This is a genomic window from Parachitinimonas caeni, assembly GCF_030129945.1.
Taxonomy (GTDB): Bacteria; Pseudomonadota; Gammaproteobacteria; order Burkholderiales; family Chitinimonadaceae; genus Parachitinimonas; species Parachitinimonas caeni.
This window is the reverse complement of sequence record NZ_JARRAF010000002.1, coordinates 115,343-172,449: the sequence shown is the minus strand read 5'-3', so window position 1 is coordinate 172,449 and position 57,107 is coordinate 115,343. Positions and strand designations below refer to the sequence as shown.

Below are 57,107 nucleotides of genomic sequence, written 5' to 3'. Positions count from 1 at the left end.
TAGCCGATGCCCATGCCAGTCACGGTGGCCCAGGCATTACCGTTCACGCACTGCCCTATGTGACGGCGTTACTGCGCCAGCGGCTGTTCGATGGCCCACTCTGGCCTGACTACACCCGGCAACCCGAGCCCGATCACCCCTATATCCGCTTTCAAGCGCTTGATTTCGCCACCGCTATTCCCTGTGGGGATGGCACGGTGCGCGCCCTTCCGGCCCAGCATAGCGTGCCGGCCGTGGGTTTTCTGCTTGAAGGCCCGAAGGCCGCCTTGGCCTTCTCCGGTGACTCCGGTCCGTGTCCGGCTTTCTGGGCGGCTGCCGCCGCAAGCCCCAAGCTGGCGCATGTCATTGTCGAAAACACCTTCCGCAACCAGCAGCAGACCGCCGCCGAGCGCTCGGGGCATATGATTGCCAACTGGCTACCGCCGTTGGCAGCAGGTATCGACCGACCTTATGAATTGTGGATCTCCCACCTCGAACCCGGCCACGAAGCGGCGCTGATGGCAGAAGTGCAGGCGCTGCCTCTGGCCACACCGGCACGGCCACTGCAGCGTGGGATGATGTTCGTGCTGTAACAACGGGCCAAGCTGGCCAGTGCTATTGCGGATAACGTCTGTAGAACAGGGCCAGGGTGAGGCCGCCAGCTGCAGCGGCCCAGCCCACAGGCCAGGCATCGCCCGTTGCCAGCAGAAAATAGCTTGCCACAGCCAAACCCGCCAGATAGCTGACAAGCGCAACGGGTCGGCGCCAGCGTGGCGCCATCCAGGTGGCAAACGCGACCACCAGAGCCCCACACAAAATCGAGCCAATGGCCATCGCCATCCGCTCTACAAAGTAAGACCACGGGGCATAGCACATGCCTGAGACCAGATACTCGGCCGGGCAGAGCTTTTCGTGCGCTTGCAGAATGAGCAACGCCACCAATACCCCCAGTAACCAGCCAAACACCGCCACAGGAATGGTGGCAAGCCATCGAACAAGGTGTAGCAAACGATCGAGAGACATCACGGTGGCAAAAGTTAGGTTGAAAAAATGGCCTGCGAACCACTTTGGAAGATCTCAGGCCGTTTGACTTTAGCCTGCCGCCACCCTGGGTGGCCACGCCAGCGCGAAATCTTCGCGGAAGAAGCTCAGGTTCGGGTTGTAGGCCGGGTCGTGTGGGAGTAGGTGTTGCCAGCGTTGTTGCATCAACTCGACCTCGCTGGCAAAGCGGGCTCGCTTTTCTGGGGTGGTTTCTTCGCCCCGGCTTGCTGACTCGTGGTGGTACAGCTCGGCAAAGGGTGTCCATAGATTGCGGTAGCCGGCGGCTTGCAGCTTCAGGCAGAAATCGACGTCGTTAAATGCTACCGACAAGGCCTCATCCATGCCGCCAACCTGTTGGTACAGGGCTTTGCGTACCACCAGGCACGCAGCGGTGACCGCCGAGTAATTCTGGCTGACGATGGCGCGGCCAGCGTAGCCGGGCAGGCCGCGTGGCAGTTTGCGGTGGGCATGGCCGGCGACCCCTCCTACCAGCAATACCCCGCCATGCTGCAAGGTCTCGTCAGGGAACCACAGCCGTGCACCGACTGCGCCGATGCCCGGTCGCATGGCCTGGCTGACCATTTCTGCGAGCCAGTCCTCGTTGATGACTTCGATGTCGTTGTTAAGCAAACAGAGCACTTCGCCACGGGCTTGGGCAACGGCAAGGTTGTTGAGGGCCGGGAAGTTGAACGGCCGATCGTCCCGCAGTACGCGGAAGTTGGGGCGACGGGCCAGGCTATCGAGGTAGTCGCGCGTAGCGGCCTCGTCGCTGCCGTTGTCTACAATCAGCACTTCGAAGTAGGGGTAGCGGGTGCGGGCCAGGCTGTTGATGCACTGGCGCAGCAAGGCATGCTGGTTGCGGGTCGGGATGATCAGGCTGACCAGCGGCGGTGAGTCGGGCAGGGTGTAGCGAACCCGTTGCAGCGAAGGCGCCAAGGGCAGTGGCTCTACGCTGGCGGCTATCGACTGCCTTGCCAGATGGTCAGCAATGGCCCGGCGGGCTGCGTCGTAACTATAGGGCTTGGCATCGCCGCCACTGGCCATGCTCTGGGCCAGTATCCGCCAGTGATAGAGCACACGCGGAATGTGGCGGATGCTGTGGGCCGGCACTTGCTCGATGCAACGCAAAGCCAGATCGTAGTCCTGCGAGCCTTCGTAACCCTCTCGGAAGCCACCCACCTGCCGGATCAGTTCGCTACGGTAGCAACCCATATGAGAGAACAGGTTTTGCGCCAGAAACAGGTCGTAATTCCAGTCCGGCTTGAAGTAGGCGTCTTTTCGTTGACCGTCTTCGTCGATCTTGTCCTCGTCCGAGTAGACCAGCTGGGCGTCTGGGTGTGCGCTGATTTCTGTCACCAGCCAGGCCAGGGCATCGACAGCCAGCTCGTCATCATGGTCGAACAGGACGGTCCATTCGCCCCGCACCAGCTCCAGCGCGCTATTGCTGGCGGCCGAGATATGGCCGTTTTCCGGCCGATAAACCACTTCGATGCGACGGTCACGGCTTGCGTATTCCTGCAGGACGGGCTTGACCCAGCTAGCGGTCGAGGCGTCGTCGGCCACGCAGAGCTGCCAGTGGCCATAGCTTTGTGCCAGCACCGAATCCAGTGCCCGTCTCAGCCATTGCTCGGGTGGGTTGTAAACCGGCATCAGCAGCGAGATCAGCGGGCCGCTGGTGGGTACCTGCGGGCAGCGTTCAAGCTGGCCGTATTGGCGTAGCCAGATCGCGTAATCCTGATCGCTGGTCTGGTGATACCCAGTGGCGAGATAGCGGCGGGCCAGGGTGGTGAAGTGGCGCACCGGGCCGGGGGCCGGCAGGCGGCATTCCAGTTTGCAGTCGATGGGGGCCTGGATGGTCCAGCGTGGCTCCAGCGTGGATTGCCACTTGGCCAGAAAGCGGTCGGCATAGTGCTGCCATTTTTCGTCGTAGGCGCCGTATGACTGGTGCAGCATCAGCAGGTCATTGGCGACGGCCACCCGCAGCCCGGCCTGTGCGGCGCTGAAGCTGAAGTCAACGTCGTAAAGGTGGAAGCCATCAAAGGTGGCTTCATCGAAACGCACCCGTTCGAAGACGCTGCGCCGGCAGGCGATGAAGAAGCCGTCGAGTGCTTCGATGTTTTCAGCGGGATTGCTGTCGGCACCGAAGACGCAGACCAGATAGTCGGCATCCTGCGGTCGTTTGTGAACCACCGTTCCGTGCAGATGCGGGAAGCCCGCCGCCGCCCAGGCCGGGCCGACCAGATGACTGGTGCCTGCTACGCCGATGATGTCGTATTGGGCCAGATGCCGCAGCAGGCGCGGGGCGAAGTCCGCATCGAAAATTTCCACGTCGTCATGGCTGAAAATCAGCAGTTCGCCACGGCTTTGGGCGAAGCCACGGTTGTAGCCCTCGCATAGGGATCGGGCATCGTGAATGCCAATAATTTCATGGTCGAAGCCAGCCAGTGCTTGCTGATATTGGGCGCTGACGGCCGCAAAGCGGTCGGGGTTGATGCTGCAGATCACCACCGACAGGCTGGGTGCCTTGCCGGTCCAGTTGATCAACGCGGCTTCAGGGGCCTGTGCCGCCTGCCGACTCAGTTGCGCGGCAATGCCGACGATCGCCTGGCGGAGCGGCAAATAGCCCGGCTGACTGCGCAAGGCGGCGTGCAGGGTGTCGAGTGCGGCGACCAGTTCCCCTTGGGCGGCCAAGGCTTCGGCTCTGGCCTCCATCAGGTTATGGCGAGAGGCGAGGCTGGCGGGGGCGGTATCGAGTGCGGCAAGGGCCTCGCTGGCGCGACCTAGCCGTATCAGGGCCTTGGCTTCAATTTCGTAAGCCAGTGCTTGTTCCGGGTCGAGGGCTCGGGCTCGGCGCGCGCAATCTAGCGCGGCGTTTTGCTCACCGGTGTCGAGCAGGCACAGTGCCAGATTGGCCTGGCTGTCGCTGAGGCTGGCATCGTTGGCCAGGACCGCCTGCAAATACGGAATCGCATCAGCCGGCTGCCCCTTCTGTTGCAAGGCACTGGCCATATTGTTGAGCGCCTGCAGATAGCCGGGTTTGATCTGCAAGGCGTGTTGGTAGTGGGCAATCGCTTCATCTGGGCGATTCAGGGCCAGCAGCACGGTACCCAGATTGTTGTGTGCGATGGCGTGTTGCGGATTGCGGTCAATCGCAGTCAGAAACGATTCTGCCGCCAGCTCGTACTCGCCCAGCATGCGGTGGGCTTCGCCCAGATTGCAGTAGTAGTCCGCCGCCCCCGGTTGCTGACGGATGGCGCGCAGGATCAGCTCGATGGCTGTGCGATGCTTGCCAACCTGGTGGTAGATCAACCCCAGCAGGTGCAGCGAGTCGGCATGATTGGGGGCCACGGCCAGAATCTGCCGATATATCGTCTCGGCTTCGGCCAGATGGCCTTGCTGGTGCTGCTGCAAGGCATGGCGAAAGGCATCCTGCAGTGAAACGGTCGTTTGGTCTGCGTTTTGGGTCATTGTTGAAACAGAAACGTGAGGTTTGTTCGATGGTTGGGCGCCATAAGAGAGTCTGCCGGACAGGATGGTTCCGCCGCAGCCTTTCAAAGCCAAAGTGGCTACTTTACCTGTAAATCCGACCTTTTATCGCACTGCAGCATGCGCGCCAAGCGCCAAATTGAAATGGTGCGCGGTACACTCGGCAGCCTTGCTTTGCTTGATGGGTACGATGTCTTCACTGCCTCGAGTAGCCCCCCGTCAGACCAGCCGGCAGCTGGCCTGGTATTTCGTAATCGGCCTGGCCCAGTTCGCAGGGGATGCCGCGCTGCTTTATTCAATGCTGCGCTGGGGCGTGGCGGTCGAGGTCGCCAATGTGGCGAGCCGTGCCAGTGCAGGGATGGCCGGATTCTGGCTCAATCGCTGGATCACCTTCGGCAGCACGGCCGAGCCCTGGTGGCCGTCCTTTCTGCGATTTGGCGCCTTGTGGCTGGCGATGACCATGCTCTCATCCGGCTTGTTATCGGCTGCAGCCTGGCTATTGGGGCGTGATGCGGACCATGCCGGGCTGCTGACGATGGCCAAACTGCTGATTGAGCTGGCCTTGTTTGTGCTGGCGTTTCTGGTGTCGAAACTATGGGTGTATCGGAATGCTAAATAGCGACTTGCCGCGCGTAGGCGTGGTGATTCCCTGCTTTCGGGTGGCGCGGCAGATTCTGGGGGTGATAGCGGGCCTGGGACCGGAAGTCACCCACATCTACGTGGTCGATGATGCCTGCCCTGAGGCAACGGCCGATCTGGTCACCGCTCAGTGTACCGACCAGCGGGTACGGGTACTCCGGCATACCCAGAATCAGGGCGTAGGCGCGGCGGTGGTGTCAGGCTACCGGGCGGCACTCGCAGACGATTGCGATTGTGTCGTCAAAATCGACGGCGACGGCCAGATGGACCCGGCGCTGATCCCCGCCTTTATCGCGCCCATCCTGGCTGGCGAAGCCGATTACACCAAGGGCAATCGCTTTTTCCAGCTCGAAGATCTGGCGGCCATGCCGCGTATCCGCTTGCTGGGCAATGCCGTGCTGTCGTTTTTCTCCAAATTTTCCAGCGGCTACTATCGGCTGTTCGACCCTACCAACGGCTACACCGCAATCGGCCTGACCGCCTTACAGCTGCTACCCCTCGATAAACTCGCCAGACGCTACTTTTTCGAGTCAGACCTGCTGTTCCGGCTCGGCACCATTGGTGCGGTGGTGCGGGATATTCCCATGCGGGCGATTTACGGCGATGAGGTGTCCGGGCTGAAGGTCGGGCGCATCCTGCTACCCTTTTTGCTCGGACATAGCCGGAATCTGGCCAAGCGCATCGGCTACAACTACTTTCTGCGTGATTTTTCGGTGGCATCGCTGGAGCTGCTGTTATCGCTGCCGCTGCTCCTATTCGGCCTGTGGCAGGGGGTGAGTGGCTGGCTGCATTCGATGCAGACTGGCCAGCTTGCCAGCAGCGGCACGGTCATGCTGGCTGCGCTGCCCATTATTCTGGGTACCCAGCTGCTGCTGTCCTTCCTTAATTACGATTTTCAGAACAGCCCGCGCATCCCGCTGGGGCCGCGTAGCCGCAACAGAACCTACAACAGAACCTAGGACCGCCACAGCAGCCCTTGCAGCCAGCGCCGTAACGGTAATTCGGCGTGATGGTGGATCAGCCAGGCTAACGCCAGCACAAGGGCGCTGCAGCTGCTGACCAGCAGCCAGGATGGCCAGGCCGGATAGAGCCGGTTGAACAGCATGTAGCCGATGTGCTGGTGGATCAGGTAGAGCGGATAGGTGAGGGCGCCCCAGATGGCCCAGCGTGGCTGGCGCCAGGCCGTGGTGCGGTGCCGGGCCAGCAGCCAGAATCCGCCAAAGAAGACGGCGATCAGGCTGGTCACGACCAGTGGTTCAAAGCGGACGGCATACCGTTCGCTCAGATAGGCGGCATCACGCAGGGCGTGGGCCGAAGCCAGCACCCAACTGGCGACAAACAGCCCTTGCCGTAGCGGGCTGGTGCCAAGCGAATAGCGGCGGTAGGCCACGCAGCCGCCAACGAAATACGGTGCGTAGTTGAAAAGTGCTTTGAAGCCGGCGTTGCCGAAGGGGAACAGGTCGATCAGGCAGGCCAGGGCCAGCCATAAAATCAGCCAGAGTTCGATCTGCCCCAGCTGTCGCAGGGCAATGGCTGCTGCAATGGCGGCGTAGAAGACGATTTCGACGTACAGAGACCAGTAACTGCCATCGACCAGCGGCCGCCCGATAAAGCCGGCCAATAGCGCCATATTGGCGAAATAATCCCCGAGCGTGGGGGTAAAGCGGGCGTCGCTCAACAGCCAGGCGGTGGCGGCTGTCAGGCTGCAGGCCAGCCACAATGCCGGGAATAGTCGTAATGCGCGGGCTTTGACGAATTCCGTCGCGTTACGCCCTTCTGCCGAGAGCAGGATGACAAAGCCGCTGATCAGGAAGAACAGCTCGACCCCAAGATAGCCGTAACGCGCTACCAGACCGAGTGTGGGGGTGGGCATCCGGCAAAGGTCATCGGCGATATAGCCGCGAAAACCATAGTGAAACAGCAGGACTGCTGCGGCCGCCAGCAGCCGCAGCAGGTCAAGCTCGTACAGGCGCGTCAGGCGCCAGTGTTCTGGCCGTTCCGGCGCCATTCTGTCAAGCCGATGACCGCCAGTACCAATACCGCTGGAATGGTCGGCAGGCGATAGCGGAAGTCATAGTCCACCACCTGCAGCGCATGAAACAGCGCCAGCCCCAGACACCAGGCACTCAAAATGACGACCGCCCGCCAGCGTTGGGCCGACATCACCTGCCGGATCGAGAAGGCCCGCCAGACGGCAAAACCCGCCAGCAGATAGAGCGGTAGCAGGGTGATCCAGTTGATGGCTTTATGGGCAAAGCTGAATTCCGGCGCGCTCGGCGACCAGAAATACAGGAATTTACGCAGGGTCATGCCCAGGTAACCCAGCCAGCTTTCCGGAGGGGTCACATAGGTGGAGGGGCGATCGTGAACGATAATGCCGCGCTGGTACATCTCGGCCAGCTGGCTCACCCAGCCGCGTCCTCCGTCAAATGGCCAGCGCGAAGGATCGGCGACAATGCAGGCATGCAACCCTGTCAGGACGAGTGCCAAGGCGGCCAATCCGGCCACCAGCGCCCAGAGTTTGAGCGGTCGTTGGGTCGGCTCGGCCTTGGCCAGATGCCCTGCCGCGATGGCGACGGCCACCAGCGGCAGCAGTACGATGGCCGGGGGGCGATAAGCCAGTAGAACAGCACCCAGAGGTAAAAGCGGCCACCATTGGCGAGACCCGAGCAGGATGACCAGCCACAGCGTCAGCAAGGCGACAAAGCTGACATCCGACAGGGCGTAATTGGCCCAGAACGAGTATTCGTGAACCCCGGCCATGGCCAGCAAGCCCAAGGCGATGCCCCAGTTCGGGCATTCAAGTGCTTTGAGCAGCCGTACCAGCAGCCAGGTAGTCAGGCCCAGTGCCAGCACATTGCCGATGACGACCCCCAGACTCCAGGCGTTGCCGAACAGCAGCTTGTGTACCGCGACATACGCCACCCAAAGCGCATAGTTGTAAGGCACTACCGGGAAGTTCAGCTTGGCGAACGCGGCTTTGAAGTTGAAATGGTCGGCGATCAGCTGGTCTGCCCAGAGCGAATAGGTCTGGGAGTCCGGCGACAGCTTCACCCCCTGACGCCACAGGGCAAAGCAGACAATGGCCACCAGTGGTAACAGGGCCAGCCAGAGCGGAATGCGGGGGAAGCGGCCGTGCGGGAACATCAGTCTTCCTTCTTGTGGATTCGGTGCGACGAGGAGCGATTGCTATCGTGGTGGTAGCGGATCATCAACCAACGCGGGGAGCGGAAACGTACGAGCCGGCGATACAGCCAGGTGTAGCTGGCCACAAACAGCAGGGTGAACAGCAAAAGCCAATGCGGGCGGTTCCAGAAGGCGACAGCCGGAATCACGGTGAGCGAGCTGAGTACCCACAGATAAGGCGAGGTCATGGCGTTGCGCCAGACCTTGTCATTGGCTTGCCGGCTACCGACTGCCCAGCGTACCAGCCGTTTGTAGATCATCTGGTGCATATGCACGGCGTCGGGCATGCCCGGTGAGCCGTTACGCAGCAAGACACGGCGGTAAATCGAGAACAGCGTTTCGAAAATCGGGTAGAACACCAGCAGGAAGGGAAACCACGCGGAAACCTCGGGGTGGCGTACCACCAGCAGGACTGAAATCTCACCGATCAGAAAGCCAATCAGATAAGCACCGCCGTCGCCCAGAAAAATCAGGCCGCGTGGGTAATTCCACACCAGAAAGCCCAGAATGGCGCCGGCCGCCGCAAGGCAGATGGTCCAGAGCATGGCGTCGCCAACCTGATACGACACATAGCCAAGGGCCATGAAAATATTGACGGTTACCACACCTGCCAAGCCGTTATAGCCATCAATGATATTGATGGCATTGGCCACCCCGGCCACGGCAAAGACCGTGAACACCAATGCTACCGGCCACAGCCGCAATGCCGTGTCGATGATCGGGATATCCACCCGGCTGATTCCGGCATTGAGTAGCCAGAATCCGCCCGCGGCAGCCAGCATGGTCAGGCCCAGCCGGGTCAGCACGCCAACGCGCTTGGTCAGATCTTCGACCAACCCGCCCATGAAGGCGGGTATCGAAGCCATCAGCAGCAGCCAGAACTGACGTGAGATTTCCGGCCGTAACACCGACACCAGCCCCCCGACCGCCAGAATGCCGACCATTACCGCGACACCGCCCACCCTGGGGACGGGATGGGGGTGAAATTTTTGCACGCCGTCCAGATCGTGATCGGCCGTCAAATGGCCATGCAGATGGTTGTAGCGCAGGATCAGCAAGGCCGCGACCACCGATACAACGAAGGCGAGAAGAAATGTTTGCACGCAAGAACTTCCGTGTTGTTTTTATCGTTTTGCCAGGTACCAGTCGGCCGCCACTGCCATGCCCTCCTCAATACGATGGCTCGGAACATAACCCAGCAAGAGCGAGATCTTGGTGATGTCGGCCTGCGAGTGGCGCACATCGCCTGCGCGGAAGTCACGGTAGATCGGGTCGGGCAACGTCTGGCCGGGCTGGTGGCGGGCAACCTGTTCCCGGATCTGTGCATAAAGCTGGTTCAGCGTGGTACGGTCACCTACGGCCACGTTATAGACCTGATTGATGGCGGCAGCATGGTCGGTGCAGGCGGCCAGCAGATTGGCCTGGACCACGTTTGCCACAAAGCAGAAATCCCGACTGGTTTCACCATCGCCGTTGATCTGTACCGGCTCGCCAGCGGCCAGACTGGCAAACCAGCGCGGAATCACTGCGGCGTAAGCACCATTCGGGTCTTGGCGTGGACCAAAGACATTGAAATAACGCAGGCCGATGGTCGGGAGGCCATAGCAACGGCCAAACACATCGGCATACAACTCGTTGACATACTTGGTGACCGCATAAGGCGACAGCGGTTTGCCAATCTGGTCTTCGATCTTCGGCAGACCAGGGTGGTCGCCGTAGGTACTGCTGGAGGCGGCATACACAAAGCGACGAACGCCAGCATCGCGGGCAGCCAGTAACAGGTTCAGAAAGCCGTTGATATTGGCATCGTGCGTGGCCAGCGGGTTTTCCAGCGAACGCGGTACGCTACCCAGCGCGGCCTGATGCAGGACGTAATCGACACCCGCTACTGCCTGCCGGCAGGCAGCCAGATCGCAGATGTCAGCCTGGATCAGCTGAAAGCGGCTGGCGGCATCGGGGCCAACACTGGTGAGAACATCATCCAGATTCGACTGGTAGCCCGTGGCAAAGTTATCCAGCCCGACAACCTGCTGGCCATGTGTCAGCAGGGTCTCGACCAGGTGCGAGCCAATGAAGCCGGCCGCGCCGGTCACCAGCCAGCGCCGGGGGTGCGCTGGCAGGGTCGTCAGTAATTGAGCATAAGCAGACATCTTGCCCCCTCGCTCACAGACGCCAGACGCGGAAGCCGTGTTCGCGCAGGCTGGCCGGGTTGAACAGTGCCTTGACGTCGATCAGGACCGGTGCCTCGCCGCACAGCTCGCGCAAGGTCAGCAGGTCTTTCTGGCGATATTCGTCGTGGGCAACCGCTACCAGCAAGGCCGCTGCCGGCTTCAGCTGGTCGAATGCGGTCAGCGTGATGCCATATTCGTGTTCGGCTTCCTGCGGGTCGGCCAAGGGATCGTGTACCTGCACCTCCACCCCATAATCGCGCAGCTCGGCAACGATATCGGCGACCTTGGAGTTGCGCAGATCGGGGCAGTTTTCCTTGAAGGTCAGGCCCAGCACAGTGACCCGCGCCCCCAGAATGCCATGCCCGGCGTGGATCATCTGTTTGATCGTCTGCTCGGCAATATGTCGGCTCATGCTGTCGTTGATGCGACGCCCCGCCAGAATCACCTGCGGGATATAACCAAGCTTCTCGGCTTTGTGCGTCAGGTAGTAAGGGTCCACGCCAATGCAATGGCCACCGACCAGACCGGGCCGGAAAGGCAGGAAGTTCCATTTGGTGCCGGCTGCAGCCAGGACTTCGTTGGTGTCAATGCCCATGCGGTTGAAGATCAGCGCCAGTTCGTTCATCAGCGCGATGTTCAGGTCGCGCTGGGTGTTTTCGATGACTTTGGCGGCTTCCGCAACCTTGATCGAGCTGGCCTTGAAAACGCCGGCCTCCACGACCGAACCATAAACCGCCGCCACAATATCGAGCGTGGCCGGATCTTGTCCCGACACCACTTTGCGGATCTTGGTAAAGGTATGTTCCTTGTCGCCAGGATTGATCCGCTCCGGGCTGTAGCCCACGGTGAAGTCGCGGCCGCAGGTCAGGCCGGACATGGCCTCCAGAATCGGCACGCAGTCTTCTTCGGTGGCGCCGGGGTAGACCGTTGATTCGAACACCACGATATCCCCGTGCTTGAGGGCCTTGCCGACGGTTTCGGAGGCTTTCTTCATGGGGGTCAGATCAGGCTGGTTGGCGTCATCAACCGGTGTGGGCACTGCCACGATATGAAAATCCGCCTGCCGCAGGACTTCGAGAGAGTCGGTGTAGACGATGTCGGCGCTGCGTAATTCTTCCGGACTGACTTCGCCAGTCCGCTCGATACCGGCGCCCAGCTCGGCCAGTCTTTCCTGATTGATGTCGAAACCGATGGTTCGGGCTTTGCGGCCAAAGGCCACGGCGACCGGCAGGCCGACATAGCCCAGGCCGATCACGGCAATTTTTCGTGTATGAGACATGGCAAGGTTTTTCGTGTGAACGTATTGGATGCTGGCGCAATCAGGAAGATGAGGGAAACTTGCTGGCAACGGTTTCGCCGGCTCCCCGACCGTTGACGGCGGTATGGATGGCCTGCAGATAAGCCTGGACCACGCTAGCCTGATCGAAGGTCTGCTCGATTTTCTGCCGTCCAGCCAGGCCCATAGCATACCGCGCCGCCATCGGCAGTTGAATGAAGCGCTCGATGGCGGTGGCCAGCGACTGGTGGTTGCGGGCCTCGCACAAATAGCCGTTGACCTCGTGCTCGACCACTTCGCGGCAGCCGGTGACATCGGTGGCAATCAAAGGGCGGGTCATGGCGGCGGCTTCGAGCAAGGTGCGTGGCGTGCCTTCGCGGTAGGACGGCAGGACCACGCAATCTGCGGCGGCAATGAAGGGCCGTACGTCATCGGTCGAGCCCAGATAATCGACGATACCTTCCGCTTGCCAGCCGTCGATTTCGTCGCGGCTGATGGCCGTGCGATTGGCAACGCCGACAAACCCCAGCATCTGAAAGCGGGCCTGCGGGTAGCGGGCTTTGATTTCGCGGGCAGCGTTGACGTATTCGACCACCCCCTTGTCGCGCAGCATGCGGGCAATCAGCAGGAACACCGGTGCTTCGCCATTGGGTAGCGGCGTTGGTTTGAAGCGTTTGAGATCGACTCCGCTGCCGGCCACCAGCCCGGTCTGGCGCACGGTGACCAAACCGTGCTTGAGGAACAGGCTGCGGTCTTCATCGTTCTGGAACAGCACGGTCGAGGCGCGACGCAGGGCCGGCCGGTACAGATTGCAGACCAGCTTGGTCAGCCAGTTCTGGCGGATGAAGGCGGTACCCAGACCGGTGACGGTCGCCACCGTGGCCACTTTGCGCCAGCGGGCCGCCAAGCCGCCCCAAATGACGGGTTTGATGGTGAACGGCAGGTAAACCTGCGGCTGATAGCGCTGCATCAAACCTGCCAGATGCCAGCAGGTCCGGCCATCCGCGAGCGGATTGAGGCCTTTGCTGTCGATGGGCAGGGGCTCGAATTCGGCGCCCAGTGCCTGCAGCGCTGCACTGTGCTCGTCGTGCGGGGCTACCGTAATCACGCGCCAGCCTTGGGCCAGCAGTGCCTGGATCAATCCGCGCCGGAAATTGTGCAGATACCAGGATGAGTTGGAACAAACCAGGGCTGTCGGCCCCGAAGGGCCGGTGCTTCGATGTGTGTCCTGCATGAGGAAAAACGGATCTCCGAAAGAATGAAAACCTGATGCGCTGGGGTGGTTTTGCCGCTCAAGCCGCTGCGGCGGGCGTGGCGGGCGGGGGCTGCCGCCGTGCCAGGTACATCCCGAGGTAACCCGCCAGCCCGATTGTCATGATCAGCAATTCCATAGGGTAGCGCAGCCGGTACAAGGTGCCGACGTTGACGATGGTCAGACCATACGTCAGCAACAGCGGCAAGGCCACCAGTAAGGGCACGCAGAATTCACGGCGACGCCACCAGCGCTTTGCGGCGGGGATTATCCCCCCTAGCGCCACATACACCAGCAGCATCTCCAGGCCGCCGATCCGGCGCTCCAGAGTACCGCTGGCATGGCTGCCCTGGCTGAACCAGAGCGACGGGAAGGGTGACAATAGTGCCAGCTGCATGGCCCTTGGAATATAGGAAAGCACATCTTCGGCCGACTCGAACTTCACCTCTGCATCAATATTGCTGCCCCCCTTGGTAGTACGGAAGCCATCACGCGTCTTGGCCAGGGTGTAAAACACCCCATCCAGCTTGGGCGGCAGCCAGGTGCTCGGTTGCCAGTCGCGGATTTCGACCTTCGGGACTACCGGAACAGGGGGAGGCGCCGGTGTGGGGATGGGGGGGGCTGTCTGGGCCACAGGGGCTGGTGCGGGGGGTGTGGCGGGAGGCGGCTCCGGTGCGGGTTTGGGCGCAGGCGCTACAACCGAGGCAACCTGCAAGGCTGCCTGCTTCTTCGCGGCTTCCGCTGCGGCCAGTCGAGCCTTCTCGGCCTTGATCTCGGCGAGTCTGGCTTGCGCCCCGGCGGGATCGACGTTGTTATCGATGCGCTTGAGTTGATTACACGGCAGCCAGACCAAGGCTGACAGCAGGATAGGCAAGAGCGCCTGCCGGGCAAAGTCGCTCGGATGTCGAATACCGGTGCGCAAGCGCAGGCTGGCATTGATGACGGCGACAACGAAGACAATCAATCCTGCCGCTTCCAGCACCTGCAGCAGATACGGCCGCATCATCCAGACGGCCAGCAAACCCAGCCAGGATAAAGGCAGGCCAATCAGGGTGTCGGCAAGGCTATGGCGGGTCTGGCTGACCCGGATCGCCGCCCAGCAGACTGACAATAAGCCAAACAGCACGAACGCATCTTTGTGTGGCTGGGCATAGATGGTGGCGGCGGAGGGCAGCAACAGGCAGGGCAAAGTGGCCAGTGCGGCGGCAGCCGGGTTGCCAAGCAGGCTGCGCGCAAACAGGAACAGGATGGTGACCGAGATGGCGTACAACAGGCAGTACAGCGGCAGGACAGTCCAGGGTTCGGCTGTGAACAGGGTGTAAAAGATCGCCATGATGCCGGCAACGGCCTGGCCTTCAGGCCGGAGTTCCCAAGTTCCCCAGCCGTGTTCCGAAATCCGTTCGCTGACGGTGCTGGCGAGCTGGTGAAAATACACCCAGTCTCGATTGGCCAGCAGGCCGTGGCCAGCATGCCAGGCCGGAAGCAGGTGCGGCAGAACTACCAGCTGGACCAACAGGCCAACCAGCAGGGTATAGATGAAGGCGATGAGCCCAACGCGCAGGGGCGTCAGGGCATTGGCGGCAGCGATGAGCCTTTGCCAAGGGGTGTCTGGGCGCCGGCCTGGCAAGACCCCTGGGGCTGCGATATTCATTTTTCCTCTCCTCGAAGTACAAATTGATGCGCCTGGGTGCGCTTATTAAGTTGTTTAGTACTTCTTCTGCAATCATGTAATAACCAGTCGGGCCGAATCACCTGTTTTCCGGTGTTTTTTTGGCAAACTGGCCCGGATGGGCACTGAAAATGTCGCCTATGGGCGATCTTGGCGCGGTCGGCGGGCTACAAAAGCTGCTCGACCTGCGCCTTCAGATGGGCCTTGTAGGGTTTGCAGTTGATGGCCACCTCGTTTCTGAGCTGATCTGCTTTGTCCTGCAGCAGTCTTTGCAATTTGGTGATGACGGGTTCCCCGGCATAAGCACACCACCAGACCGGATGGGTCACCAGCTGCAATGCCCGGCCTTGGTCAATGGCCTCATGCTCAAGCGGGTGGCCAAAGCGCCAGCGCCCCTCGCTGTCCGAGCAATAGCCGATATCCGAGAAAAAGCGCGGATCATAACCGTGCAGGCGCCCGGCAAAGCGTCCAGGCATCCCCTGCAGCGCGGGGGCGGGGCGGTGAAAGGTAATGGTATCAACAGCACGGCCAAGGATGCTCTGCAGCATCTGGCATTCCTGCTCGGCGGCGGATTCGAGCACGGTGCGCTCCGGGGCATAGAGCGAGGCATCGAAGTGCAGCCCGACTTCGTGGCCCAGCGCACCCAGCTGCTGGATGATGCGGCTGCCCCGGTCTGAAAACAGGTTATACATCTCGGTCCGCAGCAATACGTAGTAGCTGGCGCGCACCCCGATGCGGGCCTCAAATTCGGCCATCTGCAACGCACGTTCGAGGTCCATATCGACGTCGTGCCGCAGGATCAGCTGTGGTTGATCGGGCACGACTTCTGCATAGCGGGCCACGCTGTAGCCCTTGGCAAACAGTGCGGCGAGCAGCTGGCCGTAGCCGGGAAGGGTGAAATCGTTGGCGGGCATGGTGGCTTTTACTCCTGCAGCAGCTTTTTCTGAGCGGTCATCAAGGCTTTGGCTTCTGCTAGCGGGCGTGCCGGGTTGCCGATAACGGTTTCCTTATCCATCACGGTTTTGGTGACGATGGCGCCGAGTCCGCACATGGCATCGGTGCCGATCGAGATGCCATTCATGATGACGACGCTGGGGGCAATCCAGGCCCGGTCGCCAATCCGCACGCTGCCGCCAATCATGCTCTGGGCAATGACCACGGCGTCTTCCCCGATGTCGCAGTTGTGGGCGATATGCACCTGGTTGTCGATCTTCGCTCCCCGCCGGATCAGCGTATTGCCGAGCGTGCCTTTATCGACGCTGGTATTGGAGCCGATTTCCACGTCGTCTTCGATGATAACGCCGCCCAGATGGATGAATTTCTCCATGTGGCCATCAGCCGTTCGTTCGTAGCCGAATCCATCCGCGCCAATGGCGGTGCCGGCATGGATGGTGACGTTGTTACCCACCTGCGTGTTGTCATACAGCGTCACATTGGCGTGGATTTCCGTGCCGGCTCCAACCGTACAACGGCCGATCACCGCATGTGGGCCGATATAGGCGGTCGGGTCGATCACGGCCTCGGGGTCGATGACGGCGGTGGGATGGATGCCCTGCCGGCGCGGCGGGCTGAACAGGGCGCTGACGATTTTTACGAACGCCTTGCGTGGATCACGGGTTTCAATGACGGTGGCCGTAGCAGCGAGCGGGTTGGCTCCGACTTCTAACTGTCCGCACAGGATGACGGCTGCCGAGGAGGCGATGACACGTGCCTGTCCTGCAGGGCCGGCAAGTTTGCAGAAGGTGATGGCATCCGGACCTGCCACATCGAGTCGCTCAGCCCGCAGGAAGGTGGCATCCGTGCGGCCATGCACGGCGTGTACCGCATCGCCGAGAAGCGCAATGACCTGGCTTGCCGTAAAGGGCGGCAGATGGCTGGCTGGCATGGACGGTGTCCTCTGGTTAAGGGTTGTCGGAAGTACGTTGTACATCTGTCTGCTGCTGCAACCACTGCTGGAACATCAGGATACCCCATAGCGGATATTGCCAGTTGGCACGGCCACTCAGGTGTTGCTGCCAGCAGCTGAGAATCGGCGCGGGGTTGAAGTATCCCTGCGCGGCCAGGGTGGCGGGGTTGAGCAGGTCTTCGGCCCATTCTCGCAAGGTGCCACGCAGCCATTGTGCCAAGGGCACGGCAAAGCCGGCCTTGGGGCGTTCGATCAGTTCGCGTGGCACATGGCGGTATAGCACCTGCCGCAATATCCATTTGCCCATGCCGTCGCGGATGCGCAGGTTGCGGGGCAGGGTCCAGGCGAATTCGACCACGCTGTGATCAAGCATCGGCACCCGTGTCTCCAGGCTGACCCCCATCGCGGCGCGATCGACCTTGACCAGAATGTCGTCGGCCATATAGCCGAGGGTGTCGAGCGCCATCATCTGATCGGTGATATCGAGCGCGGCCAGCCATTCCGGTTGCTGCAGATAGGGGTTGGCCGGCTCGTTGCTGTGGACGACGACGCTGCTCGGGTTCTGCCACTGCGACAACAGGCCCAGATAAATCGCCATCGGGTTGTCGGCTTTCAGGCTGCCGGCGAGTTTGGCCAGCTTGTCGGAAGCCTGAGGCAGGCGCAGCCGGCGCGGCAGGTGGCGGTTTTGCAGCAGGCGATCCCAGCTGGCGGGCGACAGTCGGCCCAGCCCCCAAGCCAGACCCTGCCGGACCGGTGAGGGGAGCCGGCGACTGGTATTCCAGATTTTTTCCAGCAACAGATAGCGGTTGTAGCCGCCAAACAGCTCATCGCCACCGTCTCCGCTCAGGCTGACGGTGACATGCTGACGCGCCAGCTTTGCGACAAGGTGCGTCGGAATCTGCGAGGCGTCGGCGAATGGTTCGTCGTAGAGAAAGGGGAGTTGCGGGATAACGTCGAGGGCGTCGCGGTCGGTGACGTACAACGCGGTATGGGCAGTGCCCAGATGTTGGGCAACGGCTGCAGCATGCTCCGCTTCGTTAAAGCCGGCAGCATCGAAGCCGATGGTGAAAGTGCGCACCGGCTGGCGTGCCTGGGCCTGCATCAAGGCGACGACCGTACTGGAGTCTACCCCGCCCGACAGAAAAGCGCCCAGTGGCACGTCGGCCTCCATCTGCCGGCCGATGGCGTGGCTCAGCAGACCTTCCAGCCGAGTGATGGCACTATGGTCATCGCCGGTAAAGGGCTGCCTGCGGCCTTGCTGGATAACGTCGGCCAGCGACCAGTAGGGCTGGGGCGTGGGCCAGGCAGGGCGAGGGCTGGTCAGCGAAAAAGTCAGCCAGCAGCCGGCAGGCAGCTTGCGGATATTCTGGTAAATCGAGCGTGGTGCGGGTACGTAGGCAAAACGCAGATATTGGCAGAGGGCTTCGCGGTCGATGAGGCCCTGCCAGTCGGGGTGAGCGCGCAAGGCTTTCAGCTCTGAGCCGAACAGCAGCTTGCCGCCTTGCCAGCCGTAGTACAGCGGCTTTTCGCCCAGACGATCCCGCGCCAGGGTCAGCGCCTGCTGCTGGCGGTCCCACAGGGCAATGGCAAACATGCCGGTCAGCTTTTTCAGTGTGGCCTCGATGCCCCAAGCGGCGATGGCGGCCAGCATGACTTCCGTATCAGAGTGGCCGCGCCAGGCCGGGGCAAGTCCGGCTGCGGTCAGTTCCTGGCGTAGCTCGCGATGGTTATAGATTTCGCCGTTGTAAGTCAGAACCCAGCGGCCGTCGGCCGATTGCATCGGTTGGTGGCCCTGCGGCGACAGATCTACCACTGCAAGTCGCCGTTGACCGAACGCCAGCCCGCAATCCGGGTCCAGCCATTCCCCGCTGTCGTCGGGACCTCGGTGCGGCATGGCGTCACGCATCCGGCGCACCGCCTGGGCCAGGGCGACGGGATGACTGCTGCCGAATTCAAACAAGCCGGTAATGCCGCACATGCCGCTATCTCCCCGCGCCGGTGGCGCTCTCGCGCAGGATTGCCGCCAGTTGCGGGGCGGCAATCTGCAGACTGTAATGCGTCTCGACCCGCTGGCGCCCGGCAGCACCCAGCTGTTGGCGCAGGCCGACGTCGGTTGCCAGTGTGGCCAAGGCGGCACACCAGTCGGTGTGGCTGCCGGCCAGCATGCCATTGACGCCTTCCTGCACGATCTCGCAGTTGACCCCTACTGGCGAGGCGATGACGGGTTTGCCGCAGGCCATGTACTGGATCAGTTTGTAACCACACTTGCCGCGCTCCCAGGGTTCATCGGGCAGCGGCATCACCCCCAGATCGAATTCGGCGATTTCTGCCGCTTCGCTGGCTTCACTCCAGGGCCGGCACACCACTTCGACGCCGGGCATGGTCTGGTTGCTGACGCCGATCAGGCGCAGTTGCATGGGCTGGTTGCGGCTGATCTCGGCCAGTGCCGGCGCGAGCTGGTGGATGAAATGCACGGTGCTGGGGCTGCCGATCCAGCCGATCACCAGCTTGTGGGTGGCAGGCTTGGCAGCTGGGGTCGGGTAGTGGTCAAGGTCGATCACCGTGGGGAGTTGCGCAACCCGACGGGCCCCGGCGCGTTGTGCATAGTCGGCAAGATAAGCATTGCCGGCGATGACGCACGCAGAGCCTGCCATCAGCTTTGCCAGCTTGTCGCCAAGCAGCTGGCGTACGGGGGCAAGCGGGTGGCTGTCATAACGGTGGAACCAGGCATCATCGTAATCGAGCAAATAGGGCACATCTTGGCCGAGTAGACGACGCTCGATGGTATAGGGCAACCAGGGCAGCAGTTCTTTTTCAACCCAGAGCAGGTCGTAGCCGGCAAAGTCGGTTTGGCGGGCCAGCCGCTGACGGTAACCGCTCAGCGTAGACCGCAATCGGCTGCCGCCACCGTACAGCGCCTGCAGATAGGCATTGCTGAAGAGAGCGGATTCCTGGCAGTCGATGCCTTGCGCCGCCAGCGCCGGAAAATATTGCAAAAAGCGCAGGCGGCTACTGGCCCCGAGCCGGGCGTAGCGGGTGAGTGCCAGCACTCGCAGGCGCTTGCTCATGCGGTCAGCTCCCGATACAGCGCATCGTAAGCAGCGACCCCGCCTTCCAGCGAAAACTCGGCTTGGGCGACTGCGACGCAGCGCTGGGCCAGATCCGGCTCGGCCAGCTTGGCGGCCAGCTCGGCAGCTGCCTGGGCAAACGCTTCGGGGGTGAACTGCTCGACCACGATGCCTACGCCCCCACGTCGAAGCACCTCGGCCTGATCCCCCACCCCGGCATTCGCCAGACAGGGCACGCCGCAACCAAGAAATTCGCCGAGCTTGGTCGGGGCAGATGCTGTTTTGGAGTAGGCGGGCTTGATAAAGAACAGACCCACATCCATGCGGCTGATTTCCTGCGCCACCGTATCGTGGCGAGCGGCTTTGATTTCGATCCGTTGCGGATCGATACCGGCTGCGGCGACCCGCTCGGCGATAAAGGCGTGATCCTCGCGGTTGATGACCAGCAGACGGGCTTCCGGCCAGCGTTGCTGCAGCGCCTTGAAACAAGCCAGTGTTTCATCGAACAAATACCAGACCCCGACTGAGCCGACGTAGCCCACCGTGAATGGCCGTGCCTCAGCGCGTGGCAAGGGACGGAACAAGGCCAGATTGGTACAGGTCGGAATCACTTGAAACCGTCGGGCCATGCCTTGCAGATAGGGAAAGGTCTGCATTTCCCGCACGGCGGCATGGGTGAGCGAGACGATGGCATCGGCGGCCAGTAAGAATCGCTGCTCAAAGCCTTTGGCAACCCGATACAGCCGGCTACCGGCGGGCCAGATGCCGCCATCGACCCGCTCGTCGGCCCAGAAACCCCGCATATCAAACAGAAAGCGCCGCCCGGTCAGCCGCTTGATATTGAGCGCCATCACCGAGGCCACATAGCTACGGGCATGGATGATCTGCACCCGATGCCGCACGACCAGCCAGAGGCCCAGTGCCGTACCGGCGAAGATATCCCAAGCCGTGGCAAGGGCGCTGGGCCGCTTGTGGTAGCGCAAGGGGTGCCAGCGTATGCCGGCTGCCGCGATACGGCCAGCCAGTTGCTGGCGCTCGTCGGTTTTGGCCCAGTCGTGCGCCTTCTCAAAGCTGATCAGGTCAATCTGGTGCTGGCTGGCCAGCTGCTGCAGATAGGCCAGCACCTGCGATTGCCCCAGTGGTTCGAGCATGCCGTCGTAGGAGAGATAAAGGATGCGAGCCACGTTATTGATATCCGTAGAGTTCAGCCAGATAGCCGGCCTGGGCCGCCAGCGAAAAACGGCTGCGGGTCATGGCGACGATGCGGGTGGAGAGGGCGGTGAAGCTGGGTTCATCCATCGTTAGTGGCCGTGCGATGGCATCGGCCAGCTTTTCAGCGCTCAGCGGTGGGCTGATAAAACCGGCCAGATCGGCATCGGCCATCAATCGGGATTCGCCAATGTCGGTAATGATGGGGTAGCAGCCACAAGCCATGGCTTCAGCCAAGGCTTTTGAGGGGTAATTCGACGTCCGTTGCACCGAAATGAATACTTTGGCCTGAGCCAGCACTTGCTGCGGCTGGTCGCAATAGCCGGTCACAATATCCAGCGCCTGATAGGGCGGCGTTTGCAGCAGCGCCTGAATCGCGGCTTCCTCGGTGCCATTACCGTAAATCGCGAACTGCGGGAGCGTGAGGTTGCGGGAGCGCAAGATCGCAGCTACCGCTGGTATCAGCTGCACATAGCTCAATGCATTCTTGCCGGGCTCGAGTCGCCCCAGATAAACCACCTGGTTCTTTTTGACTGGGGCCGGCTGGTACAGATCGAAATTGACGAAGGTGCCGCCGCGCGTCAGCGTGGTTTTGCGACCGAGCCGTGGCCGGCGCTGTAGCTGGGACACGTTGTCCGGGTTGAGTACATCCAGATGATCTGCCTCGTAAAACGATAGCCACGGCATGGCCACCCGCTTCCACTGGCGCCACGACTCGGCCTTGGGAATGGAAACATTCACCCATGAGATCACCAGCTTCTGCCCTTGCCAGCGCGCCAGAAACGGCACATGTGCCAGCGGGTAGTGCACCAGCGCCCCACGCGGAATCTGCCGCAAAATCGGCCAGACCGCCCTTACCGTGGCGCTGTAGCGGCGCGAGCTGGCATGAAAGACCTGGATGGCGTCAGCCTGCTGCTGCAGCGCCTCGAAGCCGGGCTGGCGCAGCAATTGCTCATGGGTGAGGGCCGAGATCACCAGATGCACCGGGTAACCGGCCTGCCGCAGATACAGCCAGTTTTCGGTAAAGCGTTTCTCGGCACCGCCAACGCCGTGGCTGAGCAGCACAATGTAAGCAGGGCGCTGCGCCTTCATCGGCGTTGCAACTTCTGCTTGAGGTTGATCAAGGCCAGATAACGCTGCTTTTCTGAGGGGTAGGCCAGATGCGGCACGCCAGGGGTACGCAGCCATTGCTCGAACCAGGCTTCGGTGAACCCCAGCTTTTTCAGCACGAATTCGCGGTCATCGGCCAGCAGATCGGGGTCGGGGTAGGGTGATTCTTCCAGTTTGGCCAGTGCCGCTTCGCGGCTGAGCTGACCGGCGCAGATCAGGGTAGATAAATGCACGCGCCGTTTATCAATGCCGAATTTGGTCGGCAGAATATAGCCTTGATAAAACCGGGTGAATACCGATTCGTAATGCTTGTAGGGATAGGGGTTATAGTTGAATTTTTCAACTAATATCTGCTGGGCCTGTTGCTTGTTGTAATCGAAATAATCGAGAAACGGCACCCAGTCGATTTTGTGCCAGAACCGGTAACGAATAAAATCAAAGGTGCCGATCAGTAAATGGGTGCGAATCGGCCGTTTGCCGTATCGCTGGTGAATGGCTTTGATATTCTGGCGGTCATGTTTAAAGTGGTTCCAGCCTGCAGGGAGTTTGATGCCTTCGGTTGCATGGTTGCTGCCCGCCAGAATGTATTTGACACCCCAGCGTTTTGCCTGCTGATAATTGAGCGCCTGCATGGCGTTGTCCATTAATAATTCGATATCGACGACATTGGCTTCGAAAAAAGCCCGCTGCAGATCGCGATTTTCTTTCCACTCAATCACATGGGTATATAAATCGACATCGAGCTTGCGCACGATGTTTTCAATATTCCGTACCGCCAGTTCAGAATTCCAGCCATTGTCCAAATGCACCGCCAAGGGGCGCAAGCCTTGTTCTTTCACCAGATGCAGCGCGTAGGTACTATCGACGCCGCCGGACAGGCCAACCACGCAGTCATAGTCACGGCCGATACCATCCTGCTTTATCTGCGCGATAAATGCCGGTAATGCCGCCTGTTTGCGTTCGAAAAAACCGCCACCCACAGCCATCCGTTGCAGATATTCGCTACAGAAATTGCAATGGCCCTCTGCGTCGAAATGAATATTCGGCGCAGAGGTATCCATAACGCAGCGGCGGCAAACACGGTATTCGGCCATTTTCAGATTTGATCCTTGAATAGCGATTGTAATTCCCGATATTCGGGGTAATTGATCAGCACCGCCCGATGCCGCCCGTAAAAGACAAACAGGCTGCCCACGGCAACCGCCGCAGCGCCACCATCCTGGGTAGCACTGCGTAAATCGGCAAGTTTTCCGGCGCCACCACAGGCAATGACCGGAATGGAAACGGCATTGACAATCTGCTGGATCAACGCGAGATCATAGCCTTGCATCGTGCCGTCCCGATCAACGTCGGACAGCATTAATTCGCCGGCGCCAAGGCGTTCCAATTGGCGGGCATATTCGGTGATATTGTGGTCGAGTGTTTTATTACGGCAGCTATCGTAAATACGATAACGACCACGCCAATCCCGCTTGATATTCAACACGGCGACGGCACTTTGTGCGCCAAAATGCTGTGAAATATGCGTGAGCACTTCCGGTTGATCAAATAACACCGAATTGAGCACGACTTTTTCTACGCCACTGCGGATAATCCGTACCGCTTGTTCAAACGTGCGAATCCCGCCGCCATAGGCAATCGGGCTGAAGCATTCGCTGGCGATTTGCTCGATTAATTCGTAATCGGGTTCTCGATTCTGGCGCGAGGCGTCAATGTCGAGAAAAACCAGTTCATCGACTTCTTTTTCATTGAATATCTTGACCGCGTTGATCGGGTCACCTACGTATTTGCCAGGCTTAAATCCAACGGTTTTAACCAGGCCGCCATCAGAAATCAGCAGGCAGGGAATGGCGCGCTGGGTCAGCATGCGGCCTCCGCGAAATTCTTCAGTAATTGCAGGCCAAAACGGTGACTTTTTTCAGGGTGGAATTGCACACCAATAATATTGTCGTGCTGCAGCCCGGCATCAAATTCATAGCCATATTCGGCGGTATATAGCCGGTCTTGTTGCTGATGGCAGACAACATGAAAGGTGTGCACAAAATAGAAGCGCTGGGTTTCATTGACGTCGCGCAGCAGAAGGCTGTCTTGCTGAGGCCGTACCTCGTTCCAGCCCATATGCGGAATCGGTAGTTTGCGCGGCAGATTCAGACTGGAAAAATCGAAACGGCGGGTATGGGCATCGATCAGGGCAAGTCCTTCGCCACCGCCTTCTTCGCTGTGCTGGGTCAAGAGCTGCATGCCAAGGCAGATGCCAAGTATGGGTATTTTCCGGTCTTGGGCGGCGTGTTTGAGAGCGGGGACCAGACCGCGCTGGTGCAGATTCTGCATGCCGGCACCGAAGGCCCCTACGCCGGGCAGGATCAGTTTGTCGGCAGCCGCCACTTTATCCGGGTCAGCGGTGACCTCGCACGGTACGCGTACCTTCTTCAGCATGTTGACGATGGAGCCCACATTGCACATGCCATATTCGACGATGATGATCTTGTTCATGGCGACCTTTATTGCACCTGCACCTGAAAGCGGTTCATCCAGCAACCGAAGCTGATCATGCGCCAGGCAAAGCGGTTGAATTGTTCCTTGCGTTGGATGATGCGGCGGGCTTTATCCAGGGCGCGCTCGTTGAGAACGCCGCGTGCCTGTTCGTAGGCCAGGTCAACGGCTTGCAGGAAGCGCTGCGGGTTTTGCTCGCACATCCAGTGGGCTTCGGGGGTAACAAAGCCCATCTTGTCCTGTCGGGTACGGATTTTCTCGGGCAGCACGCCGCGCAGGCCCTCGCGCAGCAGGTATTTGGTTTCACCGCGCGCCAGTTTGTAGTGGTCGGGACAGCCAAGGATATATTCAACAAGGCGGTAGTCGAGAAATGGAATCCGGCTTTCGATTGAATGGGCCATTGAATCGCGATCGGCCCAGTGCAATTGCAGGGGCACGCTGGTGCGCAGTAGCTGGGCACGCGAGAGGGCGCTGATGCTGTGGGTGCTGCCTTGCCAGTGGCGGAAGAAATCGTAGTGTTCGACTTTCAGCCGCTCGGTTTCCATCCAGTCGGCTTCGACCGGTAGCCGGCCGGTAGAGCGGCGCAGGAACTGCAGCAGTGCCGGCGGCAGCAAGCTATTGCCCAGACCTTGCAGGGTATAACGGGCACCATAGCCGTGCCGGTTCTGAGCGGCACGGGTCTCTTTCAGTAGTTCAACAAACCGGCCACGCAGCAGCAGGTCGGCATAGTGCGGGGCAAAGAAGCTGTGGTAGCCAGCCAGTAATTCGTCCGATCCATGGCCGTCAAGGGTGACTTTGACCGGGGTCGAGCTGACCAGCCGGAACACTTCCCATTCGGCCAGCAGGCTGGTGCCACCGAAGGGTTCATCCTGATGCCAGGTGATGGTATCGAGCTGGTTGAGCAGCGGGTCGAGCTCCGGAAAGACCTGATGCGCCTGGACGCCGGTATGGCGCACCACTTCATCAATGTATTCGCGCTCGTCGTACTGCTTGAGCTGGGCACAGGCCGAGAACACATTCTGCATGGCCTCGGCGCCCTCTTGCCGCAGGCTGGCATTGGCGAGACAGACAATGCTGGAGGAATCCAGACCACCTGATAAGCCTGTCCCGACCGGGACATCGGCACGTAAGCGCAGCTGTACCGAATCGGTCAGCAGATCTCTGAATTTGTGCGCGGCAGTTGCGAAATCGTGGTCTACCAGCGCGGGCTTCAGCTGATACCAAGGGCGAATCGGTAGGGTATGGGCTAGCTGATCGAGCGTGGCTTCAATGTATTCCCCCCCTCTTAACTGGCGTACGTCTTCGAACAGGGTTTCGTCGCAGTGATCGGAAATGCCGTAGTTCAGGAAGTCATACGCCCGCAACGCATTCAGCTTGGCTGTCCAGCCCGGCAAGACGGTGAATTGTTTGATCTCTGAGGCAAAGGCCAGCAGGCCATCGGCCGAGCGCCAGTAGTACAGGGGTTTGACGCCGAAGCGGTCGCGCGCAATAAATAGTGTTTGCCGTTCACGATCAAGTAGCAGAAAGGCAAACATTCCATTGAAACGATGCAGGCAATCGACTCCCCATTCGCGATAGGCTGCGAGGATGACTTCGGTATCGGAGCGGGAGAGAAATGCGTGGCCAAGCGCTTCAAGCTGTTGGCGCAATTCGTGGTGATTGTAGATCTCACCGTTGTAGACAATGCTGTAGCGCTGGTCGGTCGTGCACATCGGCTGGTGGCCGGAGGGGGCCAGATCGACGATGGATAAGCGACGGTGACCGAGCGCTACGCGTGCGGGTTGATCTGGCGTGGCAAGGCTTTGCCGGGGCGCGTAGGGCAAGTTGGCGTGATACACCTCTTCGGGGGTATCGGCGCCACCACGGAATCCCAGGCCGCTTTCGCCGTAGAGGGCGTAGCCTTCGTCATCGGGGCCACGATGTGCAATGGCCTGCGTCATCGCCAACAATAGGGGGGCGAGTGGGCGGTCTTGCGGGGCGATTAGTCCAGAAATGCCACACATAGGCTGTCAGCTCCTTGCTTCGCACAATGGGGCAGATGCCCGACCATGGGCAAAGCGCCAGGAAAGTATCAGGTACACCACATACATGACCGAATAGGCGGCTGAAAAGACGGCCAGTACGCCATATTCCGTACGCCAGGCATGTAGCACCCAGCTCATGCCGGCAGCCAGAACACCCAGCATCAGCAGGTGCAGAATCAGATCCAGTTTTTGCCGTCCGGTAATCAGGAAGACATACGACAGCGGGTTGGTGACGAATTTGCAGACGAACATCGGCAACAGGATGCGGGCGTAATAACCGGCATCGCGCCAAGGCTCGCCGAAGATCCAGGCAAACAGATCCGGGGCGATGATCGCCAGCAGGATAGCCGGCGCAATGACCAGCAAGCTGAGGTTGCGGAAGGTGCTGCGGAAAATATCGAGGCATTCTCCCCGTTGCGCGTAATCGGCACTGGCGCGTTGCCGGAAGACATCCCCCACCGAGCTGGCAATGAATACCATGGGGACGCCCAATACACGCTGGGTCAGGCTGTAGTAGCCGACGGCCTGAACACCAAAAAAACTGGTGAGCACGGCAATTGGCATCTGAAAGAAAACGTAGCTCAGGAGGTCGGTCGCAATCGCGTATCGTGGCAGGTCGGCATGTTGGTGCGCCTGCGCCCGAATGCCAGCCAGACCGGGCCGACGCAGCAGTGCACTGTCACTGCGCCAGGTGGTGACGCTCCACCACAGGGCCGCCAGCAGATAGCCGAAGAAACTACCTAGAATCAAGCCTTGACTACCTTTATCGGCCATCAACCAGCCAAGCCCGAGTTGGCTGCCGACGATGGAGAGTGACTGTGCCGCACGATTGATGGCGATTTGCCGATAGCGTTTGAGCCGGTTGTTCCAGGCATTCAGGGTCAGATAAATGCCCTGCGCGGCGGTAGCCAGAGGCAGCAGCCACAACCAATTGCTGTGATTTCCGCCGATGAGTTGCTGTAAAGGCTGCTGCAGCACGATCAAACCTAATGCCATCAGCAGACAGAGGCTGAACGTGATGCCCAGGGATAGCCAGACCAGTCGTGCTGCATCGCGGTCTTCTGCAGGCAGGAGAATCGCCAGATCGTATTTGCCCGTCACCACAATTGCCAGAAAGCCGACCGCCGTGGTGTAGAGACCAAACAGCCCGAATTGTTCGGGTGAGTAGAGCCGGGTCAGGACGGGGGCTGCCAGCAGCATGATGGCCTGCGCAACCGTGGTGCCTGTCATCAAGGTGGCGACGTGCTTGAGAAAACCTTCTTGCTGCAAGCGTTGGCGTAGTGAGGACAGCATGGGTTAATGACTTACCTTGCGATAGCCAATATAGGGAATGGGGTCGCTGAACTTGACGCACTCGGCCGGGTCGAGCCGCTTGATGACTTTGGCAGGAACCCCGCCCAGTATGCAATGCCCTTCCGGAAACGACTGGGTGACTACAGCCCCAGCAGCCACTACGGTGTGATCGCCCAACTCGACGCCCGGCATGACGGAACAGTTGGCGGACAGCCAGCAATAACTGCCAATCTTGATGCCGCCTTTGCTTACCATCTTGCGAGTGTCGCAGGGGTCATGGCTGTAGCCGGCCAAGCAGACGTTGACCGAACAGATGGTGTAGTCGCCGACATAAATCGGCGAGTCTTCACGGGCGAAGACATAGCAGCCGCCCATAAAGCCGGGCGCCGCAGCAATGCCGATGTGAATGTGCTCCCAGCCGGTCACCCGCGAGGTAAAGTGCACGGGCCAGGGCACCCGGCGATTAAAGCCAAGTATTTTCTGGAAAAACACCATCCGCAGCAGAATGGGCGCGTGGGATTCGCGCGTTTCATATATAGGGCGAAGAAACCAGACGTGGCGCGTAAGAAATTCAAAACCCAGGCGCGCCAGCCGTCTGGCCCGTCGGTAAAGACTGGGCTTGCTGCTTGCCATAATGATTACCTCTGCAGTGCTCGCAGCAGAGAGGTGGCGACGTGGTGCTGGTCCACTTCGTTGAGGAAGGGGCTCATAGGCAGGCTCATTACCCGCTCCGCAGCGGCCTCTGCCAAAGGGAAGCTCCCTGCAGGCAGCGCCAATCCAGCCAGGACGGGCTGCCGATGCAGAGGAACTGGATAGTGAACGGCCGTTGGAACGCCAGCGGCTTTCAAGGCAGCCTGTACTTCCGCACGGTTGGCGACTTCTACCGTGTACTGGGCGTACACACTGCGATTCCAGGTTTCGACATAAGGGGCGAGATCCCCCAGAAGGTCGGCATAACGCGCTGCAATCCGATCCCGGGCCGCCAGTTCTTCATCAAAAGTGTCGAGCTTGGCCAGCAATACGGCGGCCTGGATGGTATCCAGTCTGCCATTGAGGCCCAGTACCGGGTGGTGATAACGACGATCCTGCCCATGAATGCGAATTTGCCGCATGCGATTGGCCAAGGCGTCATTATTGGTAAAACAGGCACCGCCATCACCGTAGCAGCCTAGTGGCTTCGATGGGAAGAAGCTGGTGCAGGCAATCGTGGTGAGATTGCATGAGGCGCGTTGTTTATAGCGGGCACCAAAACTCTGGGCGGCATCTTCGATCACCGGCAAACCATGTTTTTCCGCAATCGCATTGATGGCATCGTAGTCTGCGCATTGGCCATACAGGCTGACCGGCATGATGGCACGGGTACGCGGCGAGATGGCGGCTTCAAGCAAGGCTGGATCAAGGTTGTAGGTTTTTGGATCGATATCGACAAATACGGGGACCGCACCCAGTAAGGCAATGACTTCCGTCGTGGCGATAAAAGAAAACGGTGTGGTGATGACCTCGTCACCCGCCTTGATGTCGAGCGCCATCAAGGCAATCAGCAGTGCGGTGGTTCCATCGGACACGCCGATAGCGTGCTTGACCCCAAGATAGCCAGCCAGTCGCCCCTCCAGTTCGGCTACCTCTGGCCCCATGATGTACTGGCCATGCTCCAGCACTGCGTGGATACGCTGATCAATGTGCGACTTCAGATGACGGTACTGCGCCTTCAGATCAATGAATTCGATGGTCATTTTATGATTTCGGACTGTCAGTCTAGAGAGAATGGGGCTGGCAACGATGTGCGTCGATTTGATACTGGCTTTGACAGGCTGTACAGCTGACGACACCTTCGCCTGTGGGTAACCGTTCGCCGCAGCGGCACATCCAGCCAATGCGGCGGGCGGGTACGCCAACCATCAACGCATAGGCGGGGACATTGCGGTTGATGACGCTTCCGGCACCAATGAAGGCGTATTCGCCAATTTCATGGCCACAGACCACGGTGGCATTGGCCCCGATCGTTGCCCCGCGTCGCACAAGCGTCCGGCGATATTCATCTTTGCGGGAGACATGGCTGCGGGGGTTGTAGACATTGGTAAACACCATACTGGGCCCGCAAAACACGTCGTCTTCCAGGGTTACTGCATCGTAGATCGAGACGTTGTTCTGAACTTTGACGTTGTCCCCAATCTGTACATCATTGCCCACGAAGACATTCTGACCAAACGAGCATCGTTGGCCGATGCGAGCTCCCCCGCAGATATGGACCCAATGCCAGACCCGGCTACCTGCACCGATCTGGGCGCCATCGTCGATGATTGCGGTGTCGTGCTTCTGATAGCTCATGATTTCAGTAATCAAGTGGCAGGCTGACGCGGCGGCCATCTCGTGCGGCCATGTAAGCGGCAATCAGTACTTCGAGTGAGCGCAGCCCTTCTCGTCCATCGGTTTCAGGTTCAGCCTCGCCCCGCAGAACTTTGATGACATTCTCGTAGTACATCGGGTGACCAAAACCATAGACTGAGGTTGTCTGGTAGCTGGCGTCGCGGATCTCGGCATCACCGGGTTCTGGCTCAAGAAACTCCCAATGCTGGATATCGTTAACGGCGACCCCCCCAATGCGGACCGTGCCCTTCTCGCCAATAACGGTGATGGAGCCTTCCAGGTTCTTGGGATAGGTCAGCATGGTGACATTCATGGACCCCAGGGCGCCAGATCGCCATTTGATGCTCATCACTCCGGTGTCTTCCACCTGGATGTCCCGAGCCAAGGTGCCCATGAAGGACTGCACGCTTTCGATCGGGCCAATTAACCAATCGAGCAAGTCAACATAGTGGCTGGCCTGGTTCATAAAGGCGCCACCGTCAAATTCCCAAGTGCCGCGCCATTTGGCACTGTCGTAATACTCCTGCGGTCGAGTCCAGAATACATTGACGTTGACCATATAAATGCGGCCAAAACGCTTCTTCTCGATGGCGTGTTTGAGTCGCTGAAGCGTGGCATTACGCCGATTCTGCTTGACGACAAACAGTCGAATGCCCGCTTGGTCACAAGCCTCAACCATCGCGACACCATCTTTCCAGCGCGTAGCCATTGGCTTTTCGGTCATGACGTGCAGGCCACGCTTGGCAATCGCAATGGCTTGCGAAGAATGAAGGCCCGATGGCGTTGCTAGCACCGCAATGTCTGCTTGCGAGTGCTGAAGCAGGGCATCAAGGCTCAGGTATGGGGTAGCTCCCGTCAACTCTGCCGCTTGCTGTGCGGCTTGGGGATTCACATCACAGACATCGACCAGCTCAATGTCATGGCTGTGGTGCTTCATCGCTTCAATATGGTTACGGGAGATTCTGCCGCAGCCAACCAAGGCGAATCGAATCTTACGGTCCCGTATGGCGACTTTCTGGGGCGCGAAGGTCATTTTGCAGTTCCCTTTAACTGTTCCACCATTTTGAGGCCTTGATGCGCGGCCTGATTGTTCGGATCAATACTCAGGATTCGTTGGTAGAGGGGCTGCGCCTGAGCGGGTTTACCTTCCATCAACTCTAATCCAGCTAAGGCATTGATCGCATCCAGATGGTTGGGGTAGGTGTTAATGGCCTCCGCAAAGTTCTGACGGGCCATGTCACGTTGTTGCTGCTTCAGGTAAGCAATCCCCCGGTTGTAATTCATGTTGGCCACCGTGTAAGGCGGGATGTGCACACCACCATTGAGCATCTGGTCAATGATATCGATAGCTTCCTGATTGTGATCGAGAATCACCAAGACTTTGGCAAGTTGGGATGCCATTTCCGGTGTAATTTCGACGGAGCTTGCCTCTTTGCCATGGCGGACTACTGTCAGGCCCTTTCGCAGAGTTTCAAGTGCCTTTTGTGGTTTACCTTGTTGCAGGTCTTGTTCTGCCAAGGCCGCCCATACCCGCCAGGCACCTGGCGACTTCTCCGCATTATCCTGGTAGAACGCGACAGGCTGACGCCACAACTGGTTGCGTTGCCAGGTCAGTATCAGCAAGACGCCGCATAGGGCAAAAGTGATGTTGCGGACCAGATCTTTCTTGTTGACACGCTCCACAATCAAACCCAAAGCACCTGCTACGGCCACACATAGTCCGAAGTTTGGAAGATAGCTACGGTGCTCGAAAACAAGATCATCAAGCGGAATGATCGATGACTGGGGCAGGTGGGCAGCGTAGTAAAAGAGAATCCCGAATGTGATCAACCTAGATTGCAGCCGCAATTTCATTGCGACGGTAATGAGTGCCGCATGCGCGAGAATCGCAGTAATGGTGGTTCCATCCAATTCTCTGACCGGAGAGAAATCATATTCCAGCCGGAGGCCAAGTGGGAAAAAGAACTTGGCAATATAAATCCATAAAACCTGGGTTTGGCTAAGCAGGTAATCAGTTCTACTGATTGCGGTGGTGCCGCGCAAGCCGCCTACTTTGTCGGCAAGTGCAGGAAAGGTAATCAGGCAAACGGCAGAAATAATTGATATGGCAATTATTGAAATCGAGAGATATTGACTTTTCCGGCTTTTGGAAAAGAATATTAATTCCAGTATGGCTAGCGATAGAGGAAGCGTAACGATGGTAAGTTTGCTTAAAATACCACCGAGAATGCCAAGCCCCAGCAGTGCAAGCCATTGAATTCGCGAGCTCTGCCGCCAGTTGATATATGCCAGTACGCCAATTAGGTAAAACAGGGTTGCCAAACAGGTCGCGCGCTGAACAATATAGGTAATGGCTTGTGATTGGAGTGGGTTTAAACAGAATAATAGTGCCGCAATGATAGGTAGCCACTCTGGAAGTGGTAAATCCGATTTTTCTAACTCGGCATTGACTAGTTTTGCGGTGACGGTGTAAACAAGTATGCCATTAAATAAATGAATAAGAATGTTGATGGCGTGATATGACCAGGTGGCCGTACCTGAGATTGAGTAATTAATTGCAAATAGACTGTCGGTGAGTAAACGGTCAAAGCTGGGTTTGCTGTTTATATAATTAGATAGGCCGTTCTGTAGTGTGGCGTTGAGTACGATAGAATGGTAATCATCTAAATAAAATGGTGCGCTATAGCTGTGTAAGTAACTAATTAATACCGCAGCGAAAAGAATAGCCAAGCCATTAAAGGTTAATCCTTGTTTCTCTGTCGTCATGGTTAAATAGAAGAAATACTAAGCTCGTAGCTTTGGCTGATAAATGGCTGTCAATTGTGAGACAGTCGGATGTAATGTGCGCTGCATAAGAAAAACCGCCGACCAAGGTCGGCGGTTTAACGTCTTTCATTCAGCTACAAGAGCAGAATTACTTGATGGTGTAGACCTTGGCATATGAGCCGCTGGTCAACATATTGTTGAAAGGAACGGCCGCACCGAATACCGTGCTACCTACACCATAACCAACATAGATCTCAGCACCCACCAAGCCACTTACATCCAATGTGCCATCCAAGATGTTAACGGTGTTAACACCCAGCTGGACGCCAGTTTCGTAAGCTACCGGGTTCTTAGGGTCGTAAGGGCTCCATGCACCACTCTTAGACTTCAGATACACAACGCCATTCACAACACCCGCAACATAAATGGTGCCAGCTTTACCTGCATCATTTGTGCTTGCGCCAAAAGATGCCGTCACGGTAAGTGCAGTGTTGGCACCCGATGATGTTGCTTGTGGGAAAGAAGGAACTGAGCCTGCAACAGAGGCAACATCAACTGTTGCTTTAGTAGGCATGGCGCCAGCAGCAGAGGTTAGCGTCGTAGTTCCCGCTGCAGCAGCACCACCAATTAAGGCCTTCAGAGGGTTGCTAGTTACAGTGCTATTCAACTTAGGCTTCAATCCCTTGATCTTGACGGTCACTGGACCTGTGCTGGATGTTGATGCAGCGGTAACAGGGAATGTCACCAATCCATTTGTGGAGTTAGTCAGGGTTGCACCACTGCTAGAGCCGAAAATAGTACTGCTAATATCAGTACCATCTGCCTTGTAAGCTTTTACAGAGGCGGATGTTACATCAATCGCAGCGCCGTTCGCATCTGCAATGTAAACACCCATAACACCTGTGGTGCTCAATGCGCCATATGCCGACTCAGTGATAACGATATCACCGAGCGCCACAGACGAACCGACTGATCCAATTGGCAATGTGCCTGCAACAGAAGACGCTGTTGCATCCTTAATGGTTGCGAGCTTCAAGGTACCAGCAGTTGCGCCTGTGGTGCTAGAAATTGCAACATTCAGATCTCCAGCGGTAGCGCTGGTCAAGTCTAGATTGGTGAAGCCGCCGACCTGAATATAACCTGCAGTAGTGGTAGAGGCTGTCGTAACTGGAACAGTAACTGCGTTCTTTGCTGTGTTGATGGAGTTGGCACCAACAGCAACTTGGGACACGGTAACTGCAACATCAGTGCCTGCACCAAGAACTGCACCATTGGACAGGGTAAATGTCACACCACCACCGGCTTGCAGTGTTGCAGGAACGATTTCGGCAACTGACAACTTGTCTGCTTCCAGGCCCGCAGTGGCAAAACCAGCTGCATAGGTACGACCGGTAAACAGGGTGTTGTAAGTGTCGCTGCCACTGCTGCCACCCTCAACAAACTTGTTGGTGGTTCCGCCGGTTACAACAGAAGCTACCTTCATGGTGGAGGTGGCTGTTGTGCCATCGGACAGCTTTACAGCGATCGTTGCGTTGATATCACCATTCGCTGTGCCGGAAGGTACAAAAGCCTTTGCACCGGTCAGGGTAATGTCGCTTGCCGAGGTCGATGCGCCGGTATTAGTAACGTCGATCTTCAGAACGTTGCTAGCAATCGCAGGTGCAGCGTTTGCTGTCAGCGAGCCAGTCCAACCAGCTGTGCCGGCCAGAGTGAAGTTCACGCCAGTTGGCAGAGTGATAGTGACTTCGTCAGTTGCAGAAGACATATCCTTCAGCGAAGATTGGATGATCTCCGAAATCTTCAGGTCTGGCAGAGTGAATGTCGCATTCGCGGTGATGGAAGAGGCGGAAGTTGTCGCTGTCGGTGTTACACCAACAGGCTTAACAGTTGCCAGCTTGCTTGTGGAGCCTGTTGTGAGGCCTGTTGCTGTAGATGATGCGTCCAGAGATGCATTAACGGCTGTCTCTACAGTTGAGCCGCTGGTGTCCAGAACAATGCCACTGATCTTGATAACTTTTGTCTGGCTAGCAACGGTAGACGTGTAGTCAGAGGTAGCCAAGTTGATGGTTAATGTACCGCCACTTACCGAAGCACCTGCGGAGCCGGCGGTAACAACAGCGCTAGCGCTGCTATTCATGTAGGTCAGCGTAGGAGCTGAAGCCCATTTTGCGCCATTGTCCAACTTGAATACGATTGTGCCGGTTCCGCCAGCAACTGCACCAACAACATTCTGGTTCAGTTCAATGAACTGGTTAGTAACAGATGCGCTGGAGGCCTTTGGAACGTTTACACCTGTCGTAACAGCAGATGTTTGTGTCGTATCAGCAAAAACGTTTGCAAACGCGATCGACGCACCGGCGCCGAGGGCGGTCGCAACGCTAGCCGCTACGAGTTTTTTCGTGAATTGTTGAGTCTTCATCGTTTATTTGCTCCACACTGGATCAAGGATTAACCAAAACCAAGGCGCTTTGTGCGTTCTTAGCTGCCTTAAGTCTTTTGATTACTTTCGCCACAACCTGATTGGAAAGCCTATCGAGTTGTACTTGTACATCGATAACCACGTCTTCGGCCTGACACCAATCAGCGGCCGGGGAGTTTGAGATTGCATGTTAAAAATCCACCAAGCCGGTGCATGCTGAACAGAATACCTAACCACAATAGGATACCCTGTCCATCCTGCGCCGTGTGAATCTAGCATTTCGACCCTTTAGCGTCAACGCGCAAGATTCTAGCGACGGATGCGTCGTGGCGATTTTCACGACACTTTTATAGGATAGTGTCTCAGGCGCGTGCCAGCAACACGAAGTATTTGTGCATCTTGCACTTGCGATTTGGGAAAATTCTGTTTGAAATTGGTTTTTTGTTTGGGGTACAATGGGCTTCCACTTGGAAATATAGGTTTAGTGCCACCCCAAGCCTGCCGGTTGCTCCGCCACAAGCAACAACAAAAGCCTGCTCGAAAGAGCAGGCTTTTTTTTTGCTTTGGCCTCAGAACTTTGCTGCCATGTCTTTAGTCCTACCGCTGATTAGTAAGGTTGTATGGTGCGGTATCATTCTACGATTCGAGACGCGGCAAACGGTGCCGTGTTTGATCATCTTAAGAAGCATTGGTAGATATTAGATGTCTAAGTCATGTGTTGCTGTGTTGACTTTGTTGGGTGCTGTGTCTTCTGCACAGGCTGGAGAGTTGGCTGCTGCTAAAGCAAAGGAGCCGGCGGCGGCCGTGCCACAGGCAAATCCAAACCTTATTTACCAAAAGAACGTATTTGATGCTCAGCGGCGGGCTTGGGAGCTGCCGCCACCGCCACCTCCTCCACAGCCTCCTCCTCCTCCTGCATTGACTGATAAGGATGTGAAAGTGCAGGGGGTTTTGATTAATGGTTCGGCGAGAAAGGCAATAGTGGAGGTCGCTGCTGGTGCTATGCGCTTACTTCCTCCGCCGATGCCGGGAAAGCCTTTACGTCCCTATAAAGTTTTGGCGGAAGGGGAATATTTGGGCGAGTACAAGTTGGTAGAGATCGGTGCAAAGGAACTGGTGTTTGAGAATGGAGGGGTAAGAGCGCCACTTCCGTTTACTATCGCCAAAAATAGGGCAGTTTCTGGTGTGGCGATTCCGCCTCCTGCTCAGGTTGCTATTGTGATGCCTGCTGCGATGCCAACGTTGATGGATGGATCTGGGGGGGATATGTCGTCCTCAATGCCAACCCCATTTACTCCAGAGATGATGCCGCCCCCACCGCCTCCTGTGTCTACTCCGGAAGCGTCAGCGTCTGCTGTGCCGCCTGATTCGAGTGCAGGTTCCTCGCCACCTCAAAGAGGGATGACTTTGATTGAGGCTATTGAGGCGGCAAGGCGAAATGGGGTGGCTAATTCCGGTCCTAACCCGTTTGCAAATAAGTAATTGACCGCTTTGGTAATCACGGTTCTTTTGGGCGCCCTTGAACGGGCGCTCAATTGTTTGGCTCTGGTAGGTTTGCTGTAATGGCAAATTTTTCTGGCTTTGATATGTAACGAGCGATAGAGGTTTCCGTGAAAAGTCTGTTCAATTTGTTCAAAAAAAAGCGGGGCGACGCACAGAGTGCAGTGTTACCCGTTGAGGAGAACAAGCCTGTGTCTGGCATGAATCTGCTCGAAGCGATTGCGGCCAATCAAGGTAAACCTCATGCGCCAAATCCATTTGCCCCTTCTGGTGAAGAGGGGCCGTCGGATGAGGCAGATAAGTCATTGCATCGGTGAGTGTTGCAATAATGTTGACTACAGATTTTTCCGTACAAGCGCAGGCTATGGGATTAGCCGTTCTCGCGGAGTCAGATTTACCTGACGAGATTATCCCTCTGCAAGGTGTGACTGAGGGGTTCTTGCGTGACAACGGGATTTTGCCGTTGGGGTTTGATGGTGAGACCCTGCGTGTGGTGTCGGTACTCCCGATGCCCATTATGGCATTGGAGGGGCTGAAGCAGTTTGCTAGCCAGGCCCAGCTTCATGTCTCTCTGGCGCCCCGCGATGTGATTGAGCAGGGAATTGACCTTGCCTACAAGAAAGGTGCAATGCCTGGAGGCATCGGGCTGGCAGATTCCTATGGTGATGCGGCAGGTCTTGATGAGGATGATCTGGAAGCGCTCAAGCACCAAGCTGAAGATGCACCAGTAGTTAGGTTGGCTCAGTACGTCATTCAGACGGCTGTTGAGGGCAATGCGTCGGATATTCACCTTGAAGTTTATCAAGAGGCTTTCAAGGTGCGTTTGCGGATTGATGGCGTGCTTCATGATATGGAATCGCCTCCAAAACGTATGTTTTTGCCGACCATATCGCATCTGAAGCTGCGTGCCAGAATGAATATCGCGGAGCGACGGTTGCCGCAGGATGGCCGTATCAAGATGACCATCAAAGATCGGGATGTGGACATGCGCGTCTCTACCTTGCCGACGGTTTACGGCGAGAGCATGGTAATCCGTATTCTCGATAAGCAAGAATCAACAATGCATCTGGATGCGCTTGGGTTTGAACCGGCGACGCTCACTGCTTTCCGCAAAGCGATCAGCCAACCGCATGGCATGATTCTAGTAACAGGTCCAACTGGTTCGGGCAAGACGACGACACTCTACGCTGCGTTGGGTGAGATCAATACGCCGGACGTCAAGATCATTACGGTTGAAGACCCCGTCGAATATCAAATGGAAGGGATCAATCAAGTTCAGGTCAAAGCGCAGATCAATCTGACATTTGCCAATGCCCTGCGCTCCATCGTCCGTCAAGATCCTGACATCATCATGGTGGGTGAAATTCGCGATGGTGAAACGGCGGATATCGCTATCCAGTCTGCGTTAACGGGGCACTTAGTGTTTTCAACCATCCATACGAATGACAGCTTCAGCGCTCCGCATCGTTTGCTTGATATGGGGGTTGAAAGCTATCTGATTGCCTCGTCGGTCATCATGGTGCTGGCTCAGCGTCTGGTGCGCGTCATCTGCCCGCACTGTCGGGTAGAGACGCCGGTATCCGCTGCTGATGCGGAGTTTCTTCGTCAGGAAGGCTTTGACCCGGCAGAGGTGTCGCATTTATATCGGGGAGTGGGGTGTCAACACTGTGCAAATACAGGTTATAGCGGTCGAAAAAGTATCTATGAACTATTACCTATTACCGACGCGGTCAAAGCGGCCATCCTGAAGAAGCTACCAGCCGTGGAGATTAAGCAAATTGCACAGAGGGATGGTGTGCGTACCATGCGCCAAGCGGGTATTCATAAGGCGTTGGCAGGTGTGACGACTCTTGAAGAACTCGGTCGGGTGACTCGAGAGGATTGAGGCTTGGCATGGCGGTTTATACATATAGCGTGCGTATCGAAGGGGATGTCGTAAAGGGCAGCCTTGAGGCAGAGTCGGCTGAGCGCGCTGAGCAGTTACTGCGCGAAAATGGCTGGGAGCTGCTATCTGTGAGCGAGAAGCGGCCGCTTCTCAATATGCAGTTTGGTGGCAGCAAGGCCAAGATGGATGACGTGCTGGAGTTCACGGCGCAATTGCGCACGTTAACAGAGGCCGGATTGCCATTGGATCGCGCATTGAAGATTCTGATGGCCACTTTGCCGAATCAATCATTGCGGGGGGTAATCAGAGAGCTGCTATTGGATATCGAAAAGGGGAGCCCTTTGGCTGAAGCGTTTGCCAAGCATCCCTCCATTTTTCCACGTCTATATATCAATATGGTCAAAGCTGGTGAAGAGGGGGGGATTTTGCCTCTGACCTTGGCTCGACTGATCGAATTTTATGAGCGCAGCATCGAGTTTCGTAATTTTCTGATTACTTCTTCCATATATCCAGCGGCGCTTCTCGTATTTGGTTTGTCCGCGCTGGTGGTGCTGACAGTCTTTGTAATTCCCAAATTTGCTGAAGTGTTTACAAATATGGGGAAAGATCTGCCGGGGGCTGCGGCAGTGTTGATTGGGTCCAGCAAATTCTTTACTGAGCATGGAATTGAATTACTCTTGGCGGGTGTTGCAGCGGTCGTACTATTCAATGTCTATGTTCGTACTCCTTCAGGGAAAATGTGGTGGCATAGCATTTTGTTGCGTATGCCAATTGTCGGGGATTTGATTCTTAAAACTAATCTTTCACGGGCCTGTCGTACGCTGGGTACTTTATTGGGTGCAGGGGTTCCTATTTTGAAAGCTTTGCAAATTGTTTCGCAACTTTCAGATAACTTGCCTGTCAATTTGGCACTGTCTCGGTTAGAGCGAGGTATACGGGATGGCGAAGGTTTGGCTGGCCCAATGCGAACCGATCGTTTTTTTCCGCCATTCATGACTAATTTAGTGACGGTGGGCGAAGAGACAGGTGATATTGGCATTATGTTGGTTAAAGTTGCCGATCAGTATGATAACGATGTGCGTAAATCGGCAAAGCGGTTTGTAGCCCTGTTTGAACCTATGATGATTGTGGTAATGGGTGGGCTGATCGGCGCAATTGTAGTGTCTATGCTAACAGCCATTTTCTCCATTAACGAAATGGGCATGTGATTCTGTTCTGATTTCAGCCTGATTATTTTATTTTTTATAGGAAGTTTCCAATGCTGAGAAATAAAAAATCTTTGCCAAGCAAGGCAAGTGGTTTTACTTTGATCGAATTGTTGATTGTAATGGTGATTCTGGGGCTGTTGGCGGCCTTGGTGGGGCCTCGACTGTTTGGTCATGTAGATAGCGCCAAAATAAACTCTACCAAAACCCAGCTTGGCTTGTTTGCAACGGCATTGGATGCGTATCGTCTGGACTTCGGAAAGTATCCAACCACAGAAGAAGGCCTGTCAATGTTGGTAAATAAACCAGCGGATGACGTGCCTGGTGCATCGAAATGGCGTGGCCCTTATTTGAAAAATTCTGGAGTTTTACCAAAAGATGGCTGGGGTAATGATTTCCAGTATAAGGCGCCAGGTGATCATGGTGATTATGATTTGTTCTCTTTTGGTTCGGACGGGAAAGAGGGGGGTGATGGCGATGCTGCAGAGATCGGTAACTGGACTGAGGCTGGCAAAGATGCCAATACTGCCGCCAAGCCCTGATGGATATTTTGATACTTATTTTAAGTGGTGTTGAAGCGCTCTAATTACCTGAAGTTGAATCGACGATCCGGAATTATTTCGGGTCGTCTTTTTGCTTTGGGTTTTACCTTGCTTGAAATGCTCTTGGTGGTATTCCTGGTTGGTTTGGCTAGTGCTTTGGTCGGTCCAAGTATTTTTAAGTTAATCCAAGGCAATGATCTACGCGAAGTGCAGGATCAACTGGAGTATCGGCTTTCGCGATTACATAATCAGGCGATTTTGCAAAATAGGTCGCAAATTGCGACGCTCGATCTGGAACAAAAGCAATGGCATGACGATTTAGGGGATTGGCAGTTGCCGGATAACTGGAAGTTCGACGTTGAGGGCTTGCTAAATCCTGCCATTCAAATGGAGTTTTTTCCCGATGGGAGTGCTCGGCCAGTTTCTTTTGAATTGTCGGACGAAGCTGGTCGCCATACCCGCGTTACCGTCAAAGCGTTGACCGGCCAGATAAAGGTGGAGTTGGTGGATGCCCCTAACAATGAGCGTTAAGCGGAATTTGTTGCGCAATAGCCAGGGCTTCACCTTGATCGAGGTATTGGTGGCCTTGGTGGTGTTGGGTATTGGTGTCGCGTCTGTTTTGACTGCTTATTCGGGGTCTATGCGCATGATGAAGCGCTCCGCAGACTACGAAACAGCGGTATTGCTGGCCAGATCCAAGCTGGATGAAGCAACCGCTGTTCCCGATGCTGAACTGGATGATGATGGTGCGGAAGAACGCTACAACGGGACCTTATTCGCATACCGAATAAGCTGGACTCCTATTCCGCTGCTTGATGAGTCTTTGTCTAAAAAGGCAAAGCTAGCTGTAGGCTTGGATGAGGTGAAGGTTGAAGTCCATTGGGAAGATGAAGGGCAAGACCGCCAGTATTCGTTGATTTCCTATCGCTTGAAGCAAGAGCAAGCAGCCTCAGTCGGGGGGGCAAATCCGGGGGGAGCCCAGACACCCAAGCCGGCTAATCCGACGTCTGCACAGTAGATTCATGATTCCGACTTATAACCCGAATCAGGTAGCGCTGGTCATTCCCACCTTAAACGCGGCGGGCTGGTTTGAACACTGGAGCAAAATGTGGCGTCTTCAGCGCTTTCAGCCTTCGCATTGCTTGGTGATGGATTCCAGTTCAACAGACATGACGTGTGCACTGTTTCGGAGTCTGGGATTTGAGATCGTAAATGTCGCTCAGGGTGATTTTCGTCACGGCGCAACCCGTCAGCAAGCGGTTGACTTATTACCCCCGGAGGTACAGGCCATCATTTTCATGACCCAGGATGCCATCCTGGCCGATGAAAATGCCCTGTTAAATTTGGTGTGCGCACTGGATGACCCTGAGGTTGCGGCTGCTTATGGCCGTCAGCTGCCTCATCAAGATGCAAGCCCTGTTGCTAGCCATGCCCGGCTCTATAACTATCCTGAAATCAGCCATACCAAAGCATTGGCAGACAAAGAGAAATTGGGTCTGAAAGTAGCATTCTGCTCAAATTCTTTTGCGATTTATCGTCGGCTGGCTTTGCAGGCGGTGGGAGGATTCGCCAGTCAGCTGACGTTTGGTGAAGACATGCATGCCGCAGGGCGTCTGCTGCTTCGAGGATGGCTGATCAAGTATTGCGCCGAGGCCCGAGTGCATCATTCTCATAATGAGGGGTTGGCTGCCCTATGGCAGCGCTATCGGGCGATAGGGCAGTTTCATCGCGAAGAAGCCTGGTTGCTTGAATCGTTTGGCAATGTTTCGGGTGAGGGCAAGAAGTACGCTCTTGCCGAGATGTACTACGCTTTGCGCCATGCTCCCCATTGGGCGGTCATTTCGGTACTGCATACCGCGACAAAATGGCTGGCTTATAGAGCCGGAGTGAAGGGTGGCAGGCGCGTTTAGCATACAACATCCTGTATACTCTGCTGTTTTCCCTGCTTCGACCGGGATTTGGCAATACGAAAAATATTCAGAACCTTTAGCGAAAACGCTGGTTCTAAGACGACTCCGAATAGATAGATGACAAGGTTGATAATGCGTATGCAGCCTCTCCGCGTTCGCCCGCTCGTGCAGGCTTTAGCTGGAATTCTTTGCTGTTCTTCCCTCTATGCTGCCGATGCGCCCCCTTCCAGTGGTACGGGGTCGTTGCTGGATGCGATACGTGCCGCGCAGGCACAGCAACAGGCCGCAGGAGGTAAACCACCCGCAAACCCGTTTGCAGTGCCTGCCAAAGTCGATGCGAAGCCAGAGGCCAAGACGGATACCAAGCCCGCAGCGCAGCCTGTTGACTTACCTAAACCCCCGGCCGCAGCGGCGAAAGCAACTGCAGATATAAAGCCGGTGGCTGCGAAGCCTGGCGAGATCAAGCCTGCGGAGACGAAGCCGGCGGATGCCAAGCCCGCAGAAGCCAAACTTGTCGATACCAAGGCTGCACCCGATGCCGTGCCGAGCCCAGACAAATCTACCGCCACCGCAGAGGCCAAAGCTGAGACCAAGCCTGTTAGCAAGCCTCAGGCAAAGCCAATTGCTGCTCGTCGTGAGGTATCGATTCTGCCGCCTGGCGTGTCGCAAGATGGTGGTGGTGTAACCGTTCGGTTTGATAACGCGGATATTTATGAAGTTGTCCAGACCATTCTTGGCGATATTCTGCATCTGGATTACATCGTTGATCCTGGTGTGAACGGTAAGGTTAACTTGAATTCCGTGTCACCTGTCAGTCAAGCAGATCTGTTCCAGTTGTTGCAGAGCGTACTGGCTTATAACGGGGTGTCGATTATCCGGGACGGGAATTTGTACAAAGTGGTGCGTGATGCGTCCGCACCGCGAGACACGATTGGCGGCTCGGCTGTTGGTGAAGGCGGTGCTGTGTTGCAAATCGTGCCGATGAAGTTCATGAAGGCATCCGCATTGGTGAATGTCTTGAAGAGCTTTGTTGGCCCCAATGCCACCATTCAGAATGATCCGACGGATCGTTATCTGATCATTGCTGATCGCGCCAATAACGTGAAGAAGCTGATTGAGATGATCCAGGTTCTGGACCTGGATTATTTGAAGCAGGTGCAGATTAAGCTGATTCAGGTTGCCAAGGGAGATGCGACGGAGCTTGCGAAGGAAATGGAGACGATGTTCAAGTCGTCTACCATGTTCAATATTTCAGGTACCGATGCCAACAAGGTTTCCTTCATGCCGATCAAGCGCATGAATGCAATCCTGATTATTGCTCAGAACGAGGCACTGCTTGGAGCCGCCGAGAACTGGCTGAAAGTATTGGATGATGAGCCCAAACAGGGTATCGGCAATCGCATCAATATCTATCAGGTGCGCAATAGCACAGCAGAGCATCTGGCCAATATGGTGGGGCAGATCTATGGTGCTGCGCCAACTTCTTCTGGTAGCTCATCGTCATCCACTACATCATCGAGTGGCCAAGCGCCCTCGAGAGTTGTGCAGAAGGGTGCCATTCCGGTGGTTAGCGCAGCAGGAGGCTCTGGTGATGTCCAAATTATTGCCAACGAGAAGAATAATTCACTGATTATCAAGGCTAGCCCACAAGACTACCTGCAAATTCGCAAGATTCTGGAAAGTCTGGATACCGTTCCACGTCAAGTGTTGATTCAGGCGAATATTGTTGAAGTTGCGCTGACAGGTAGCAAGAAGTTTGGCTTGGAGTGGTGGCTGAACAATGAAGGTATCAGTATTGATGGTAGGAGCTACAAATCCAAAGGCATTTCATTAAGTGGGGATGGAAAAACTGCTACATTCCCATTTCCTTCGGTAAATCCCGGTTATGGCATGGGCAATACTCCGATAGGTTCTGGTAGGTCAGGTGGTCTACTTTATACAATTTTAGATGCGGCTAATAATCCATTTGTATTGTTGCAAGCGCTGGCGTCGGATTCTGACGTAAACATCATTTCGTCTCCACGCGTTATGGCAACAGATGGCAAAGAGGCGACTTTTGAAATTATTGATAGTGTAGCAACCAAGACGGGCAGCAGTACAAACTCTTCAGGCGGACTTTCTGAGACTTTTCAATACAAAGATGCGGGTATCATTTTTAAATTCAAACCTAGCATCAATGATTCGGGCTTGGTTCAGTTAGAGCTTAGTGGAGAGGTGAGTGAGGTTGCTGATACTAGCGCTGCCAATGGTGCAAACGGTCAGCCACGGTTCAAGAAGCGAAAGGTTAACACCGAAATTACTCTTCAAGAGGGTAAGACTCTACTGATTAGTGGATTTATTAAGGAGAAGCGATCCAACGGTTCAAATGGAATCCCATATGTAAAAGATATTCCCTTTTTGGGAGGATTGTTCGGTGCTGACTCAAAAGAAGTTGAAAAGACGGAGCTAATCTTTACTGTCACCCCTTATATTGTCCGTAATGCAGAAGATGCCGATCGTGTCGGCAAACTACAGGATGAAGCATTGGCACAAGTAAAGAGCTTTACCAACCAGCTGGAGCGGGAGAAGAATCAGCAGCCTCCGCAAAAGCCAGCCAAATAAGCGCTAACCTAAATAATTTGATTACTGGCCGATCGCATGATCGGCCAAATTTATTCTTCCATGCCTCACTTTCTGTCTCGCTGGCTTGGCCTGCGCTATTTATTGGTCCAACTCACCCGTCGCGAGATCGCACAACGATATCGCGGGTCGTGGCTGGGTGGCTTTTGGGTCGTGCTGACCCCTTTGCTGATGTTGTCCGTTTACACTTGGGTCTTTAGTGTGGTGTTTACCGGGCGTTGGATTACAGCTGCTCAATCGGCACACCCGCAGGGTAAGCTTGATTATGCGCTGACCATCTTTGTCGGCCTGTTGGTATTCCAATTGTTTGCCGAATGTATTGCCAGAGCGCCTGCCGTAATTGTTTCCAATGCTAATTACGTCAAGAAAGTGGTGTTTCCTCTGCCCTTGTTGCCTGTCGTATCGCTGGGTGCGGCAATCTTCAATTTCTGCGTTGGCTTGGTGGTTTGGTTGATTTTGTACGGATTCGTACATGGCTTACCCCCCATTACCATATTGGCTTTACCGATTGTTCTGGCGCCTTATTTGTTATTGGTATTGGGCTTGTCATGGGTGCTTGCGGCGACCGGGGTATATCTGAGGGACCTGGCGCCTGTCATTCAGATGGTTGTCATGTTGCTGAACTTTCTTAGCCCCATTTTCTACCCCCTGGAAGGACTACCAGTGTTCGTCAGGGATTGGGCGCTACTGAATCCGCTGGCGCTGATTATCGAACAGGCGCGGTTGGTCATGATTGTTGGGAACTTACCCGACTGGGCGTCGCTCAGTGTCTACAGCCTCGCCGCCGGATTGATCGCAGCGGCAGGTTTGGCCTGGTTCAGATTTACGCGTTCCGGGTTTGCTGACGTTCTGTAATGTGAAGGAGTTCAAACCATGAAATTTGTATTTGCTGCAACTCTGATGGCAGTTTCTGTTAGCGCTTTTGCTGTAGAGCAACCTACGGCTAATCCTTTTGCCAAGCCTGCGGACAATAGTGTGACCAAGCCTGCAGAAGGTAACGAAGCGCCAGCTCCAACCCAAGGGATGAGTCTTGTGGAAGCCATAGAGGCGGCCAGGCAGAGTGGCGGTAGTGGTGCTCCGGCCAACTCCCCGTTTGGAAAGCCTGCGGTGAAGACGCCGGATCAGGGGGCTGAGACAACTACCAATTCTTCCAGCATGTCGCTGATGGAGGCGATTGAGGCAGCCAGACGTGGTGGAGCTCAGCCCGCTCCGGCAGCCAAGCAATAACACTGACGTATGATGAGTCTTAGCCAGCCCTCCTTACTGCCGAGGCATTTGATATGAACGGCGTTCGACAAAGGCGCTGGAGATCTGGACCAACGGGCCAGGCTGGCTTCACTCTGATGGAATTATTGATCGCCATTACCCTGGCCGCTGCGGTCAGCGCTGGGGTTGTGGCGGCGTTTCGGATGGGCATCCAGTTTCTGGAAAGAGGGCAAGCGACTTTCCGCCAGCAGCAGCAAGCGCTGGCGATTGTGCATTTGCTGCGGCACCAGTTTGATCCTGCTTCAATCAGCAAGTTGGAGACGGGGTCACTTCGTTTTGGCGCAACCAGTAAAACACCCGCCCAGAGTCTGGCAATGGAGGGGGCTGCCCTGATTCAGCTTGATTGTCACGAAGATGAAGCCAGCGGTGAATGGACGCTCAGTCAGACGACCTCGGTGCCATCTTCTGGCAAGAGTGAAGCGGAACCGCGACTGGAGTCGGAGTTGAAGCAGGCGAAGGAAGAGGCTGTTGCTGAACAGGAAGATGAGGCCAGTACAGAGACGCTGCTCGAAGGCTTGAGGGTTTGCAACTTCAGCTATCTGGTTAAGGATGCGCCCGCCAAGCCGGATCCTTCTCGAGTTGGAGCGACGCCGGCGGTGACGCCCCCGGCGCTCAATGAGACCGGGAAAGGCGAGAAAGTGTTGGTCAAGACTAAATGGGTGGATGAACCTGGCGAAGGTGAGGTACCGGTCGCCATGCGCTTGCGTCTGGCAGCCTCCGAGCACGAGTTGCCGCCTCTGATTTTTAGCTTGGTCAAGCCATGATGTCTCGGCAGCGGGCGGGTGGCTTTATCCTGATGTATGTGCTGGGTGTGATGATTGTGCTCAGCATGCTTGCACTGTCGGTGGCGTATAAGCAGCGTGTGGCCGTTCAGTTGGTCATCAACGAGAAGGAAACTACCCAACAGGATCTGGTTCTGGATAGCGCAGCGCAGTACACGGTTGCGCAGTTGGCCAGAAGCAAGGCTCTGGAACCTCTGGTTAATATCAAGGATTCGGCTGTAGATGCCCTTGAGCGCTGGCAGGCTGACGGGCACTACCAGATCAGTATTGGTGACGATCAGGTGGCGATTGCAATTGTGGCAAGTGTTGAGCCACCAGATATCAATTTGATTGATGAAGCGGAGTTGATGAGGTTGTTTAAGGCTTTGGGGGCGGAGGAGCCAGCAGCCAAGGAGTACGCAAAGGGTATTCTGCGCAGCCGACCTAAGGATGGTTTTGCAACACTGGATGATTTAGCGAACCTGCCCGATGCTCCAGCTCGTTTTATGCGAGGGAGTGAGGCGGAAGAGGCTGGCGGTGAGAGCGGACCTGCGGCTAAAGGTAAGCATAAAGGCCTGCTTGATCTGGTGACGGTTGGCAGCAAGTCTAAGCAGATCAGCCTGAAGGAATCACCGATTGAGCTGATTGCGGCATTTACCGCTGCACCAAATGAGAAACTGGTCGAATTTGAAGCTTTGCGCCGTAGCAAGCCCAAAGTGGAGGTTGATGAGGCGGTGCGTATTCTGGGGGATGCGGTCCGGCGCCTGCAGGGTAGTGGCAATGTATTCAAAGCAAAGTTGGAGCTGATCGGAAAAAACCGCTATGCGGAAGTGACGATCAAGGAGAGCGGTGGGAAATGGACCACCGAAGGGTTTAAAAAACTGGATGAGGCAAGCCGCGAAAGTACAGCGGAAAAGCCCGAGGCAGAATGACAAGGTGAAACTTGCGATTGCATTGGATGCTGCCGGTATTGATCTTGCGTTGTTAGCGCGAGGCATAACTGGTTGGCGAATTGAGAAAGAGGTCAGATTGCCCTGGCGGGTAGCCCCTACCGCGCAAGAGTCATTTGCTGAGCGGCTGGTTGGTACCATCCGACCGACGTTGCTGGCTTGGGGGGTGAAGCCTCAGACTGAAGCGCTGATCGTTCCCCCGGCAGAGATTGGGGGAATCGCTTCCGCCACTTTCGAAGGCAAGCTGGATGACGAGCAGTTGCGGACCAAGATTGAACAGACTCTGGCTGCCCGGCAGCCTTTCCCGTTGCGAGAGCTGGAGTACGATTCGCGGGTGGTCGTGGCCGGCAAGAATGCCTCCCTGTTGAGCATCTTCTGGTTACCTCGAGGCTGGGTGATTGAATGCAAAGCCGCCTTTGCCCGCCTGGGGGTGCTGATTGCCGAGTTTTATGGCCGGGCGCCTTTACTGGCCGGAAGTCGTGAGAGTAGCCATGCCGCGTGGCTGCTGCTGGAGCAGGCCGGGAATACTGTCAGCGCGTATGCTTTCCGTGCCGGTGTGCCGGAGTTGATGTTCAGTACACCGGCAGATCCTGCTGCTTTGGGGCTGTCGATACAGGCCATGCTTGGAAGCTATGAGGCCCGGCCGATTGTCGGGTCAGGGCTTGATCCGGCACTTGCTCAATCTTGCGCTCGGTTTCAGGAGGGGCGTGCCTTGGTCCAGATCACCCAGGCTTCTGCTGGATATTTGATCTTGCGGCACTGGTTATCCGGGGGGGCGGGTATCTGGGTGAAGCCGGATCCCCAGCTGGTTCTGGCACGTTACACCCCTGCCTTGATTGCCGTTGTGGTGTTGGCATTGGTGGGCGTGGTTGGCGCTTCCTGGTATGAGCGCTCGCTGAGTGCTGAGGTCAAGCAGCTAGGCAGCACTCAGGCCAAACTGGCGCCGACTTTCCGAAAAGTTGAAGCCAAGCAGAGAGAAGTATTTGCATTGCAAGCCCAGCTGGATCGTTTTGATCGTTTTGGCAAGCTCGCTTCACCGCTCGAAACCCTGACCCTGCTATCGGAGAAAATGCCAGAGAAGTCCTGGTTGGTGCGTTATCACTACCGCCCGGAGTCGATAGTGCTGGAAGGATATGGCAGTACTGCCAGTGATGTCGGCAAACTGTTCGGCAAGACCAAGCTGGTGATGACACCGGCCCAAGCGCAAGTTGCCCAAGACCCTAAGCTGAAACCATTTGCCCTGACGCTCAATGAACAACAAGTCAAACCCCGCCCTGCCAAAGCAAACCCCAAGTCAACCGGCAAGCCCACCGAAAAGCCCGCGCTCAAGTCCTGATGCCTGGTGGCGGCGCAGCCGTCGCGATCTGGGGCGCCTCTATCAGCTGATCGGCTTCAAGCCAATTGGTATTGGTCTGGCCGTCTTGTTGGGCGTTGCCGTCTGGGGCGATGGTGTTCAGCAGCGGGTTAGCGCGCTCAAGCAAAATCGCGAGGAACTTTCCCGCGAAGTGGCCAAGATGAAGGCCAAGGTTGAGCTGAAGAAGAAAATTGACGATGCATTGGCTGCCGCCAAACTACAGCAGGGGGGCAATGAGGCGCGTAGCTTTGTGGCTGCGCCGCCTGAAGTGCTGGTCGGTCCCTGGCAGCAAGAGATCCAGTCCCAGGCAGCAGCACTTAAAATTGCAGACATGCAGGCTACTGCGGTGGAAGTTGATGCCAAGAATCCGATTGCTCCTGCTTTGGCTTTGGATCTGACTTTCACTGCTATCCCGCAGCAAGTGGTGGAATTGGTCAAGTCGCTTACTGAGACCACGCGCTTGCAAAGGGTGACAGAACTGGATCTGGATGTTGGGACAGCGGCGCCACCGTATTTGTCTGTGCGGATGCGAGTGGTGGGTATGTACTTCCCGCCCGCACCTAAGCCAGGTAGCAAGACGGGGGTAAAGAAGGATGAGACGGGCACTGCAAGTAATTCTCAGGCCAATTCTTCTGCGGGCATTCCGCCTAAGCCTCCAGCGCAGATGCTAAGTCAGCCAGCTTCTCCGCCTTTGAATCATCCGCCGACGGTTACGCCACCTCCGGCGGCGCAGCCTCAACCTTCCTCTGGACCTCGACCGACTTTTCCGGGTAGTCCGATGGCACCCGCCAAGATGTAATTGCAGGATGCAATCAAAAAGGGCCGTCAGGCCCTTTTTGATTTTTAGGCGCTGTGGACATGTTAATTTTCGGACCGCATTTCGTCGGATTCGAGCCTGATGCTAGGCAGAAATCGCGCCGCTTGGTGATAAGTCACGCGATTTCCCGTCAGGCTGCTCAGGCTGTAAGGCATTGCATTGCAAGCCAACAGCCGGCAGTCAACACCGCAGCAGGCCCAAACACAACTCGTCGCGACCGGAAACAAAACGTCAACAGAGCCTTGCTTGTTTGGTTGCGGCCAGATATGCCTGCAGATCTACTTTTGATGCGCACAGCGCAGGATTGCAGCGGATACAAGGTCGCTGATCCGGGCAAGATATAGGACGCCCATCTCGGGGTAGAAGCGCTGCGGGTCTTCACTGGCGAGCACCAGTACGCCAAAAGGGGTTTCTGCATGCAAGGCCGCCTGAGCGAACGATTTGAGCTGTGGGCCGACTTCTCCCATCCAGTTGATGACTTCATCCGTGACATAAGGCCCGCAGTAAGGGGCGGTTACCAGGCTGTCGGCCAGTGACCGCACTTCGCTGCTGACATCGCTGCACTCAATCAGACTGCTGTCGAGGCCGTCCAGCCACAGGCGGAGGGCAACGTGTGGAACATGAAAGTGCTCCTGCAAGTGGTATTGCAAGGTACCGACCACGCCAGACAGATCGGTTGTCTGCAACAGTGCTGCAGAAAGCTTGTGCACCTTGTCGCCTATCTGGTCGTTTTCTTCGCCAAACTGGATCAGTTCTGCCAGCTTGCCTTCCAGCATCTTGTTCTTTTCGCGCAGCGTCAGAATCTGTCGCTCGGCAATTGGAATGGCCCGTCCGCCATGCGGGTGCGGGATAAAGATTTCTGACAGCAAGTCGGCATACTCCTCGAAGAACTGGGGATTTTGCTGGAGGTAGGTTGCAACGGCAGCAGCGTCAATCGGCATGATGGGTCTCTGGCATGCAAGGTTGGGCAATAGGGCGGTAAAAATACGGGTCTTGTCGATGACAAGTCAGATCTAAATCTCGATTTCGCCTTCGAACACGGTTACGGCAGGGCCAGTCATCCAGACCGGATGCGAGTCTCCCGCCCACTCAATGATGAGCTGCCCCCCTCTGGCCTGGACCTGCACGCGAGCATCGAGCAGGCCCTGGCGTATCCCGCTGACGACGGCAGCGCATGCACCGGTTCCGCAGGCCAAGGTTTCACCGGCGCCGCGCTCGTATACCCGCAGGCGAATTCTGTCGCGTTGGACGATTTGCATGAAGCCGGCGTTGACGCGGGCCGGAAAGCGCGGGTGAGATTCGATTTGCGGGCCCTGCGTGGCGACTGGCGCGGTATCAACGTCTTCGACAATCCTAACCGCATGTGGATTTCCCATCGAGACGGCGCTGATCAGAACCGTCTGGTCGCCAAGCTGCAAGGGATGGCAGACCTGATCCTGCTCGGCGAGGAAGGGGATTTCGGCAGGGGTAAAACGAGGTCGCCCCATGTCTACCGTGACTGACCCGTCTTCTTCCAGTCTTGGGCGAATCAACCCCCGCGCGGTCTCCACAACGATTTCGCGCTTGTCGGTCAAACCATGCTCCGTTACGAAGCGCACAAAACAACGCGAGCCATTGCCGCATTGCTCTACCTCACCGCCATCGGCATTGAAAATGCGGTAGCGGAAGTCAGCTTCGGCATTGCTCGGTGGCTCTACCAACAGAATCTGATCGCAACCGATTCCAAAATGGCGGTCGCCAAGTTGCCGATACTGTTCACGGCTAAGCTGGATGTGCTGGCGTACGCCATCCAGCACAACAAAATCATTGCCAAGGCCCTGCATTTTGGTGAAGCGAAGTTTCATACGGACTTTCTGTCTAGTAACTGAAGCAGGCGGCTGTCAGTATGCCAAAACCCAGCGACAAACCGCCAAGCAACACACCAGCCCCGATCTGATTGGTCTCAACCTGCTTGACGACCTCCGGCAAGAAGGCGAAGCGCACGATGGCGTAGACCAGCAGCTGGGCGAGTAGTGCCACGCCTCCCCAGACCAGCATATCGACAAAGCTCACGCTATGGGCAATCGCCGAGGACAGTGGCACAACGAAGCCGAGCACCGCCCCAGCCAGAGAAAAGGCTGCTGCCTGATTACCTGTGCGTATCAGGGCGATCTCGTCGTAGGGCGTGATGCGGACATAGACTCGGATGAATAGTAGCGTCAGCGTCAGTGCTGCGCCCCAATAGGGCAGAAAGTTGCTGAGGGCGATCAGTTGAGAATCCATGGGCGACCTTTGCGATGGGCTATTCAAAAAAATGCGGGACGAAATGGCTGGTGTTCTGGGTGATGGCCGAAGCATCTTCACGTATGCCAATGCCGGCGGGCTCATTTCCTACCAGCCACGACCCAACCAGGGCGTAGGCATCATCAAACCGTGGCAGGCTGTGAAAGGCCTGATAGACAAAGCCCTCTTCACCATAGTCACCCGCTGTTGTCACGGTCGGGCCCATGCCAACCACGCTGATGTTGGCGCCTTCTCGCGAAAGCAGGGGCTTTTTCACATAAGGCCGACCAGTAAACGCACTGGCGTCGAAATGGCATTCGAGCAAATTGGGATGTCCAGGGTTGAGTTGCCACAAAATCGGCAGAATGCCCTTGTTGGCCAGCAACATGCGCCAAGGGGGCTCAACCCAGCCGGTGGCGGCGCGCGGAATGTCGGGACCGAATGCCTCGGCACACAGCCATTCCCACGGGTAGAGCTTGAACAGCAGGTTGATGGCCTGTTCCTGATTATCGACAAACTGCCGACCATCCCAGCCGACATCGGCAATGTCCAGGCATTCGATCGGCCAGCCGGCCTGGCTTGCGCAGTCGGCCAGATATTCGAGATTGCCGACATCTTCTTCGTTGTCATAAAGACAAGCCAGATGCAGCTTGTGTGCGTCCGGCCAATGCTGGCGTAGCGTCTTCCAGCGTTCGATCAACTTCTCGTGCAAGCTGTTGAATTGGTCGGCCTGCGGATTCCAATCCTGTAGCCAGAACCACTGTGCGATGCTTGACTCAATCAAGGAGGTGGGGGTGTCGGCATTGAATTCGTAGAGTTTGGGGGGCGACAGGCCATCGTAGGCAAGGTCAAACCGGCCAAACAGACTGGGGTCTTGGCGGCGCCAGGAATCTTCGATCAGCGGAATGGCGTGTGGCGGTATCGCCAGCTCCCGATAGCGCTTCTCACGTACGACATGCTCTACCGCCTGCAAACATAGCTGGTTGAGCGCAGCCGTGACGTCATCAAGTTCGTCGATCTGGGCGCTGCTGAAGCGATAGGCCAGCTCATCCCGCCAGTAAACGCCATCAATACTATGAAAGTGAAAGCCGACAGACTCCATTTTCCGCTGCCAGCCGGGACGAGGAGGAACTTTGATCCTTTGCATCAGCCGCCTCCATGACTGCCGTGGCCGATTGAACCGAAGCCGCCACGGCTGACAGATGAATGGCTGGTAGAGATGGCGCGGCTGCTCGACAACTTGCCGTAGCGCATACTTTCACGGCCGTTGTAGTGGAATACCCGGCCATTGCTAGTGTAGTGCGGCCCCCAGTAGGAGTAGCCGGTGCTGCCATTCGAGCGACGGTATGATTCTTCCCGGCAGTCTTCGGGGGGCCATTCTTTCAGGCAGTCTTCTCGGCTGGCGTACATATTGCGTTTGGTTTGAACCTGCTCACTGCAGCCGGCCAAGGTGGCACTGCCAATCAGCGTCAGGACAACAAGCTTGCTTTTGCGGGACACGTTAGCTCCATCGACGACACGGGCGGGGGTATTTGGCGCCAAAGCTGCAGGTCGTGCAAGTACGGCGCGCTTTGCTGATTAATCGGCTATCCGCCGCAAAATCTCAAGGCGACGGTCGCGCCTACAGGCAAAGTCGGTTGTATTCGACCATCAGGCAACGATCCATGACTACCCAGATGCCGGCAGCCTGTGCGCGTGCTGCCGCCGACTCATTGATAATGCCTTGCTGGATCCACAAGGCCGGCAGGTTCAGGGCAATGCAGTCATCGACAATCACATCCAGCTCGCTGGCATTGCGAAAGACATTGACCAGATCAATCTGGCCGGGAACCTCTGCCAGTGAGCCGAAGGCCGGACTGTCCAGAACGCTTGTCACGGCAGGTCGAACCGGCACGATCTCGAAGCCCCAGCGCTGCATGCGGGAAGACACCCGATAGCTGGGACGGGTTGGGTTCGGTGATAACCCGACCACGGCAATCCGCCGGATTTGTTTGAGGCGATCACGAATTTCACGGTCTGAGGGTTGCTGAAACATGCCGGGCACTCCTTGAGGGGAGTGCCCAGTTTGCCTGAGATGCGGCTTGCAAAATAGCTTTGGGACAGAATCTAGAGGGAGTGGATTGGTCTGTGAGAGGGGACTCTTTGCCGAGGGGCAGAGGTTCAGTTGACGTTGCGCTTCCTATCCGGCTATCAAGCGTCAACTGCGTTTAGAGCAGTAGGAATGAGCCGCAAGCCAGTGCTCCGCCCAGGCAGGCTCCTGCCAGCACGTCGCTGGGATAATGCAGTCCCAGAACTGGCCGGCTGGCGGCAACCAGCGCGGTGAACAGCCACAGCGCAGGCTGCAGGTAAGGAAAGTAGACGCTGGCCACCAATGTGAACGACACCGCATGCAGGGTGTGGCCGGAGGGAAAGCTGTACAGGTCGAGCGCGGCGGTGGCGGGGATGATCCCGGCCTGGCGCATGAACGGGCGTGGCCGGGCAGTTTGTCGCTTCAGCCATTTGTAGACCAGCAGGCTGGCAATGCCGACCACTGTCATGTGCAGCACGCCACGGGCCGCCTCGGCACCGAACACCGCCAGCAGGCAGAGCATCAGGGCATACCAGAAGAGACCATCTCCCAACCGGCTGACACCGATGAACAGTCCACGTAGCAAACGATGCCGGCTGACCCGGTTGCAACGCAGGGTCAGTGACTGATCCCATTCGATAAGCAGAGCTTTGGTCTGACTGAGCTGCATGGCAAATCTCCTTGGCAGATGGGCGGTGACGGATCTCTACTGGGCCAGTGCGGCGTTGGGATGGGGGGGGAGTGAGGCGCGGCCCTGCAATAGTTGGGACAGAATGGTTTCGAACCGGTCAATGATTGCGTCCCAGCCGATCGCCTCCACACTGCGCCGGGCGGCGGTACCCAGATCGCGCATCACACTGGGGTAGCTCGCGGCATAGCGTGCGAGTTCGATGAATTCCTCCTCGTCGCCAAGCGGCGCTACCAACCCGTTGCACCGATGCCGGACATGGTTGCGGGCTGCCGCGTAGTTGTAGGCAACGACTCCCAGGCCGCTGGCCATGGCTTCGAGGGTGACGTTGCCGTAAGTCTCGGTCTCGCTGGCAAACAGGAAGGCATCCGCCGAGGCGTAGTGGCTGGCCAGTGCTTCGTGCCTTTGTATTCCACAAAACACATGCTCGGGATGCGCGGCTGCCAGCGCAGCCCGTTCCGGCCCATCGCCAACCCACACCATGCGGCTATCCGGGCGGATCTCCCGCATGGCGGCAAACGCCTGCAGGACCAGGGGCAGATTCTTCTCAGCGGCCAGCCTGCCAACATAAGCTACCACCTGGGTCTGCGGGCTGACGCCCCAGTGTTGCCGCAAGGCATCGCTACGCCGTTCCGGGTGGTAAAGCTGGGTATCGACGCCCCGCGCCACGGTTTCGACTCGTTGCAGACCGATGCGACCCAGTTCCTCAGCAATTTCGCTGGTAGGCACCAGCGCCAGTTGGCCGTTGTTGTGAAAGCGGCGCAGATAAGCGGTGACCGGGCCCTTCAGCCAGCCAAAGCCGTAGTGCTCGCTGTAGCGATGGAAGTTGGTGTGAAACTCGGTCAATGCCGGGATGCCAAGCTGTTTGGCCGCACGCAAGGCTGACCAGCCGAGTGGCCCTTCCGTCACGACCACTACCAGATCAGGACGATGCTCACGCCAGGCCTTCAGCAGTAAACGGACGGAGGGCAAACCCAGCCGCAAATCGCGGTAAAGCGGGCATACCATGCCAGGGGCCAGCTGCTCGTGATAGCTGCCGGATTGGGCTGGCTGATCGTGGCGATGCTGACGCGGCCGGGTCAGAATGATGCGATGACCTCGCGCCAGCAGCCCGGTCACCATACGGCTGACCGTCATTGCGACGCCGTTGACCTCTGGCGGAAAGGTTTCGGTGACAAATGCCAGGCAAAGTGAGCGTTTGGTATCCATGCAACTCACTTTGATCTAGTCAGATTGCCGTCGAGTGAATATGTAGTGACGGTTTTATGACTCGAAAATCCCTGTCACTGCCGTCTGCGCGACCAGCTTGCGCAGAGCGCCGGACGGCCGATAATGAGATTTGGGCCGGGATCATCAAGGGGCGGAATCATGCTGAATCGCTGCAGCCTTCCTTATGCGTTGACCGCCTGTGCCATGGCTGCGGCGGCGGAGGCATCAGCGGAACCGATGGTGGTGAGTTATATCAGCAAGCCGCCGTATTACTACACCGAGGCCGGCCAGGCAAAAGGCTTTCTGCTGGAGCGCTCCCGCGAGATGTTTCGGCATGCAGGGATCGAGCCTCAATTCGAAGAGCGGCCTGCCAAGCGGATATTGTCGGAAATGGAGCAGGCGCAGGAGCCGACTTGTTCGATTGGCTGGTTCAAGAATCCCGAGAGGGAAAAGTTTGCGCGATTCAGTGTGGCTATCCATCAAGATCAACCGATGGCAGTGCTGACACATGCGGATAGGGCTGCCAAGGTTCGCCAGCACAAATCCTTGCAGGAGCTGACCGAGAACCTTTCCTTGCGACTGGTGGTGACCGACGGCTATTCCTACGGGCCGTATATCGACAACTTGATTGCCGCCATGGGGCGGCGAGTGGAACGGGCCAGCGTGTCTCCTGTGACCAATCTGCGCAAGGTTGGGGTTGGCTTTGTGGACTACGCG

General features: G+C 57.0%; 53 protein-coding genes (2 of these 53 running past the window's edge). 19 read left to right on the top strand and 34 right to left on the bottom strand.

The window, feature by feature from the left end; all coding sequences use genetic code 11:
* Positions 1–572: the 3' portion of a 3',5'-cyclic-nucleotide phosphodiesterase gene (locus PZA18_RS02445; protein ID WP_284099194.1), read on the top strand. 193 nt of this gene lie to the left of the window's left edge; the window shows 572 of its 765 coding nt (coding positions 194–765); its start codon lies beyond the left edge, outside the window; the stop codon is at positions 570–572.
* A 22-nt stretch (positions 573–594) separates the two neighbouring features.
* Here the strand turns inward: PZA18_RS02445 and PZA18_RS02440 are convergent, their stop codons facing one another.
* Together PZA18_RS02440 and PZA18_RS02435 are read right to left on the bottom strand one after the other, a co-directional pair.
* On the bottom strand, positions 595–1,002 hold the full coding sequence (locus PZA18_RS02440; RefSeq protein ID WP_284099193.1) for a hypothetical protein: 408 nt from the start codon (positions 1,000–1,002) through the stop codon (positions 595–597).
* Between the two features lie 69 nt (positions 1,003–1,071).
* Positions 1,072–4,488, bottom strand: a complete 3,417-nt coding sequence (locus PZA18_RS02435) for a glycosyltransferase (protein WP_284099192.1) — start codon at positions 4,486–4,488, stop codon at positions 1,072–1,074.
* Positions 4,489–4,696: 208 nt separating this feature from the next.
* On the opposite strand from PZA18_RS02435, the gene PZA18_RS02430 reads away from it, so the two are divergent.
* The gene (locus PZA18_RS02430; protein WP_284099191.1) at positions 4,697–5,125 is read left to right on the top strand and encodes a GtrA family protein; all 429 of its coding nucleotides are present in this window, start codon (positions 4,697–4,699) and stop codon (positions 5,123–5,125) included.
* The gene (locus PZA18_RS02425) at positions 5,115–6,104 is read left to right on the top strand and encodes a glycosyltransferase family 2 protein (protein WP_284099190.1); all 990 of its coding nucleotides are present in this window, start codon (positions 5,115–5,117) and stop codon (positions 6,102–6,104) included. The genes PZA18_RS02430 and PZA18_RS02425 overlap by 11 nt, the downstream gene beginning before the upstream one ends.
* Here the strand turns inward: PZA18_RS02425 and PZA18_RS02420 are convergent.
* From PZA18_RS02420 to PZA18_RS02305, 24 genes are all read right to left on the bottom strand, one after another.
* Positions 6,101–7,153 carry an acyltransferase family protein gene (locus PZA18_RS02420; protein WP_284099189.1) on the bottom strand — a complete coding sequence of 351 codons (1,053 nt, stop codon included), beginning with the start codon at positions 7,151–7,153 and terminating at the stop codon, positions 6,101–6,103. The genes PZA18_RS02425 and PZA18_RS02420 overlap by 4 nt on opposite strands.
* Positions 7,120–8,292, bottom strand: coding sequence for a hypothetical protein (locus PZA18_RS02415; protein WP_284099188.1), 1,173 nt, complete (start codon positions 8,290–8,292; stop codon positions 7,120–7,122). Before PZA18_RS02415 ends, PZA18_RS02420 begins: the two co-directional genes overlap by 34 nt.
* Positions 8,292–9,434 carry an MraY family glycosyltransferase gene (locus PZA18_RS02410; RefSeq protein ID WP_284099187.1) on the bottom strand — a complete coding sequence of 381 codons (1,143 nt, stop codon included), beginning with the start codon at positions 9,432–9,434 and terminating at the stop codon, positions 8,292–8,294. The genes PZA18_RS02415 and PZA18_RS02410 overlap by 1 nt, the downstream gene beginning before the upstream one ends.
* Positions 9,435–9,455: 21 nt before the next feature.
* A complete protein-coding gene (locus PZA18_RS02405) occupies positions 9,456–10,481 on the bottom strand; it encodes an SDR family oxidoreductase (protein WP_284099186.1) in 1,026 nt (341 codons plus the stop codon).
* A 13-nt stretch (positions 10,482–10,494) separates the two neighbouring features.
* Positions 10,495–11,781: a nucleotide sugar dehydrogenase gene (locus tag PZA18_RS02400; protein ID WP_284099185.1), complete on the bottom strand. Its 1,287-nt coding sequence runs from the start codon at positions 11,779–11,781 to the stop codon at positions 10,495–10,497.
* A gap of 40 nt (positions 11,782–11,821) precedes the next feature.
* Positions 11,822–13,012 (bottom strand): glycosyltransferase family 4 protein, encoded by a 1,191-nt coding sequence (locus PZA18_RS02395; protein ID WP_284099184.1) that lies wholly within the window; start codon positions 13,010–13,012, stop codon positions 11,822–11,824.
* Between the two features lie 58 nt (positions 13,013–13,070).
* The gene (locus PZA18_RS02390) at positions 13,071–14,681 is read right to left on the bottom strand and encodes a hypothetical protein (protein ID WP_284099183.1); all 1,611 of its coding nucleotides are present in this window, start codon (positions 14,679–14,681) and stop codon (positions 13,071–13,073) included.
* Between the two features lie 185 nt (positions 14,682–14,866).
* Complete coding sequence (locus tag PZA18_RS02385) at positions 14,867–15,613, bottom strand: polysaccharide deacetylase family protein (RefSeq protein WP_284099182.1); 747 nt, start codon at positions 15,611–15,613, stop codon at positions 14,867–14,869.
* An 8-nt stretch (positions 15,614–15,621) separates the two neighbouring features.
* Positions 15,622–16,584, bottom strand: a complete 963-nt coding sequence (locus PZA18_RS02380) for a UDP-3-O-(3-hydroxymyristoyl)glucosamine N-acyltransferase (RefSeq protein WP_284099181.1) — start codon at positions 16,582–16,584, stop codon at positions 15,622–15,624.
* Positions 16,585–16,600: 16 nt separating this feature from the next.
* Entirely contained in the window at positions 16,601–18,583 is a 1,983-nt protein-coding gene (gene asnB, locus PZA18_RS02375; RefSeq protein WP_284099180.1) for an asparagine synthase (glutamine-hydrolyzing), read from the bottom strand.
* A gap of 4 nt (positions 18,584–18,587) precedes the next feature.
* Positions 18,588–19,673, bottom strand: a complete 1,086-nt coding sequence (locus tag PZA18_RS02370) for a glycosyltransferase family 4 protein (RefSeq protein WP_284099179.1) — start codon at positions 19,671–19,673, stop codon at positions 18,588–18,590.
* Complete coding sequence (locus PZA18_RS02365) at positions 19,670–20,857, bottom strand: glycosyltransferase (RefSeq protein WP_284099178.1); 1,188 nt, start codon at positions 20,855–20,857, stop codon at positions 19,670–19,672. Before PZA18_RS02365 ends, PZA18_RS02370 begins: the two co-directional genes overlap by 4 nt.
* Before the next feature lies 1 nt (position 20,858).
* Positions 20,859–21,974: a glycosyltransferase family 4 protein gene (locus tag PZA18_RS02360; RefSeq protein WP_284099177.1), complete on the bottom strand. Its 1,116-nt coding sequence runs from the start codon at positions 21,972–21,974 to the stop codon at positions 20,859–20,861.
* Entirely contained in the window at positions 21,971–23,086 is a 1,116-nt protein-coding gene (locus tag PZA18_RS02355) for an N-acetyl sugar amidotransferase (protein ID WP_284099176.1), read from the bottom strand. The genes PZA18_RS02360 and PZA18_RS02355 overlap by 4 nt, the downstream gene beginning before the upstream one ends.
* A 2-nt stretch (positions 23,087–23,088) precedes the next feature.
* The gene (locus PZA18_RS02350; RefSeq protein ID WP_284099175.1) at positions 23,089–23,859 is read right to left on the bottom strand and encodes an AglZ/HisF2 family acetamidino modification protein; all 771 of its coding nucleotides are present in this window, start codon (positions 23,857–23,859) and stop codon (positions 23,089–23,091) included.
* On the bottom strand, positions 23,853–24,485 hold the full coding sequence (gene hisH / locus PZA18_RS02345; protein ID WP_284099174.1) for an imidazole glycerol phosphate synthase subunit HisH: 633 nt from the start codon (positions 24,483–24,485) through the stop codon (positions 23,853–23,855). Before hisH ends, PZA18_RS02350 begins: the two co-directional genes overlap by 7 nt.
* An 8-nt stretch (positions 24,486–24,493) precedes the next feature.
* Complete coding sequence (gene asnB, locus PZA18_RS02340) at positions 24,494–26,488, bottom strand: asparagine synthase (glutamine-hydrolyzing) (protein ID WP_284099173.1); 1,995 nt, start codon at positions 26,486–26,488, stop codon at positions 24,494–24,496.
* A gap of 6 nt (positions 26,489–26,494) precedes the next feature.
* Positions 26,495–27,802 carry a lipopolysaccharide biosynthesis protein gene (locus PZA18_RS02335; protein ID WP_284099172.1) on the bottom strand — a complete coding sequence of 436 codons (1,308 nt, stop codon included), beginning with the start codon at positions 27,800–27,802 and terminating at the stop codon, positions 26,495–26,497.
* A 3-nt stretch (positions 27,803–27,805) separates the two neighbouring features.
* Complete coding sequence (locus PZA18_RS02330; protein WP_284099171.1) at positions 27,806–28,435, bottom strand: acyltransferase; 630 nt, start codon at positions 28,433–28,435, stop codon at positions 27,806–27,808.
* Positions 28,436–28,440: 5 nt separating this feature from the next.
* Complete coding sequence (locus tag PZA18_RS02325; RefSeq protein ID WP_284099170.1) at positions 28,441–29,535, bottom strand: DegT/DnrJ/EryC1/StrS family aminotransferase; 1,095 nt, start codon at positions 29,533–29,535, stop codon at positions 28,441–28,443.
* Positions 29,536–29,557: 22 nt separating this feature from the next.
* Positions 29,558–30,130: an acyltransferase gene (locus PZA18_RS02320; RefSeq protein ID WP_284099169.1), complete on the bottom strand. Its 573-nt coding sequence runs from the start codon at positions 30,128–30,130 to the stop codon at positions 29,558–29,560.
* 4 nt (positions 30,131–30,134) lie between these two features.
* Positions 30,135–31,202: a Gfo/Idh/MocA family protein gene (locus PZA18_RS02315; protein WP_284099168.1), complete on the bottom strand. Its 1,068-nt coding sequence runs from the start codon at positions 31,200–31,202 to the stop codon at positions 30,135–30,137.
* Complete coding sequence (locus PZA18_RS02310) at positions 31,199–32,935, bottom strand: tetratricopeptide repeat protein (protein ID WP_284099167.1); 1,737 nt, start codon at positions 32,933–32,935, stop codon at positions 31,199–31,201. Before PZA18_RS02310 ends, PZA18_RS02315 begins: the two co-directional genes overlap by 4 nt.
* A gap of 148 nt (positions 32,936–33,083) precedes the next feature.
* Complete coding sequence (locus tag PZA18_RS02305) at positions 33,084–35,354, bottom strand: beta strand repeat-containing protein (RefSeq protein ID WP_284099166.1); 2,271 nt, start codon at positions 35,352–35,354, stop codon at positions 33,084–33,086.
* 702 nt (positions 35,355–36,056) lie between these two features.
* Here PZA18_RS02305 and PZA18_RS02300 point away from each other — a divergent pair.
* The 15 genes from PZA18_RS02300 to PZA18_RS02230 all read left to right on the top strand — a co-directional run bounded on the left by PZA18_RS02300 (position 36,057) and on the right by PZA18_RS02230 (position 50,145).
* Positions 36,057–36,836 carry a hypothetical protein gene (locus tag PZA18_RS02300; protein WP_284099165.1) on the top strand — a complete coding sequence of 260 codons (780 nt, stop codon included), beginning with the start codon at positions 36,057–36,059 and terminating at the stop codon, positions 36,834–36,836.
* 128 nt (positions 36,837–36,964) lie between these two features.
* Positions 36,965–37,171, top strand: a complete 207-nt coding sequence (locus PZA18_RS02295; RefSeq protein ID WP_284099164.1) for a hypothetical protein — start codon at positions 36,965–36,967, stop codon at positions 37,169–37,171.
* Between the two features lie 11 nt (positions 37,172–37,182).
* Positions 37,183–38,739 (top strand): GspE/PulE family protein, encoded by a 1,557-nt coding sequence (locus tag PZA18_RS02290; protein ID WP_284099163.1) that lies wholly within the window; start codon positions 37,183–37,185, stop codon positions 38,737–38,739.
* 8 nt (positions 38,740–38,747) lie between these two features.
* Entirely contained in the window at positions 38,748–39,947 is a 1,200-nt protein-coding gene (locus tag PZA18_RS02285) for a type II secretion system F family protein (protein ID WP_284099162.1), read from the top strand.
* Positions 39,948–39,997: 50 nt separating this feature from the next.
* Positions 39,998–40,486, top strand: coding sequence for a type II secretion system major pseudopilin GspG (gene gspG, locus PZA18_RS02280; protein WP_284099161.1), 489 nt, complete (start codon positions 39,998–40,000; stop codon positions 40,484–40,486).
* A 30-nt stretch (positions 40,487–40,516) separates the two neighbouring features.
* Positions 40,517–41,017, top strand: coding sequence for a prepilin-type N-terminal cleavage/methylation domain-containing protein (locus tag PZA18_RS02275; RefSeq protein WP_284099160.1), 501 nt, complete (start codon positions 40,517–40,519; stop codon positions 41,015–41,017).
* Positions 40,995–41,504, top strand: coding sequence for a type IV pilus modification PilV family protein (locus tag PZA18_RS02270; RefSeq protein ID WP_284099159.1), 510 nt, complete (start codon positions 40,995–40,997; stop codon positions 41,502–41,504). The genes PZA18_RS02275 and PZA18_RS02270 overlap by 23 nt, the downstream gene beginning before the upstream one ends.
* 4 nt (positions 41,505–41,508) lie before the next feature.
* A complete protein-coding gene (locus PZA18_RS02265; RefSeq protein WP_284099158.1) occupies positions 41,509–42,396 on the top strand; it encodes a glycosyltransferase in 888 nt (295 codons plus the stop codon).
* A gap of 138 nt (positions 42,397–42,534) precedes the next feature.
* On the top strand, positions 42,535–44,997 hold the full coding sequence (gene gspD, locus PZA18_RS02260; RefSeq protein ID WP_284099157.1) for a type II secretion system secretin GspD: 2,463 nt from the start codon (positions 42,535–42,537) through the stop codon (positions 44,995–44,997).
* A gap of 36 nt (positions 44,998–45,033) precedes the next feature.
* Entirely contained in the window at positions 45,034–45,870 is an 837-nt protein-coding gene (locus PZA18_RS02255; RefSeq protein ID WP_284099156.1) for an ABC transporter permease, read from the top strand.
* 18 nt (positions 45,871–45,888) lie between these two features.
* Complete coding sequence (locus tag PZA18_RS02250; protein ID WP_284099155.1) at positions 45,889–46,242, top strand: hypothetical protein; 354 nt, start codon at positions 45,889–45,891, stop codon at positions 46,240–46,242.
* A gap of 53 nt (positions 46,243–46,295) precedes the next feature.
* A complete protein-coding gene (locus PZA18_RS02245; RefSeq protein WP_331488585.1) occupies positions 46,296–47,045 on the top strand; it encodes a prepilin-type N-terminal cleavage/methylation domain-containing protein in 750 nt (249 codons plus the stop codon).
* Positions 47,042–47,974, top strand: coding sequence for a hypothetical protein (locus PZA18_RS02240; protein ID WP_284099153.1), 933 nt, complete (start codon positions 47,042–47,044; stop codon positions 47,972–47,974). The genes PZA18_RS02245 and PZA18_RS02240 overlap by 4 nt, the downstream gene beginning before the upstream one ends.
* Positions 47,975–47,978: 4 nt before the next feature.
* On the top strand, positions 47,979–49,328 hold the full coding sequence (locus PZA18_RS02235) for a hypothetical protein (protein ID WP_284099152.1): 1,350 nt from the start codon (positions 47,979–47,981) through the stop codon (positions 49,326–49,328).
* Positions 49,243–50,145: a hypothetical protein gene (locus tag PZA18_RS02230; protein ID WP_284099151.1), complete on the top strand. Its 903-nt coding sequence runs from the start codon at positions 49,243–49,245 to the stop codon at positions 50,143–50,145. Before PZA18_RS02235 ends, PZA18_RS02230 begins: the two co-directional genes overlap by 86 nt.
* 296 nt (positions 50,146–50,441) lie before the next feature.
* Here the strand turns inward: PZA18_RS02230 and PZA18_RS02225 are convergent, their stop codons facing one another.
* The 8 genes from PZA18_RS02225 to PZA18_RS02190 form a co-directional block, all read right to left on the bottom strand.
* Entirely contained in the window at positions 50,442–51,104 is a 663-nt protein-coding gene (locus tag PZA18_RS02225) for a DUF484 family protein (RefSeq protein ID WP_284099150.1), read from the bottom strand.
* A 72-nt stretch (positions 51,105–51,176) separates the two neighbouring features.
* Positions 51,177–52,007, bottom strand: coding sequence for a diaminopimelate epimerase (gene dapF, locus PZA18_RS02220; RefSeq protein WP_284099149.1), 831 nt, complete (start codon positions 52,005–52,007; stop codon positions 51,177–51,179).
* A gap of 13 nt (positions 52,008–52,020) precedes the next feature.
* Positions 52,021–52,425: a DUF350 domain-containing protein gene (locus PZA18_RS02215; RefSeq protein WP_284099148.1), complete on the bottom strand. Its 405-nt coding sequence runs from the start codon at positions 52,423–52,425 to the stop codon at positions 52,021–52,023.
* 19 nt (positions 52,426–52,444) lie between these two features.
* Positions 52,445–53,572 carry a glutathionylspermidine synthase family protein gene (locus tag PZA18_RS02210; protein WP_284099147.1) on the bottom strand — a complete coding sequence of 376 codons (1,128 nt, stop codon included), beginning with the start codon at positions 53,570–53,572 and terminating at the stop codon, positions 52,445–52,447.
* Positions 53,572–53,925, bottom strand: a complete 354-nt coding sequence (locus tag PZA18_RS02205; RefSeq protein WP_284099146.1) for a hypothetical protein — start codon at positions 53,923–53,925, stop codon at positions 53,572–53,574. Before PZA18_RS02205 ends, PZA18_RS02210 begins: the two co-directional genes overlap by 1 nt.
* Before the next feature lie 121 nt (positions 53,926–54,046).
* Positions 54,047–54,460, bottom strand: a complete 414-nt coding sequence (locus PZA18_RS02200) for a CoA-binding protein (RefSeq protein WP_284099145.1) — start codon at positions 54,458–54,460, stop codon at positions 54,047–54,049.
* A 172-nt stretch (positions 54,461–54,632) separates the two neighbouring features.
* On the bottom strand, positions 54,633–55,163 hold the full coding sequence (locus PZA18_RS02195) for a phosphatase PAP2 family protein (RefSeq protein WP_284099144.1): 531 nt from the start codon (positions 55,161–55,163) through the stop codon (positions 54,633–54,635).
* Between the two features lie 36 nt (positions 55,164–55,199).
* Positions 55,200–56,390: a glycosyltransferase family 4 protein gene (locus tag PZA18_RS02190; RefSeq protein ID WP_284099143.1), complete on the bottom strand. Its 1,191-nt coding sequence runs from the start codon at positions 56,388–56,390 to the stop codon at positions 55,200–55,202.
* Positions 56,391–56,549: 159 nt separating this feature from the next.
* On the opposite strand from PZA18_RS02190, the gene PZA18_RS02185 reads away from it, so the two are divergent.
* Positions 56,550–57,107, top strand: partial view of a substrate-binding periplasmic protein gene (locus tag PZA18_RS02185; protein ID WP_284099142.1) — the 5' portion only. Its footprint extends 192 nt past the window's final position; the window shows 558 of its 750 coding nt (coding positions 1–558); its start codon is at positions 56,550–56,552; its stop codon lies off the right edge, out of view.

What these genes read in the sequence shown, in the direction of transcription:
- PZA18_RS02440 (WP_284099193.1), bottom strand. Translation starts at nt 1,002, where the DNA reads ATGTCTCTCGATCGTTTGCTACACCTTGTTCGATGGCTTGCCACCATT.
- PZA18_RS02435 (WP_284099192.1), bottom strand. Translation starts at nt 4,488, where the DNA reads ATGACCCAAAACGCAGACCAAACGACCGTTTCACTGCAGGATGCCTTT.
- PZA18_RS02430 (WP_284099191.1), top strand. Translation starts at nt 4,697, where the DNA reads ATGTCTTCACTGCCTCGAGTAGCCCCCCGTCAGACCAGCCGGCAGCTG.
- PZA18_RS02425 (WP_284099190.1), top strand. Translation starts at nt 5,115, where the DNA reads ATGCTAAATAGCGACTTGCCGCGCGTAGGCGTGGTGATTCCCTGCTTT.
- PZA18_RS02420 (WP_284099189.1), bottom strand. Translation starts at nt 7,153, where the DNA reads ATGGCGCCGGAACGGCCAGAACACTGGCGCCTGACGCGCCTGTACGAG.
- PZA18_RS02415 (WP_284099188.1), bottom strand. Translation starts at nt 8,292, where the DNA reads ATGTTCCCGCACGGCCGCTTCCCCCGCATTCCGCTCTGGCTGGCCCTG.
- PZA18_RS02405 (WP_284099186.1), bottom strand. Translation starts at nt 10,481, where the DNA reads ATGTCTGCTTATGCTCAATTACTGACGACCCTGCCAGCGCACCCCCGG.
- PZA18_RS02400 (WP_284099185.1), bottom strand. Translation starts at nt 11,781, where the DNA reads ATGTCTCATACACGAAAAATTGCCGTGATCGGCCTGGGCTATGTCGGC.
- PZA18_RS02395 (WP_284099184.1), bottom strand. Translation starts at nt 13,012, where the DNA reads ATGCAGGACACACATCGAAGCACCGGCCCTTCGGGGCCGACAGCCCTG.
- PZA18_RS02390 (WP_284099183.1), bottom strand. Translation starts at nt 14,681, where the DNA reads ATGAATATCGCAGCCCCAGGGGTCTTGCCAGGCCGGCGCCCAGACACC.
- PZA18_RS02385 (WP_284099182.1), bottom strand. Translation starts at nt 15,613, where the DNA reads ATGCCCGCCAACGATTTCACCCTTCCCGGCTACGGCCAGCTGCTCGCC.
- PZA18_RS02380 (WP_284099181.1), bottom strand. Translation starts at nt 16,584, where the DNA reads ATGCCAGCCAGCCATCTGCCGCCCTTTACGGCAAGCCAGGTCATTGCG.
- asnB (WP_284099180.1), bottom strand. Translation starts at nt 18,583, where the DNA reads ATGTGCGGCATTACCGGCTTGTTTGAATTCGGCAGCAGTCATCCCGTC.
- PZA18_RS02370 (WP_284099179.1), bottom strand. Translation starts at nt 19,673, where the DNA reads ATGAGCAAGCGCCTGCGAGTGCTGGCACTCACCCGCTACGCCCGGCTC.
- PZA18_RS02360 (WP_284099177.1), bottom strand. Translation starts at nt 21,974, where the DNA reads ATGAAGGCGCAGCGCCCTGCTTACATTGTGCTGCTCAGCCACGGCGTT.
- PZA18_RS02355 (WP_284099176.1), bottom strand. Translation starts at nt 23,086, where the DNA reads ATGGCCGAATACCGTGTTTGCCGCCGCTGCGTTATGGATACCTCTGCG.
- PZA18_RS02350 (WP_284099175.1), bottom strand. Translation starts at nt 23,859, where the DNA reads ATGCTGACCCAGCGCGCCATTCCCTGCCTGCTGATTTCTGATGGCGGC.
- hisH (WP_284099174.1), bottom strand. Translation starts at nt 24,485, where the DNA reads ATGAACAAGATCATCATCGTCGAATATGGCATGTGCAATGTGGGCTCC.
- asnB (WP_284099173.1), bottom strand. Translation starts at nt 26,488, where the DNA reads ATGTGTGGCATTTCTGGACTAATCGCCCCGCAAGACCGCCCACTCGCC.
- PZA18_RS02335 (WP_284099172.1), bottom strand. Translation starts at nt 27,802, where the DNA reads ATGCTGTCCTCACTACGCCAACGCTTGCAGCAAGAAGGTTTTCTCAAG.
- PZA18_RS02330 (WP_284099171.1), bottom strand. Translation starts at nt 28,435, where the DNA reads ATGGCAAGCAGCAAGCCCAGTCTTTACCGACGGGCCAGACGGCTGGCG.
- PZA18_RS02325 (WP_284099170.1), bottom strand. Translation starts at nt 29,535, where the DNA reads ATGACCATCGAATTCATTGATCTGAAGGCGCAGTACCGTCATCTGAAG.
- PZA18_RS02320 (WP_284099169.1), bottom strand. Translation starts at nt 30,130, where the DNA reads ATGAGCTATCAGAAGCACGACACCGCAATCATCGACGATGGCGCCCAG.
- PZA18_RS02315 (WP_284099168.1), bottom strand. Translation starts at nt 31,202, where the DNA reads ATGACCTTCGCGCCCCAGAAAGTCGCCATACGGGACCGTAAGATTCGA.
- PZA18_RS02310 (WP_284099167.1), bottom strand. Translation starts at nt 32,935, where the DNA reads ATGACGACAGAGAAACAAGGATTAACCTTTAATGGCTTGGCTATTCTT.
- PZA18_RS02305 (WP_284099166.1), bottom strand. Translation starts at nt 35,354, where the DNA reads ATGAAGACTCAACAATTCACGAAAAAACTCGTAGCGGCTAGCGTTGCG.
- PZA18_RS02300 (WP_284099165.1), top strand. Translation starts at nt 36,057, where the DNA reads ATGTCTAAGTCATGTGTTGCTGTGTTGACTTTGTTGGGTGCTGTGTCT.
- PZA18_RS02290 (WP_284099163.1), top strand. Translation starts at nt 37,183, where the DNA reads ATGTTGACTACAGATTTTTCCGTACAAGCGCAGGCTATGGGATTAGCC.
- PZA18_RS02285 (WP_284099162.1), top strand. Translation starts at nt 38,748, where the DNA reads ATGGCGGTTTATACATATAGCGTGCGTATCGAAGGGGATGTCGTAAAG.
- gspG (WP_284099161.1), top strand. Translation starts at nt 39,998, where the DNA reads ATGCTGAGAAATAAAAAATCTTTGCCAAGCAAGGCAAGTGGTTTTACT.
- PZA18_RS02270 (WP_284099159.1), top strand. Translation starts at nt 40,995, where the DNA reads ATGCCCCTAACAATGAGCGTTAAGCGGAATTTGTTGCGCAATAGCCAG.
- PZA18_RS02265 (WP_284099158.1), top strand. Translation starts at nt 41,509, where the DNA reads ATGATTCCGACTTATAACCCGAATCAGGTAGCGCTGGTCATTCCCACC.
- gspD (WP_284099157.1), top strand. Translation starts at nt 42,535, where the DNA reads ATGCAGCCTCTCCGCGTTCGCCCGCTCGTGCAGGCTTTAGCTGGAATT.
- PZA18_RS02255 (WP_284099156.1), top strand. Translation starts at nt 45,034, where the DNA reads ATGATCGGCCAAATTTATTCTTCCATGCCTCACTTTCTGTCTCGCTGG.
- PZA18_RS02250 (WP_284099155.1), top strand. Translation starts at nt 45,889, where the DNA reads ATGAAATTTGTATTTGCTGCAACTCTGATGGCAGTTTCTGTTAGCGCT.
- PZA18_RS02245 (WP_331488585.1), top strand. Translation starts at nt 46,296, where the DNA reads ATGAACGGCGTTCGACAAAGGCGCTGGAGATCTGGACCAACGGGCCAG.
- PZA18_RS02240 (WP_284099153.1), top strand. Translation starts at nt 47,042, where the DNA reads ATGATGTCTCGGCAGCGGGCGGGTGGCTTTATCCTGATGTATGTGCTG.
- PZA18_RS02230 (WP_284099151.1), top strand. Translation starts at nt 49,243, where the DNA reads ATGAACAACAAGTCAAACCCCGCCCTGCCAAAGCAAACCCCAAGTCAA.
- PZA18_RS02225 (WP_284099150.1), bottom strand. Translation starts at nt 51,104, where the DNA reads ATGCCGATTGACGCTGCTGCCGTTGCAACCTACCTCCAGCAAAATCCC.
- dapF (WP_284099149.1), bottom strand. Translation starts at nt 52,007, where the DNA reads ATGAAACTTCGCTTCACCAAAATGCAGGGCCTTGGCAATGATTTTGTT.
- PZA18_RS02215 (WP_284099148.1), bottom strand. Translation starts at nt 52,425, where the DNA reads ATGGATTCTCAACTGATCGCCCTCAGCAACTTTCTGCCCTATTGGGGC.
- PZA18_RS02210 (WP_284099147.1), bottom strand. Translation starts at nt 53,572, where the DNA reads ATGCAAAGGATCAAAGTTCCTCCTCGTCCCGGCTGGCAGCGGAAAATG.
- PZA18_RS02200 (WP_284099145.1), bottom strand. Translation starts at nt 54,460, where the DNA reads ATGTTTCAGCAACCCTCAGACCGTGAAATTCGTGATCGCCTCAAACAA.
- PZA18_RS02195 (WP_284099144.1), bottom strand. Translation starts at nt 55,163, where the DNA reads ATGCAGCTCAGTCAGACCAAAGCTCTGCTTATCGAATGGGATCAGTCA.
- PZA18_RS02190 (WP_284099143.1), bottom strand. Translation starts at nt 56,390, where the DNA reads ATGGATACCAAACGCTCACTTTGCCTGGCATTTGTCACCGAAACCTTT.